A 57,671-nucleotide genomic window follows, 5' to 3' on the forward strand; every position below is an offset into this window, starting at 1 on the left:
CGTTTTCAAATTTACGAAGGAAGTATGAATGCCGATAGGCTGATTGACTTTCTTAAGCGATTGATCAAAACAGCGGGGCGTAAAGTTTACCTCATTCTGGACAATCTTAGGGTACATCATGCACGATTTGTTAAAGCTTGGCTGGCAGAGCACGAGGATGAGATAGAAATTTATTATTTACCATCATATTCACCTGAACTGAATCCAGATGAGTATTTGAATTGCGACCTTAAAGGGGGCGTTCACAGTGGCATGCCAGCCCGATCCAAGGAGAAGCTAAAAAGGAAAGTGCTTTCTCACATGAGAATGTTACAAAAGAAGCCCGCGCGTGTAGCAGCCTACTTCCGACACGAATCAATTAGGTACGCAGCATAACTGAACTATTTGTCCGCCGGGTTAATATCTAAGAAATAAAACCTTCGAAACTTTCCAAATAAACTTAAAATACTATAAATCCCCAAGTAAATTACACAAGCTTACAGGCAAGATTAGCTTATGAAAAACATAGCAATTCAATAAGAAACTCATGGAGGATGTTTTCTGCCTTCGATAACACGCGCCTATAAATCTGCAAAATCGACCAACTAAATGTACAATAGAGGGCTAGAGAATTTTCACAGTACTCTCAGAGTACTGATCCAAAATAGATGCTGGGTATTCGCTATTATCCCGCAAAGCCCACAGATTTCCATTTACACCATTAGCGATTAGATGGATTACTGCAGATTCTATAGCTGAGAGCACACATAACTGAGCCGGATCATTGGTAGTCATGCCCGCCTCAATTTCCAGTAAACGCTTATACTCAACAAAAGTATAAACATCTCCCTGTATCTGTCGGGACAGTACTTTCTTACTAGTAAGAACACTACTAAGTACCCGACCAGTCCTAACATCAACGGCGCGCAAATTAACAGTTACTTCATCAACACGATACTGTTGAGAAAGCCCAATACCAAAATACCGCGCACCAGCGCCACCAGTTCTAATGTTGGTATCATAAGCGACAATCCCTCCTTCGAGCATTACATTTGCTGACATCAAAGAAGGCAGTTCAAACGGAGGCGCTACCTCCTCCTCTTTCAATGCAGCACGAATTATTTTTCGCTCAGTGAGTAAATTTTGTAATCCTTCTCTTTCCAGGGTAACAAACCAGCCAGATTCATTGAGCACCTGAACCAACATTGAAGCTGCACCTTGAGTAACGGCAGTAGAAAATGAGCTGGATGGAGCTGGTCTATATTGTCCTGTTTGGTCACTAAAACCATAAACTGCTACAACGATTTTCCCTCTGGGAGCCGGCAAATTTACTAAATCTGCATAGGTACTCATTCTGTCTGTCAAAGCTGCCTTCTGGTGACCTGGGCCAAACAATGCATCTCCAGTTTGCTGAAAAAAACTACAACCACTTATAGAAACAAGAAATACTATAAGAAATACTCTCAACAACATCACTACCACTCCCGAAATTCCCAAAAATGCCATCCAATGGCCATATAAACATCAATTTGCCGGATCTAACCCTACAACAACAATTTCAGAAATTTCCCCGGTAACGGCATCCGTAATAGTTATCGTTAAAGTTCCATCTACATCAATAATATTTACAATAAAATCATCCGTTATCAGGGTGCCATTATTACCATCACCAACGTCGGTCAAAAGTTGTGACAATAACCTTGACTCCAAGGTATCAGTAAATCTGTCCAGGGAAGATGACTCAGAGTACGGAGACTTATCAGCCTTGGGATCTCTTTTACTATTCTGTGCACTCGCATTATTTAATAGATAGTTACCATTTAATGGATTCCCACCAAATGATGGATTTACTGGTGTATAGATCAATTCCGTAGCAAAACCAGCCCGCCCTGACACAACAAGGAAAAATGTAGCAACTAAAATTATATGTTTTTTCATCAAATTTCATCCCCAGCTAAGTCCCCATTTTGAGAGAACAGCTCCTGCAATCTTTGTTGACGAATATTGTTGTTAATTTGTGATGCTGCCTGCTCGACTGCCTCCCCAAAACGTCTACGCCCTGGATAAATGACGGTTCGAAATACCTGTTTACCTTCGTATGTCACCCAAACAACACTACCCCATCTTGCTGAAGGCCTCTCGTGAACGGTGAGATTGTAATTAAATTCAGTCAGATTAGAAGTGAGATAGATAGAGAGCGCGCGAGCAAATCCTTGCCCGATACCGCTCACTGTATTATCTATTACCAGTCCCGTCAGAAGAGAATCTTCATTAACAACCCCCTCTTCTTCCTGAGACAAAACATTGGAAGACACCAAGCACAAAAAAACTGTAATAGATAGATTCTTGAAGAAATTATTTAAAGCAATCATCTTATAAATTCTGACTGGCCCAACTACTCGCCTCCAACCGGTTTTTACAGCCTATTTTTCGGTAAATTTTATATAGATGACTCTTAACCGTATGCTCACTAACACAAAGAGCTTCCGCGATATTCGCATTTGTATTGCAATCACAAATTAACTGTAATATCTGCCGCTCTCTTTGTGTTAAGTTTGAAATCTTATCCCGCCACTTCTTTGGCTTCCGATGTTGACGTAGGAAATTATGCAAGACTTCTCTAGGAAACCAGTACTCTCCTGTAAATATTTGCCCTAACCTTTCCATAATTACTTTTGGATCGCATTCAGCAGGCATCATCCCAAGAACCTTCTCCCAATGGAGGACAAAATCCAACTCTTCAGCCTCTTCAACATTAATCAAAACAACATTAGGAGGATTGGATACTACATGAATCCCCCTAAGCAACTGATCCAGATCTGAAGTGAGTAGATCAGCACAGTCAAGAAGGAGATATTCGGTTTTTATCTCCTCAAAGGAGGGTAGTGAAGAAAGCTGAAATATAGAGCACTTAGTCTCAAATTCATCCTCTATTCGACCGGCAAAAATAGAAGTCTGTAGATTGATTGAGGATGTCAAAAAAGCAACAACCGGACCCTTGGATTCCTGATTCTGAGTAACTACTTTAAGACGAGCATAGTCCTTATGCAAATTCATCTGGGTTCCCCCAACATGCGGCCTTATTGTGATGTGTTTTAGTTTCTTTTTCTATTTTTCTATTTTCATTCTTCGATAACTTTTACGTTGAGTTAAATCTATTCGATCAACCCATTTACTGCAACAGGAAGTGATCTAGATGTCAAAAATTCAATCTTAAGTGTGCTAGTGCTACTGTCGAATGTCACTTAATCATACAAAGGTATGATTTTTTGATTCCCAAATCTAGTGTTGGCATTATTTGTTCTAGACTCAAAAATAAAAACATAATTTAAGAAATACCGAGAAACTTATACTAATTCGCAAATTTAATGGATTATTTTCTGATAATTACCAGAATACACATAGAAAGAATGTATGATATATATCCTAAAACATGCAAAGACAAACAAGAAAGGCGAATATCTTTATTCAATAGTTATCAAATAACTAATGTGAATTTTCTTTATAAAAAGATATTGCTTTGAATAAAAATTACGACAACCATCAATTTAATATAAGTCAGTTTTGTTCTGGTACCCATGTGTTGAGACCCAATTCGATCAAATAGTAATCAAGTTTCATTTCATATATGCTATAACACACGGCTTTAAGTATTAATGTTTATGCTCAAACTGGGAAGATGGTACAAACTGAACCATCCAAAACCCATATGTTTACTCTAATCTATAGAGAGTGAAGTTATGGCCGATGACATTCATCCTTCTGCGCATGCATCTACTCACATGGTCAGCAACCAAGTCCCTCCTCTTTGTGGTCACAATTTATATGCAGGTGATCAAGCCCTACAGGAATCCTTATTTTTCAATGGTGGACACTGGTCTGAAAATGACTTACAACGCTATGGAGAAGTATGTGGCAGGCCGGAAATGATTGAACGCGGCTATGCAGCCAACGAGTTCAAACCCATATTTGAAAGCCATGACCGTATTGGTAACCGCATTGACCTAATTCGTTATCATTCCTCATACCACCAGCTAATGCAATTGGCTCTTTCTGAGGGTCTACACAGTGCTCCCTGGGCCGAACCTCGCTCTGGGGCAAATGTCGCAAGAGCAGCGAAATATTACTTACAAACTCAGCTTGAAGCAGGACATGGTTGTCCGGTAACCATGACTTTCGCCTCAATCCCATCGATCCAACTCAACTCAGAAGTTGCCAAGCAGTGGGTCTCCAAAATCTTGAACAGAGGCTATGACGGTAGCAATCGACCATATTTTGAAAAATCTTCCCTGACCATTGGGATGGGAATGACAGAAAAGCAAGGCGGCTCTGATGTGCAAAGCAATACCACTACTGCCATTCCGATGGGTAACGGTACCTATGAATTACTCGGGCACAAGTGGTTTATGTCTGCGCCCATGTGTGATGCTTTTCTGATTTTAGCCCAGGCACCCGGAGGACTCTCCTGCTTTCTAGTTCCCCGCTGGCGTCCGGACGGTAGTAAAAACCGGCTGGAAATTCAGAGGCTCAAAGTGAAAGCCGGTAATGTTTCCAACGCCTCTTCCGAAGTGGAGATGCGAGGTGCTATGGGCTGGTTATTGGGAGAAGAAGGCCGGGGTGTAAATGCAATCATCAAGATGGTGGCCATCACTCGATTCGATTGCATGGTTGGTTCCAGCGGAGGTCAGCGCCAAGCAGTAGTACAGGCTATTTATCATGCTTCAATAAGGAAGGCCTTTGGGCAAAAACTGATTGATCAACCCCTGATGCGTAATGTACTGGCGGACCTGCACTTAGAGGTTGAAGGCTCTATCGCCTTGACTATGCGTATGGCCAGGGCCTTGGACCAAGAAGATCAAGAGCATGAACAAATGCTGTTGCGCCTGGGGGCAGCGGTAGGAAAATATTGGATCTGTAAACGCAGCCCCCACCATGCCTATGAAGCAATGGAGTGTCTGGGAGGTAATGGAGTTATCGAGAACTTTATCACTGCTCGCCTGTACCGCGATGCCCCAATCAATGCAATCTGGGAAGGCTCTGGCAATATTCAAGTTCTGGATGTACTTCGAGCAATCACAAAAACCCCTGTCGTAGTAAATCACTGGCTGGATGAACTCTCGGGCAGTATAGGTTTGAATGCACACTACGATAAAGCTATAGATGCGCTGAAGAAAGAATTTGCGGACTTGGACCAGTTTGAATATCGGGCGCGTACCATTGTTGATCGAATGGCGCTTACTATGCAGGCCCATCTACTTCTTCAGTTAGGCAATGAGGCAGTAAGTGATGCATTTATTCAATCTAGATTGGAAAGTAAAGGAATACACAGCACAGGTAGTCTTCCCAAAAATATTGACATTGAAACACTACTCAAACGCGGAGATCCTCTTTCGATATAAGTGAATAATATTTCAGTAAGCTCTCAGAATCAAAATATTCAGTATTTTCCAGATATTTTGATTCTGAGAGCGATGATCAATTAGAAAAAGCTATAGCGAAAGCCCAATTGGCCGCGCACCCCGTAATACTCCACCTGTTTCGGCCTATCTTCATTACCAATATAATAAGTCAGTGGCTCATTAGTGAGGTTCAAAGCCTCCGCAAAGATAACCAGATTATCATTCAGCGTATAATTTGCACTCATATCGAGACTGGTATAGGCCCCGTAGTATTGATCTTCCTCTTTACTGGCACCATGCTCCTCAACATACTCCCCTTTGTGATTTTGAGCCAGGCGGATGGAAAAAGCACCGTCGTCATAATAGATAGAGAGATTATGCAATAAATTAGCCTGACGAGAAATTGGGACAGACTCTTCACGACCCGGAATGTGCATTTCCGAATCCATTAAAGTGACATTTGCCGATACCCCAATATTTGAAAGAAATCCTGGTAAGAAGTCCAGTCTGCGCACTAAGTTAAACTCCAAGCCCTTCAGCCAGGCATCATCACCATTTTCTGGGCTGTAGATATCGACTCCTGAGACCCCATTATATTCACCTTCTTTAACATCTGTAAAAATTGGATCGGTAATACTCTTATAGAACATACCCGCAGATAATATGCCGGAATCGTTGAAATAATATTCATACATCATATCCAGATTCCAAGAGTAAGTGGGATCAAGATCTGGATTACCACCAATAAACTCATTATCGTGCTCGGCATAGTAACCTCCAGGATTCAGGTCACCAAAATCTGGCCTGGCAAAGGTTCTCGCTAGAGCGAAGCGAATGTTGCTGTCTTCAGTAATTGCATACCTTATATGCGCCGATGGTAAAACCGATAAATACTCTTTATCACCATTAAACGGCATCAGATATCCATTGCCAGTTTCATCGTCGACAAATACTTGGCTATCCACCTCAGTTTGTGTCTGAGTGAGTCGCAATCCCGCTACTAAAGTGATTCTATCTGAAGGTTCATGAGTACCCATTCCATATGCGGAAAGGTGCCTCTCAGTTAGCTCAAAATTTCGCCCAAGCGCTCCGCCATTTTCCACCAGGGCGGATTCTTCGGGAACCAAAATAAATTTATCCCGGTTTTGATTCCAAAAGCTTTCCAACTGGGACATTGAAGCGACTTGGGAGAACTGTGACTCGTAGTTAATATCCAATTCAGATAAGTAATCATTTCTGCCTGGTTGGTCAGACAAGGAGAAATCCGCAAGTACCGGTGCTGGGCCGTAATTGTCCTCATCCCAAGCGTAAAACTCGTCTGAAAATTCGGAAACTCGTTCCTTATCTCGATATTTTATCCCGAATTTTAATTCCAACTCGCTGGAAAGCTCAGAGGTAAAGTCGAAAGAAGCTACCACTTTGTCCTTTTCGTTGACATACACCTTGTAAAGCTCAACCCAAGACAGGCTGGACTGAGCAGGGTCCATTACAAAACCATCGGTAAGATGAGTAGGAATATTTTCTGCCGGATCGGTGCCGCCATCGATCTGGTTATAGGCCAGCCCATCTTCATCCAATCCAATGTAGCCCACATCTGTTTGATCAAAGCGCATTACGAAGTATGAGCTATCATCTTTATTAGGTGTGTTCCCGTAGCGGAACTCATTATCATAACTGGCCAAACTCCAATCAAGTTGATTATCTTCTCCGATAAAATGCTCTCCACCGAGTTCAAAACCCTGCATGCGAGTAATCAACGTGTTGTGAATATGCTGGAGTTCCATTCTATCCTTATCAAATCTCAGCCTGTGCTTATAGTGGACCTCCTCATCCTCCAAGGTCCCATACAAGCCGCGAGCAAACAACTTGCCTCCATCGTCTAATAGGTATTCGGTAGCAAGATTTAATCCCAGGGTTTCCCTTGTTCCTGTATAGTCCCGTAACTCCAGGCGATATATTCCTTCTCCTTTACGACGGGGCTCATAATTATCTGTCGCCCAGTCCCTGCTCCACCCGGTCACATTGGCAAGAAAACCCCACTTACCATCTTCACTCCTATCCCCATAAAGAACACTCATGGATTTAATATCGCCATCGGCTTTATCGGCATAGCCACCCGACATGGATATATCCAGAGTGCGTTCTTCCGGAGCTGTACGGGTAATAAAGTTAACATTCCCTCCAATGGAGTCCCCTTCCTGGTCCGCAGTGACAGCCTTGGAAACTTCGATACGCTCAATTAGTTCCGATGGGAAGAAATCAAAGGCCGTAGCCCTGCTGGTAGTTTCTTCTTCTGCAGATGGCAAGCGGTGACCATTGAGACTGGAAGAGCTCCACTGGGATGGAAGGCCGCGTACAGCCACGAAACGTCCTTCCCCCTGGTCGCGCTCAATAGAGACGCCCGCAACTCTTTGAACTGCCTCCGCAGCATTACGATCAGGCAGCTTGCCAATACCATCTGCCGATACCACATTGACAATACGGTTGGATTCCCGCTGTATCTCCAGGGAGCGCAACTCAGTATCAAACATACGCCCGAGCACCACCACTTCTTCTATACCAGTATCATCCTGGGCGCTCTGCTCACTAGTTTCCTCTGCATATACATAACTAACCTGCCCCGTCATCAAAGCTATAGCTGCAGGCAATAACTTGGCACGAATCATTCTCCACCCCCTGTCTCAATCAAAATATGATTGGCAATTTTTCATCGAAACAAATTTAACTTGCTCGACCATCACCATAAATCTGGACTAGACCAGAATCCTAGTTTGCAGGTATGACGTTTGTATAACAGAAGTATGAATATTCTCCCCTTCACTCTCTAGCCAGGTATGTATTTTGTTAAATTTTGCCAACACGTTGGAAATAGGTTCCTGGTTTTCACATAAGTTCTGTCACAAAACTGCAATCGCTGGCCCCTAGAATCTGGTCTAGACCAGAAGCAACTGTTAACCAGTATGGAAAATATTACTAATGGACCGGCGTCCACTTCCCGTAAAGCTAAGAGTAGTGAGCTGTTCCTACTGCTCTTTTCTGGAGTCGCTGCCTTTTTAACTTACTTCTGCATGTATGCTTTTCGTAAACCCTTTGCAGCAGCCTCTTTTTCTGACATTTCCGGTTGGGAGTTTATTCTCGACTACAAGACCGCGCTGATTATTTCTCAAGTACTCGGCTATGCGTTTTCAAAAATTATTGGAATTAAGGTTGTCTCAGAGTTGCGCCCGTTACAGCGCGGCAGGTTATTGATACTCCTGGTTCTTGCCAGCCACCTGGCCCTGGTGGCATTCGCATTGATCCCTGCTCCCTATAATGTGGCCATGCTTTTTTTAAATGGCTTTCCTCTGGGAATGGTTTGGGGCTTGGTGTTCAGCTATCTGGAAGGACGTCGCCTTACGGAAGCACTGGGCGCAATTTTATGTGTCAGCTTGATCGTCTCTTCAGGAGCCGTAAAAGCGGTAGCTGCATACTTAATGCTGGAATGGAATGTGTCTGAGCTGTGGATGCCTGCGGCGGTTGGAATACTATTTTTACCTGGCCTGCTTCTATCAACATTTTCACTCAGTAGAATACCCCAGCCCAGTCAAGCCGATATCCGTGCGCGCAAACAACGGGTACCGATGACAACAGAAATGCGCTGGAATTTTGTTGGCGAAACTAACTTGGGGCTCTTAGCCTTAATAATGACCTATGTATTCCTAACTGCATTTCGCGATTTCACTGATAATTTTGCTGCGGAGCTATGGCAAGCTTTAGGACATGATGAAGCACCCCATATTTTCCTGACCAGTACCCTGCCTGTGGCACTGGTAGTACTAGGTTCCCTGGCACTACTTATTTTTGTACGCAACAACTACCGTGCATTGCAGCTGAATCAGTTATTAGTGGCGGCAGGGGGAGCTGCTTGTATTGCATCAACTCTCGCTTTTGAGGCAGGTATCATATCAGGAGCGGCCTGGATGATCGCGATAAATATCGGACTCTATATCGGCTATGTTCCGTTTAACTGTTTACTATTTGAACGCTTGGTCGCCTGCACCAAAAGCCTTGGTAACGCTGGATTTGTTATTTATCTGGCAGATAGCTCAGGCTATATCGGTAGTATCGGTGTCATGCTGTATAAAACATTCGCGCAGCCTGACCTAAACTGGCTAGAGTTTACCCTGCAGTTTTCCTACGTCACCGGTTTTGTATGCATTCTGCTAATGTTGTTCTCACTTCTTTTCTTCCACCGCCTGCGCCGCAAACAATCTTCACGGTCAGGGCTTGCTACTTCTCCAGCGTAAAAAGGCTATAGAAAAGTTATGAAGTTTGATATCGCCATTGTTGGTGCAGGAGTATTAGGTAGCTTTTCCGCTTACCATGCACTCAAAGCAGGAAAAACAGTATTGCTAATTGATGCCAGCACTAATCCCCACGGAGCGACAGTACGCAATTTTGGACAAGTAGTGCCATCAGGTATGAATCTGAACTTGTGGCGAAATCTGGGACGGCGATCACTGGAAATTTACGGCGAGTTGACATCATTTATGCATGATGCACTCTGGCAGCACGGATCTCTCTATGTAGCTTCCTCTATAGAAGAGGCAGGTCTTCTAGAGGAAATGCATGAAATTAATCGCGAAACTAACTACTCATCCAAGCTTCTTACATCGACCCAATGCCGCAAGCATATTTCACCACTAAAGCAGAGTTATTGTCACGGTGGTCTCTTCTATCCGCAGGAAATGAGTGCCGAAAGCACTCTGCTAATGAAGTATTTTTGGAAGCTACTTAAGGATGAGATAAATCTCCACTTTAAAAGAGCTTCTCTAGTAATAGCCGTCGAGAAAGTTATTAACGGTATTGAGATTCGTTGCTCAAATGGAGAAATCTATATTTCGGAGCAGGTGCTGATTTGTTGTGGCCACCAACTTAGCCGCATATTCCCACAATTATTGCAAACAGAGGAAATGCAACTCAGTAAGTTGCAGATGTTACGTACCCAACCCATTGTGGGGGTCAAGGTTCCGGGGAATCTGCTAACCGGCCTGACTATACGTCGCTATGAGGCATTCAAGAGTTATCCCAACTATAAAAACTTACCAGCACCCCAGATTGGTCCAGACTTAGGAAAGTTTGGAATTCACCTGCTGCTTCGTCAGTCTACCGATGGCAGCATCATCATCGGTGACTCCCATGAGTACTTCTCTGCCCAAGATTCAGAGACCTTGGACTATGAGTTCCGTCAGGAAATATCCACGCTGATGGTGGCTGAAGCCAAACGTATCCTTGATCTCCCCCATTGTAATATAGCCAGGACTTGGAACGGCTATTACAGCCAGGAAAATAGTCGAGAAGTACTCCTCACTTCTGCAGCGGAAAATATTCATTTGGTGACGGGTATTGGAGGAAAAGGTATGACAACCGGGCCCGCACTTATGGAGCGGGTAATAAAGAGTATTTTTGAAGAAAATTCTTTAGAGGAGTGCTTGATCTATGATCAATGAAGCGGTGAATGAAATACGTCAATTGTTTTTGCAATATGGAGACATAAACCTCGGGGAGAACTGTACACAACTACAGCATGCCGCTCAGTGCGCGGCCCTAGCAGAACGCTCTGATAATTCTGATGATCTGGTTGTTGCCGCATTTTTGCACGATATCGGCCACCTTTATGCCATAAAGGAAAAAATGCCCGGAATAGATTCCGAAGGTTACAGCGAACATGATCGTATTGGCGCTGACTTGCTAGGGCGTTGGGGGTTTCCCAGCACGGTTACCATGCCCATCGCCTTACACGTTCAGGCCAAGAGATTTCTAATGAGTACGAAAAGTAATTATGAAGCACGGCTCTCCAGTGCCAGCCGGAAAACTCTTACAAAGCAGGGCGAGGAGATGAGCGATCAAGAGCAATATGAATTTCTACAAGATCCCTTCGCCAGGGATGCCCTGACCCTGCGTGAGTGGGATGATGCAGGAAAAGTACCAGGGTTAGATGTAGCTCCTTTAGATCACTGGCTAAGGGCCTGTGCAAAGGTACTTAATCGCCAAGTAACCACCCACCCTAGCCCCTCAGACATCAACTAAAGGAAGTCATCCATGGAACCTCTACAATTAAAAGCTGTTATCTTCGATTGGGCCGGAACATTAGTGGATTTTGGCTCCCGCGCTCCACTGCGTGCATTTATGCAGGTTTTTGCTGATGCAGGAATTACTGTCAGCGAGGAACAAACCCGTATTCCAATGGGTACAGAGAAAAAAGAACATATTCGCCGTATGTTACAGCAGGAATCCATTCAAGTTTCCTGGCAAGAGGTGCACGGACGCCCGTCCCAGGAATCCAATATAGACAAACTGTATCAGCAGCTGGCCCCATTACAGATTCAGGAAATCGATAAGCATAGTCAAATAGTACCGGGGGCTGACAAACTGTTTATTCACTTGCGTGAGCGTAATTTACGTATCGGTAGCACCACCGGCTACAGCCGCGAGATGATTGAGGGAATGCTGGCAAACGCTCAACAACAAGGGCTGAAACCCGACTGTGTCGTTGCAGCGGATGAAGCTGCAGGCGCACGACCTGGGCCCGCTGCCGCATTAAAGAATGTGATTGAAATGGAAATCCCTTCCGTCAGCCAATGCGTTAAGGTTGATGACACCGCCGCAGGCATTCACGAGGGGCACAATGCCGGCATGTGGACGGTTGCGGTGGTACTTTCCGGCAATGCTTCAGGGTTATCCCTGGATAGCTGGCAAGCACTTTCAGAGGAGGAAAAAAGAATTCAAAGCTGTAGTGCCTATCAAAAACTGGAAAGTTGTGGCGCCCACTATTTAATAGACAATATCAGTAAGCTTGAACCCGTGTTGGTCGATATCAATCGTCGACTGGCTCTTGGACAACGCCCCTGATAGGCTATAACAATACCCCTCGGTATCCAGGCTAAAGACCAAATCCAAGAGAACTATTGTGTCCTCCAGTTACGATGATATTAAGACCCATGTTCAACTGTTGATCAGTAATGGTCGCCTGGCCGCCAATCAAAAGCTGCCCGCCGAGCGAGAGCTGGCGGAGCAGCTGCAAGTCACACGTATTACCTTGCGAGACGGTTTAAACCGCCTTGAGGGGGAGGGGCTGGTCTACCGGCAAAATCGCCGAGGCTGGTTTGTCGCACCAAATCGGTTTGTGATCAACCCTGCACAAAAGGTCAATTTCAATTCCATGGCTCGGCAGCAGGGTTTTAAACCGACAACCAAAGTACTGGGATTCCGCAAGCTGACCGCGCGACGCGATATTTACTCAGCCTTTAACGCCAATAAAAGCAGCAAATATTTTGAAATGCGAAGAGTCCGCTACCTGGACCAACGGGCAGTTATGGTAGAGGAAAGTTATCTTCCCGCAGAGCGCTTTTCCGGGTTATCTGACTTAGATTTATCCGGATCTGTTACAGAAATATTACAGGATAGCTACGCAGTAAATATTATTCAAGAACGCTGTAATATTCAGGGTGCCAACTTGGAATTGCTTTGTGCTGGGCCATTAGGCATCCCCGCTGGCGCTCCGAGCCTGAAAATTACAAGGCTCCGCTTTGATTCCGGTGAGCACCTGATTGATTATAATATTGAATACTGGCTACCTCATGCCATAGAAATGGAAGTCGCCACCCGGTAGTTTCCTCCTCCCGCTCTTACTACTGGGTCAGAAGGAAAGAATATATTGCACTCGAGACGCGCTGTGAATACATCCCTGTAAGCTCGTAATCGGCATCCATGCCTCATACGGTCCCGAGCGTAGTATATTCTTTCCTTCCCTCTTTTTAGTATCTATAGGATTCTTTGCCACTGATTTTTTACTAAGGGGCACTTGTTAGTTGTTAGATTTTAAGTAGCAGTCTTTTCTTTGCAGTATCGCAGTAAAAATCCCTTCATTGGCATTTAACAACCATTGTCTATCCTAACACTTCTGGTCTAGACCAGATATTAATCACAAATACAGGATATTCGATATGAAACTACTCATCTCCTGCCTGTTGTTCATCGCACTGGTTTCCAGCACCCAATCCATTTTTGCCCAGCAGAGTAAGAAGGTGCTTCTAATTGGCGTTGATGGGCTACAGTACGAAAAGCTCAAGGACATAGACACCCCCAATTATGACCGATTAATTCTACACAAAGCCTATACCGGTGGCATTAAGGGCACCCCAAGTCAACAAGACACTAAAAGTGGTCCTGGCTGGTCCACTATTCTGACAGGAGTTTGGGTGGATAAACACCAAGTCACCTCCAATAACTCTGGCCTGGCCAATGCCGAATTCCCAAGTTTATTTAAACGAATTAAAGAAGCAGACAACAATCTCTGGGTGGGCAGCATATCGCATTGGAGCCCTATTAATACCAATTTCTTTACCGCAGATCTGGAGCAGGCGGACCTGGTTTTAAGTGGTCTTTCGGATGCAGATGTCACTGCACGCGGGGTTCAGGAAATATCTTCTGGCCATGTGGATTTCCTGTTCCTGCACCTGGATGACCCCGATGGTGCCGGCCATAGTTCCTGTTTTGGCGATCACTATAATGAAAGCATTCTCACAAGTGATGCTCAGCTGGGCGCTCTGTTAGACGCCGTAGATACACGTATTGCAGCAGGTGAAGAATGGTTGGTACTGGTCACTACAGACCACGGCCGTGATTCTCGCGGCTGCGGGCACGGGGCACAAACTGCCAGTGAAAAAACAATTTTTATTGGCAGCAACCTGCCATTAAATGCTGAGCACAGCGAATACATTGAAGATATTCACAATAAGGATTTTAACGGAATTTATGGCCACGCAGCACAAACATCTATTGCACCAACGGTGCTACGTTTTATGGATATTGAGCTGCAAACGACCTGGAAGCTGGATGGCAATCCACTGATTGGTAATCCTGGAACGCGTAAAATGATGGCTGCTGATAATAGGACCATAAAATGGTATTCCGCAAATAGTGGCCCCGTGGAAATCCACCAGAACGATCAGCTCATTGATGTGGTCGACGCCAGCTCACAAAGCTGGACTGACTATACAGGGGCCGATGGAGTCCTGGATTATGTATTCGTTTATAATGATACCCCGGTTGCTCTGCGTAAATCCGCCCTGGAAATTATTGCCGGTCTCGACTGGAGTGGTTCGCGCGCTTACTATTTTCGTGGTGACAATCATTATGTACGCTATAACAAAATCCTGGACAAGGCCTCTAGCGGCTATCCGCACACAACAGATAACAATAGTTGGTCGGGTTTGGGAGACTATGCAGACTTGGTTGTCGCAGCATTTAAAGCCAGCAGCGACAAAGGCTATTTCTTCTTAAATGATGGGCGTTACCTGCGCTACGACCTCGATGAAGATCGGGTAGATTCCGGCTACCCCAAACTGGTGGATAACAATAGCTGGCCGGGTATGGCTATCTACGCTACAAAAATTCGCGCGGCCCTGAAATGGCCTAATGGCAAAGTATATTTCTTTCTCGATGACGGAAATTATTTACGCTATGACTTGGAGGAAGATCAACTTGACAGCGGTTACCCACAGCCTGTCAATGACAGCACTTGGCCGGGGCTCGGCGCCTATGCCACTGAGATTACTGCTGCCCACCAGTGGAACGCTTTTCGCGCTTATTTCTTCCTGAAAAACCAGCGCTATATACGCTACTCCATCACATCTGATCAGGCATACAGCGGATATCCGCGAACAACAGACGATGACACCTGGCCCGGCTTGATGAGCCCCTGATTCACTACCAGGGCAGGCGGCTGCCATCCCAAAAAAAAAGGTTGCCGCTATCGGCGGGCGTCAGTTGTTGTAATACATCCACAATACGCCCGGCACTCAGTGTCGGGCTGTATAATTTTCCCGGCGCAAGGTTGCCCTGAAAGGGTTTGGAAAGTGCGGTATCCGTAGTGCCCGGATGAATTGCTACCACACAACTATTTTCCAATCGGCGCCCCCATTCAATAGACAGGTTTTTTACCAGCATATTGAGCGACGCCTTGCTAATACGATAGCTATACCAGCCCCCCAACTCATTATCGCCGATACTACCCACCTTGGCGGACAGGGATGCCCACAGCAGCGACTGCTTGCGGTGTAACTTTCTATCCAGCGCCTGTGCCAGGTGCATATGGGTGAGGAGATTGATACGCATAGACCGTATCAGCCAGTCGTCCTCACATTGAGCCAGAGATTTTTCCGGACCGTGGAATTCATCGTGCAACAATCCACAACAGTTAATCACCCAGTCGGGCGGAGAGGAAAGTTCAGAGAGGAAAGTCTCGACAGGCTTGGTAGAGTGCTCGTCGGCGAGCGAGACTGTCAAGTGACGGCGCTCACCGGCGTGCCCAGGTACCCGATCCACAGCACCACGGCTCAAAGTTACCAAAGTAATTTGGGGATAGCGCCGAACAATTTCGGCGCCTATCGCACGAGCCAAGCCACCCGACGCACCAGCCAGTAATACCACTCTTGGTTGATCAAACATACCGGCCTCCATGCCGGATAGCTAGTGTGGTTTTATTTCGCCTTTTTGCCGCCGGACTTTTTGTCTTTGTTTTCTGATTTTTCTGGGACTTCCTTGACCACACGTAGCATAGGCTCATCGGAACGGAAAATCAGGCCGTGAATCTCCGTAGTATTCTGCCCCTGCAATAACTGCTGCAGGTACTGCACTATCTGCTCGGAGATCTCCTGGCCAGGTACCAGTACAGGGATGCCCGGCGGGTAAGGCACTATCTCATCGGCGCTGGTGCGACCAATAAGATTCTGTGTAGCGTCTACCCCATTGTCCATCAACGGCAACTCTTCCGTATCGGCAAAGTAGGCGTCCGCCGGCAGACAGGTGAAGCGGGTAAACTCAGGCAGGCGGCGCGGAGTACCGACATGAATACGCTTGTGAGTAGTTCCTGCCAGCTGCTTAAGTGCATGAATCAAGCGCAACAATTTACTCTCGGTGCTGCCCAGGGTTACCAGTACCGTGATGGTATTGTAGGTGGTCTTCTCCACTTGAATGCCGTACTGGTCGAACAGCTTGATCTGCATCTCGTTGCCCGAGTAACCGCTGCGGGAAATATCGATGGTTACCTTGGTGGGATCCAGGCCGATATTGTCACCCGCTAGAGGCTCAGCAATCAGGTCATCGCGGGTGAGGGCTCGGAATACACCGGTTTCATTGACTGCGCGGCGCAGGGTTTCCACCATCTGCAGGCACTGCTTAAGGCGTCCATAGCCCTCCATCGCCATCTGCTTACGCGCCACATCGAGGCTGGCAATCATGGCATATTGAGGGCTGGTAGACGCGTGCATGTTCAGGTTTTCACGGAAGCGGAACTCATCGAAATCCGGGTCCTGCACATGAATCATGCTGGCCTGGGAGAAAGCCGACAGCATCTTGTGGGTACTCTGGGTCACGTAGTCGGCACCACACTCAAGCGCGGTCGGACGCAGCTCCGGGTGGAAGAAGCCGTGGGCAAACCAGGCCTCATCGACCAGCACCTTGACACCGCGCTCATGGGCGTAATCGATAATAGGCTTCAAATCGTAGCGCAGACCATCGTAGGTGCAGGAAGTGATGACCAGTAAGCGCGCGTCGCTATGCTCATCAAGTGCCGCTTCAATATCAGAGCGCTTTACCGGGCCATAAATGCCGAATTCGGGGTGCAGTACCGATTTCAGGTAAACCGGCTCACAGCGGTTCATCACTATCGCGTGGTGTACAGACTTATGGCAGGCCTGGTCGACAATAATCTTGCCGCCGCCACCGAGGATCTGTTGAATCACTACCTTGTTGGCAGTGGAAGTGCCATTGGTCAGGAAAAAGGTGTGGCGCGAACCAAATGCCTGAGCGGCCAGGTCCTGTGCTTCCTGAATTACCGAATGCGGTTCCAGCAGGCTGTCCAGTATCTGCACCGAAACAGACAAATCTGTATTGAAAACATGCTCGCCCATAAATCGGTAAAAATCCCCTACCCAGGGACTATTACGCAAGCTGTCGCCACCGGAGTGGCCAGGTGTATGCCAGGCGTCACGTGCGGAGAATACATATTCCTTTAGCGTATCGGCAAAGGGGGTGGAGGCGCGGCGGGCAATAAACGCCTGCACCAGGCGGAACATATGGTTGAAATTGCCCTCGCGACGATCAAACAGCTCATCGAAGCGGCGGCGCAGGTTGGCGAGGGATTCGGCTCCCGCCTCACCGGCCGGCGAGGTGGCACCGGCAATATCACTGTGTGCCACCAGGAATATATTGAGTTGGGAGCGCAGCGCATGAATACGGTCGGCCAACTGGTCGGCCGCTCGCAGGCCTTTGGCGTCATTGCCTCCATCCACAATAACCGCTTGTAAGCGATCTTCATCTCGCGCCAGGCGCTCTACATCAGCGGGAGCTATCGCTTCAAAATGCAGTCCGAAAGGATTTTCATGGCGGGTAGCGGTGCTGTTCAGGGCAGTGATCCAGTCCCCCGCCAACTTGCTGTCTGCACTCACCAGAGCGATATGACACTCCAGCTTCTGCGCGCTGTCATTCAGGTTGCCCAATTCAGGCATTTTCAATTCCAAGCCCATATTCTTATCCACCAGCATAGCCTGCAACTTGCTGCAGGCTGCCGCCTTGATTATTTAACTATTTGATTTTATTAACTTTTCTTAATTCCTCCGGCCAGAGCGGAGGATCTGGAATTTTGCGGCTAAAAAGCCAGGGAGCAAATATTAATGGAGCCGGCGCGGGATTTCCGCGACCGCGAAGCATTTGGCGAAATTCGCCAAATGCATGGTGACCGACCAGATCTATTGCCAAGGAAAAGTGGAAAGTTAGAACTTTGCGCTGCGCACACTGCCGTCGAACTCCAGGCAGTCCCTGACCCTTTGCCGCTGCACCTGGGAGAGCCGATCCAGGGGAAAATACGCCATTTCAGAGTGCTCGTTTGACAGGGTGATATGTCGCCTGTCAGTAAAGCGGGCTCGAAAGATAAAGACGTGGGAGTTATAGACCTTGTGGTAATAAATGCCGCTCAGATAATCGATGTGCACATCCCGTCCCAACTCTTCGCGACACTCCCTTCGCAAGGCCTCGTGGACTGTTTCACCTGGGTCCAGGGCGCCACCGGGCAGCCCCCAGCTGCGGTTGGCATAGGTTGCCAGCAACTGCAGCACTTCCCCCACTTCATTGGTAATCACCGCATGCGCACTGAGGCGGTAGCTATCTTCAAACCCCATTGATCCCATCCCTGGCCGTTAGAGGCTGCTAGAATCCCTGAGCCAGGGTGAAACCAAAGCCCAAGGTTTGCACTGACTCATCGTAGTCGATCAGGCTCTCCCCATAGCCGTTGAAATAGCGGATATAACCATCTACCCGCTTACCCAGGGGGAAGCCCCAGGTCAGCTCGACAGCACCATGATTATCCGAACGCAAATTGTTGCGCACCATAATCGCGATAGAATGATCGCCATCCCGGTAGCGCCCACCCAATTCAAAATGCCCCAAGTAGTGCTCAATATCCGGGTTGTCATCGTCCTCGCGGCTCTCTGGAACCCGGTACCAGGGTTTGAGGCCAATAGAGAAGTTTTCCCGCTCAAAAATAAAGTTGGCGTAAATTCGATTCCAACTGCGTGAATAGGGCTCACTGCGGCCATTCGACTGGTGGTTTAAAGCGATCTGGTTGGCCACATTGTGCCAGCCGAACAGACTCCAATCATTGAGCCAGGTCAGGATCAGCTCCGGCTCGTGATTGGTCTCGCGAAAAGGCGAGGAATCATCCGAATTGTAGGCCTGCCAGAAGCTGCGATTGGTATAGGCCACACTCATAAAAGAGGCACTACCGAGAAAGCCACGCCAGACCGGTACTTGCACTGACAGCTGAAACTGTACCTCGATATTATCCAGGTCACGGTCTTGGTAATCGGTCACCCCCCCGCTCTCTGGGGAAGGATTGTAGGTAAAAGGCAGAACATAGTTCGTCTTGTGAGACGCCAGAGTAAAGGGGTTACTAGCCGCATCCCGGATAGCCTGGGCACGCCCTCCCAGCAATACCTCATCGGTGGAAAGTTCCTCAGCATATTCTTCCACAACCGGATCAGCCTCAAAGTAATCCTCCTCCAGGCCCAGCTGAGCGCGCACTCTTTCAGCGCAGAGCAGGCGGATTTCCCTTAAGGTGGTATCGGCAGAGGAGATCAGTAACTGCTCGTGCAGGCACCTCTCCTGTTCATATTGCGGGTTAAGATCCTTGATCCGCACCTCGGTATCCCCGCCAATACTGGCTACGGCGATATTGAGCGGTAACTGAGCAAGCACAAACAAGACGACAATTCGCCGAACTCCCCTAAGAGTGTTGGATCTGATGAAAAACAAAAGGCAGTCCCCCAATTAGCACTCTATAAAAGTGACTCAATCTTACACATGAGTACTGAAAAAATCCTGCCGTATTAGTTCCCCTCCCAGGTGCATAAAAACAATGTTTTTTCCCCGAAATTTATTTGGAGGAAGTTATTAAACCTAATCACGCCTTTAGTTTAAGAGGGTTGATGCTCAATCTGTCATCAAATGCAAGGAGAGAGTATAAAGAGGGCAGACTATGGGAATGCCCTCCAATAGATATTCACCCAACTGATAAAGCCTGTGTGCCCACAAGTCCGTCCTAACATAAAATCCCGCTGAAAAGTGTCTTTCAGTTGAGCAGACTGGTGAGACTCGGGGACCATTCGAGATCCCGCAATCGAACCTGCCAGAGACGCCCTGTACTGGATGGCCAGTCATACCCCACCAGTAAGCTGCGGCTATCCACATAGCAGTGAGCATCCCGCTCCGCTTCATCACCCTGGTAAATAAAGCCACAAATATCCGGCCCCATATCCTGGGCACGCTGACTGGCCAGGTCACCAGCCATGCTTCGCGCAGTTCGGTGACTAACCCTGGGGGCCAGTAATTTGCCACGCTGGGAGGGATCAACAATATCTGGAGAAACCAGCTCCAGTCCCGCCTCGTGCTGTACCAGTGTCTTCAGAAGCGGCCCCATAAACACGCGCATCAGGGGAAACAGCAGCCGGCATTCCCCTTCCAGCCTGGACTGCTGGGGACCGTTGGGACCACTCCAGCAAGCCTCAATTTCATCACCTAAACGAGGCCTACACCCTTGCGGGCTACTCAATCGGTAGTGGGCGCTCACCTCATCTACTTCATCACGCCAATTCACATGGCACTCACTTACCAGCCCAGCACAAAGTAGCGCAGATACCTCGATTCCATAGCCTTGGTCACCAACCAGACGCCGACTCACCAAGGTACGTCGCCCTTCGGAGTCGTGCCCCAACTGCCAGCTATCCTGCACTGGCATTTCGCGCCCGTCACAACTGTAGTGATAGCGTCCCTGCGCGAGGGTAGAGTTCAAACGCATTGCAGATTTCCTCCCTGCTTACTGCAAGTACCAGACCGGTGGTTCAGTACCCAAAAAGTATTGCACATGAAGGGTTAAGCACGCCGGGTTTAGCGCCAGCTTAGGGGAGTATTTTTATCTTCGATCATGATTAGCACGATAGCTATAAACACGCTGGCAAAGGGGCGGAATATTCCCAAACTGAAAGTAAGTCTCTGCAATAGAGCTGACCTGTGTGAGAGATAACGTTTATTTCACCGGAGAATAGATGCAAGATCCCCAAAAATTTTTTGTTAATTCGGAATTAAGGAGCCGCTAAATAATCGTTTTAAAATTTATTCCAAAAAGAATCAGGGAAAAATGGTTGATTATAGGTTCACAAAAATCAATTAAGTAACCAAGTTGGTCAAACCGTCATACTTCAATAAAGACAAGCCATTACATACTTGCTTGCCAACAGCAACGAAAGCACATTCATAAATTAATAGAGTGTAACTCTTTGAAATTTAGCTGGAAAATAACTAACAGTGCTTCAAACTTAGGCGTCAATTTTGATTATGTAAACAAAATACACTGGTATTTAACCGACTAAAAAGTAATAGTATCGGTAACAAAAAAATACCCTGCTGATTAGAGATGAGTTATTTCTATGCCTACTTTCGCTTATCAGTCCATTAATTCAAACGCCAGTACTAACCGCGGAATCAGTGCATCTAACAGTCAACATTTCACCCGTATGACACATAATCATCAAGCTGCAAACCAAAGCCGATGGCACTTGATTATGCCAACCGCCGATGGGGCAGAACCTCACATCCCAGTTCACGGTCCAGCACAGTTGGTCGCACAGGCGCCGCAAGGCTACATGGCCAAAGGTCAGCACAGCAACAACCAGTTTCTCAGTATGATTGAAGGTAAGGCGCGCCAGACTCATCAACATCTCTACCGTTCCCTGGGCCAAACTTGTGACCTACTGGTATATGGCGAGATGGATGGCGCCAATAGCGAATGGGGTTCCATACAGCAGCACGCTGGAGGCTTAGTTGGGTCAAGCTCTACAGGAAAAGCCTGTAACAGTTTCAGTGTCCATGCAGCCAATACCGCTCAGCATAAAATACTCGGTTCCGGCATGGGCTGGATTGCTGCCAGAAGCGGTAATGTCAATGTCGCTTTCGTGCATGTACCCAACAATATTGCCAAGAAGGAAAACGAGTCGGTTATTTTTTACCGCACTATTAATAACCTATTGATCCAGCAAGGATATGGCGCCATCGATCTTGTTATGGGAGACACCAACCAGGCAAATGATAGTTTCACTCCCTGCGCACTCAGTGTGGCCACAGGCACACTGTTTCGCGATGCGCATACCGACGACAAAGTGAACCCGTTTGACTCCTACCAGCGTAGCTTTGCTGGCACCAACAGCACTGACAGTAAAAAATATGACGTTGCAGCCTATAACACCAAAACTCTTCGAGTAATCAAGGTAGACTACATTTCACAAAGCACGCCGGTTAGCATCAATGGTTCCAATATGGCTGCCGCAGTAACCGATCATATGGGTATTTTTATTCACGTTACTAAATGATAACCAGGGCAGTGATCGCAGCAATAAGCATCATTAGATAATTCAACCACAGTCACTGCGATAAGACACACCCAAACACTGCTCTAACCCGGCGGCAATTAGTGAAATTCGAACAGCTGGAAAGCCAACTCCCTTGGGGAAAAATCCAAGCAAATAAATGCGAATGATTTATATTTGCAAAGCAATGCAGGTAAACTTTTCACTATTCAAGCTTTTTCTTAAAAAAGAACATTCGGTTGAGGATTTCCACACATACTGGAACATCCGCTTAGCTGTTTTTTTCAATCCGCGGAGTACCCAATGCGGCGCCCTCTTCCCCTGCGAACAATCACATGGATAGTAACCAGCCAAGGGGCTGCCCAGGTCATTCTACTCGCCCAGATTCCAATGATCATCGAACGCTGTGGCCTGAGCCTCGCGAGCATTGGTGGCCTGTTAGCTCTGGGTACATTATGCGTAATGGTTGCCGGACCTATGTGGGGAGAGCTGGGAGACAGGATTGGCCGCAAGCCAGTGCTCATCGCAGGGATGACCGGAGCACTGATCGCCCAGTGCCTGTTTGTAGGGCTGTTGCTCACTATGGCCCAGGGGCGACTGGAAGAGGCTGATGCAATTCTCGCGCTTGCCGCAAGCCGAGTGGTTTATGGCTTGAACATAGCAGCTATCTACCCTAGCTGCCAAGCCTGGGCGGTTGAACTTGGAGATCGGAAAAAGCGTCTATCGATACTTTCTGGACTCAGTGCCGCAGCCAACTTGGGCCGGGGGCTCGGCCCCCTGTTGGCCTTACCCGCATTCCTTGCCGGCAATCTATTTCCTTTAATCTGGCTGATACTCCTACCCCTCGCTGCACTACTTTTAACCCTTAGCCTACCCAGCAGGAAGGTTGCCCAAAAGCAATATGAGCCGGGTAAAAAAACCACACTGTCTGCCGACGCTCTCGCTCTATTTGCCACGGCACTACTCGGCACAACCTCCGTGGGCCAATTACAGGTGATCATGGGACCAGCCTTGCAGGACTTATATGGCTTAAGCGCCTTGAGTGCTTCAGCTACAACCGCGATGCTACTAGCGGCAATAGCAATCTGCGGATTCCTGGTGCAGGTGGGGCTTGTGCGCAGGCTTAAGGTGCCACAATTGAGTTTTATGTTGGGTGTCACCTCCTTGTGCACGGGCAGTATTTTGCTCGATACTATCTTGGGAAGCCTCTCGGCAATTTTTGGTTTGTTGATATTTGTTATGGGGTTTGCCTTCCTGGTACCAGGCTATAGTGCGCTCTTGAGTCAATCCTACCAGCGCGGAGGCAGAATGTTTGGCTGGCTGGCATTATTGCACACAGGTGGTTACACCATCGGATTTGCTGTGGGCGGCTGGCTATATGAACGCCAACCACAACAACCACTGTTAGGGTTGTTACTAAGCGTATCCCTAGTTGGTGTATTTGCATTGATCGCTCTATTTCTCAAAAAATAGGGGAGAAAGAGCAGTCCAATCAGGATATTTTTCAATCAACTGACATTATTTATCCAGAAAGGGAGATTTCCGCACCATCAGGCCAGTGGAGTAAGAATAAGATGGGGGGGCTGGGCGGGATCAAATGCGCCCCATGAACATCAGAGATAACGCTGCCAGAATTCCGCTTGGCCAAGCTCCTCATCCAGGGTGTAAGGCTTATAACCCACCTTGCGATAGGCATTCTTGGCTACCAGATTTTGTTCCAGTACCTCCATTGTCAGCTTGCAGCAACCACGCTTTTTAGCTTCTCTTGCCACAAAGTCCAGCATAGCTGCGCAAACTCCCTGACCACGCGCCTGTTCACTGACGATCACATCGTGAATATTGATCAGGGGCTGGCAGGAGAAAGTAGAAAATCCAGTGAAACAATTCACTAAGCCCAGCGCTTTATCATTTTCATTGCTGTAGGCCATTACCGAGAAGGCGCCGGGAAACTCGGCCAGCTTTGATAAAAGCTCGGTCTGGCATTTATCCGGCAGTGGCTCTCCCCCACCAAAGGGATGGCGGGCATACTCGTCCATCAAGGCAAGAAAATCTATACCCTGATGTTTATCGCCATAATCCACGACTACAACTCGTACCGCTGAGGATACTTCCGGTGTCAAAAACGCCATCAATACTACTCTATTCAGTTCTTCTATATCCCTGCTTTGCCGCAGCACTCCGGCACCTGCCTATGAAAACAGATTTTTTTTCATATGGCGATGAATTAATTTTCATCTCAAATCGGTTTTTTTAAGAGTACCTTGCTAGGAGCAATGCTGTGTAGCATGCCGATCAATGAATATTGACGGTTAGTAACCGACTTCCTCTTCAACCTCCTTGCCTATAAATTCCTCCAAAGCATGATCCCGTTCAGCTCCCTCCTTATCGTTAAAAGATAAATAGCTGCGCAGACGAGTACGTCGAGCCTGCAATTGGCGCACTCTTAAACGGTGACGATTCATAAAGCCTGACCGCAGTGAGGGACGCTGTCGCCTGGCGGGGCCAGGATTTTTTTTTCTTCCCATTATTCCCTCTCCCATATTGAGACTAAGCACTCCGCATTAGTCACAATCCAGCTTAGACCAAACACGCTTGGCCCGCACGAACAAAGCCGTTATCCTGCGATCCTAACGTCCAACCGGTCACATTGGGAAACAACTGCATTGCACTCACTCAATCATTTACTAAAAAATAACCAACGATGGTCCGAGGCCACCCGTGAGGAAAACCCGGACTTTTTTCTCAAGCTGTCAAAACAACAAACTCCCGAATATCTCTGGATAGGTTGCGCAGACAGCCGTGTACCCGCCAACGAAATTGTGGGTCTGTTGCCCGGGGAGCTGTTTGTACACCGCAACGTCGCCAACGTAGTGGTTCACACAGATCTCAACTGCCTCTCGGTGTTGCAGTACGCAGTGGAAATTCTCAAGGTGAAACACATCATTGTGTGCGGTCATTACGGTTGTGGTGGCGTCCAGGCGGCTCTGCACAACGAGCAGCTGGGGTTGATTGACAACTGGTTACGCCATATCCAGGACGTTCGCGACAAACACCACACCCTGATCGACTTGTTCCAACAACAGCAGCGCACCGATTTGTTGTGTGAACTCAATGTGCTGGAACAGGTAATCCACATTTGCCAGACGACCATAGTGCGAGACGCCTGGCGAGCGGGTCAGCAACTCTCGGTAAACGGTTGGGTCTATGGCCTGGAAGATGGACTGGTACATGACCTAGGAGTCTCTATCAGCCACCCCGGGGAAATTTCCGACATCTATCAAAATGCCCTGACTAAAATAGCCCAGCGCAACACTGAATAACGGCACCCCCTGGCAAACTCCCTTATATTTGCCCTTATAAAAGATCTCGCCCCGGCTACCCTACCGTCGCCAGGGCTCTGTGATTTTGGCAGGGAGCTGCAATGTCCGGTTATCGTATATGGGAGTGCCAGAACTGTGGCTGGATTTATGACGAGGCCAAGGGTTGGCCTGAGGATAATATAGCGCCCGGTACCCGCTGGGAGGACATCCCTGAAGACTGGTGCTGCCCCCAGTGCGGCGCCAGTAAAAGCGATTTCGCAATGGCGGAGGTTAGTGCCAAGGAGCAGGGAGCTGCCACAGACACCAGCAATAAAGAAAATCCCCTCACTTCCTCCCCCAAGTCCACCAACGATTCCCGTATTTGGGAGTGTATGGTATGTGGCTGGATTTACGACGAGGCCAAGGGATGCCCCGAAGAGCGTATAGCCCGCGGCACTCGATGGGAGAATATCCCGGAAGGTTGGAGCTGTCCCCAATGCGGGGTTAGCAAAGAAGAGTTCGATATGGTGCTGATTTCCACGGCACCAGCAGCTTCACTCCAGGAACCGGTAATCCAGGAAAAGAGGGATCCGCTGGTTATCGTGGGTACAGGCCTAGCCGGCTACAATCTCGCACGAGAGTTTCGCAAGCTCGACAGCGATACCCCCATACTGTTGATCTCCGCTGATGATGGTGCCTTTTACTCCAAACCCCTGCTGTCCGCCTCCCTCTCCCACGGCAAAACCGCTCAGGAATTGAGCCAGACCAGCGCCGAGGAGATGGCCAGGGGGTTGGATGCGGAAATCCTGGTACATACCCGGGTAGCCGACATTAATCCAGATACCAAGTCCCTCACCATACGCCAGGAAACTGGCGAGCACACCGCAAAAATACGCTATGACCGGCTCGTTTTAGCAACTGGTGCCCACTGTCGCCCCCTACCGCGCATCGAGGGCGATGCCCACTCACGCCTATTTCGTATCAATAACTTAGGAGACTACCATCGCTTCCGCACCGCCCTGGTAGGGCAAAAACAGGTACTCCTCATTGGTGCCGGGTTAATCGGCTGCGAGTTTGCCAACGATTTGATACAAGCGGGCTTCTCCGTGGAGGTGGTAGACCCTCTCAAATGGCCACTGGCCTCATTGTTACCAGAGGAAGCCGGGCAGGACTTACAAAGCGCCCTGGAGAATCAAGGTGTACGCTTCCATTGCGGCTGCTCAGTTCTGGCGATCAGACGCACTCCTCAAGGCCTTGAAGCCCCTCTTGACAGCGGCGAATCGCTAAAGGCGGATATCGCTCTCGCAGCACTGGGTTTGCAGGCGAATACAAGCCTGGCCGAAATGGCTGGACTCGAAGTCAAACGCGGCATCACCGTCAACCGGCAATTGCAAACCAGCGATCCCAATATTTTCGCTCTTGGAGACTGCGCCGAGGTGGACGGCCACCAGCTATTCTTCGTTGCTCCCCTGATAGCCTGTGCCCGCGCATTGGCAAAAACCCTCAGCGGTCAACCTACTTCTGTACGCTATGCGGCAATTCCGATCGCAGTAAAAACGACCCTACGCCCCACCACCGTTTGTCCACCCCGCCCAGATACTAAAGGCAGCTGGCAAGTAGATAGTGGCAGCGAAGGCGTGCACGCTGAGTTTCGAAATCAAGCGGGAAAATTACTGGGATTTGCCCTCACCGGAGCTGCAATCACCGCACGCAATCGCCTTAGTGCGGAGTGCGCCCCCCTTATGAATGACTAGCCACACTCCAGCTTGAACCCGAGCTTCTTTCGCCAGTATTTGAGGCAAAACGCGCATTGAGTGCTCTTTTGCCGTAAAATGGCCCGCTAGCATAGATTTTGTTCAAGCATCCTTCGTATGACGACAGAAAGAAGCCCTATCATCACTCCATCCGCTCAACAGAGTCGCCTATTGCGCGACACCCTGGGCCAGTTCGCCACTGGCGTCACGGTTATCACCACACAGGACTCCGAGGGCCAACCTGCGGGGATGACCGTCAACAGCTTTAACTCTGTCTCCCTGGATCCCGCGCTGGTGTTATGGAGCATCGACAAGCAGTCTCTCGGCTACGAAGCGTTTACCACCCGCGAGCATTTCGCAGTACATGTGCTGCGTGCTGACCAGCAACACGTTTCCAATCTTTTTGCCGGCCGTGGAGCCGACAAATTTGGCCAGGTACACTGGTTTGAAGGCCCTAATGGCATTCCCCGACTAGATGAGTGCGCGGCCTATTTTCACTGCCGCCGTGTCCAATGCATCGAGGGTGGAGATCACACTATCCTGCTGGGAGAAGTGCTGGAATTCGCCTCTCCCGGTGGAGAGCCTCTGCTCTTCCACCGCGGCCGCTACCGCGCTCTGGCTGGCGACTGATTTCTATTATTCATGTGAAGGCAGAATATTTTTGGAGGGCTCTTTTGGCCCTCTTTTCATACCGAGAAACTATATAAAGGGCACTTCTAAAAATTACTATTTTGGGGCTGCGGGGCGATAAAATTGATGAAAATACAATTTTTAGAGGTGCCTTAAAGATTAATTTAATACCTGCCGCCTTACTAAAACAATAAACTACAGCAAACGGTATAACTCTGCCGTAACAAATCAGTGGCAGGCTCTCTCAATTCTATTGAGCGGATTCACAGGCAATGACACCAGGTACTCTCTTCTGTTTCGCCCACCGCGGTTACCATCAGCGAGCCAGCGAAAATACCCTTCAAGCTATTGGCCACGCTCTCGAGATGGCGGTGGGGGGCATTGAAATTGATATCTGGAATGTCGGCGGCCAGCTTCTGGTCACACACGACAGACGCCTCGGACGTTTACTGGCCGGGAGCGAACTAATTACTGACTTACGCCCCGAAACCCTTCGGGAGAGGCCCTTACCCTGCGGCAACACCATTCCCACACTGCATGAAGTCCTGGAACTGGTTAGTGACAGCGCCCAACTAAATATAGAGATTAAAGGGCCCAATTGCGCCAACCTGGTCGCAAAAACAATTCGCGCTTTCATATCTGATAAGGGCACCACTTTTGACCAATATATTGTCTCCTCATTCGATCATCATCAACTATACGAATGCCTGCGCCTGCTGCCAGAGGTACGTCGCGGCGTAATAGTCAGTGGAGTCCCCCTGGATCTAGCCGCCTGCACAGCCCCTCTAAAAGCCTATTCACTGCACACTAGCCTGGACTTTATCAATGAGCACATGCTTGCCGATGCCAAACAACGCGGACTGAAAAACTATGTGTTTACCGTCAACAATCCGAACGATTTATTGTTGCTGGCAGCTCAAGGCGTAGATGGAGTATTTACCGACGAGCCGCAAGTCGTTCTGGATTTCAATGCACGAGTACTGGCGAGCGGAATAACGAATTAATAACCTGACAATGAAACAGATAAACCCTTATCTATTTCATTGCCGCCCGCGGAATATTGGCGCAAATGCGCGAATCTGCGGGTATTTCACGAATTCACACCGGCCTATGGCGGACGGCGGCACATCCTTGTGCCCCATTAAGCCGTTAATACCAAACTGCTAGCGCATTTAGAAATCAGCACTGGCGCGCAGATACCAAAAGCCACCGTTAAAACCAAATGGTGAAGTCAGCGCATGGCGCACGCCTAAGAATTGCAAGGTGCCATCCTGTTCATCATCCGGCTGCACATCAAAGATATTTTCACCACCTATAGCAATTTTATAATTGTCGTAAAGAGTAAAAGTGGCTTCCAGATCCACCAGTATCTCACTGCTGTAACTATAGGTATCAGAAGCGTCGCCCTCGCCAAATAATCCACCTGTGGATTTCCAATCGCTGTAACGGTTCAGGCGCAGGTAACCACTGAAAATATCCCCGGTATCTAAATCGAAGGTCAGGGTTGTACGATCATTGGGCACTTGGTTCTCAAGGTCGAAGACCCTAGAGGCATTGATGGTATTTACCGCGACATTGCTAACCTCTTGCTTATTATGGTTGTGGCGCAAATCCACTACCAGTAAATTACCAGCCACTTCAAAATCGCTGGTAATCGCGAGATCGATACCCGAAACGTCAGAGTCATAGGCATTGACAAAATAGTTAGCGTTACTGCCGTTTAACAGCACTGCATTTTCAACACCTGCATTTTGTAACAGCTCAACCGCCGCATCACCAATGGCATTATTGCGCAGTGCCAGACGATCCTCGATATCAATACTGTAATAATCCATGGTGACGTTGGTATTATCAAACGGAGAGAAAACAGCTCCCAGAGTGAAGCTGGTGGACTCTTCCGGGCTTAGCTCAGATGCACCCAGAGCCATGGCAACCGGGTGATTCACTGGATAGGTTCCATTTGGAATCAGGTTACCGCTGGAGTCTGCGGTGGTAGTTACATTCAGGGTATTCACCTGACCAGGAGTTGGCGCGCGGAAACCGGTATTTATAGTACCGCGCAGGGCGAGGCGCTCATTGATATCGTAACGGGCGGAGAGCTTCCAGTCGGAAGTGGAGCCGAATTCATCGTACTCCTCAAAACGCAGTGCCGCACCGAGAATCAGTGCATCGGTCACATTGGCCTCAAGATCGATATAGGCGGCAATACTCTCACTACTGTAACTACCCACTGCCTCTGCAGGAAAACCCTGGAAGCCATCCGAGCCCACTCCAAAATAGGCAGCCGTGGGGCCCACCTCGGTAGAAGCCGCATCGCCAGCACCGATGGAATAAGTTTCCTCACGCCACTCGGCACCAAAAGCGACATTCAGGGGAGAGGCTAGACCAGCAATATCGATAGATTTTACAAAGTCCGCGTTGAGGCTGGTCTCCTCCTGGGTAAGGGAGCCGGGCTTGAAGTTGGTCGGTGACAATAGACCCAGACTGGGGTTGATAGAACCCCTCAGCACATATTCCACCTCGTTCTCCGCAACGCGCGCGCGCAGATCCCAAGTCAACCCATTTTGCCATTCTCCGCGTGCACCCACAACGGCTGAAATATCGTGAATTTCCGCTCCGAATTGCGGATTATAACCGCCGGGAAACTGGGTATAAATGGGATTGCGCAGGATATAGCCGCTGGGACTGGAATCGTCTGCGACCAAGTAATCAGAGGGGTTTAAACCTTGGCCGATAATATAATCGATCAGTGATTGAGGTGCCGGGTCCGGCAGGTAATCAATACTATCGGGATCATCGGGGTCATTAGGCATATCTACCTGCAAAGTTCCTCGGGCGGTAAACTGATACTCTGGGTCCAGGACTGGCCCGCGATAGAAGAAGTCAGAAATGGTTTCGTTGCTGGAATAACCAAAATTTCCATACAGCTCAATGTCGTCACTAATCTCCAGCCCAGTGTTTACAAAAAATTTCAGCGCCTCCACATCCGGGTCACCCCAGCGCTGGCCGAGGCCATCCAGGGGCACTTGCTCCTCGCCTACTACACTGCCAACAAAAGCTGCATCTTCATGAGCGACACCTCGCCAGGTTTTATCGGCCTTGGAATATTCCACAGTGCCATTGGCAAAACCCTTATCCCAAAGGTTAAAACCGGCATTGGCAGCGAAGCTGTTACGAGTTCCATCCCCTTCAAAATATTCACCCGTTTGTGCGGAGAAGCCGAATCCCTCTGCATCATCCTTTAAAATAATATTCACCACACCGGCGATTGCATCGGAACCATATTGCGCCGAAGCACCATCACGCAATACCTCCACCCGTTCGATTGCCATTGATGGCAGGGTAGCGAAATCCACTGCCTGAGCTCCCTGGTTGACCGTTCCCAAGGGAGCGAGCTGCAGATTGACCAGGGCGGATCTGTGTCGACGAGTACCATTGACTAAAACCAGGGTTTGATCTGGAGACAGATTGCGCAAGGTCACAGGGCGGATAAACGCCGTGCCATCCGCAATGGGGAAACGTTGAGTATTAAAAGACGGGGCAACTTTTGCCAGAGACTCAGTCAAGTCAAAGCTGGCTTGATCAGCCAGATTTTCTCCGCCAACCACATCCACAGGGGACAGGGACTCAGTTGGTGAAACACCCTCCTTACGTGTTCCGGTGGTAATCACCTCTTCCATGGTGTGATCGTCGGTAGCCGGAGATTGTCCTCCCTGCTCTTGTGCAAAAGCACCTGGAGCACTCAGTGCGACAGTAATGGCTAGCGACAAAGGTTTCAACAAATGGGTTTGCATGTTGCCCGTCCTCTCTTCTCATTATTAATTCGGACAGCACACCACCGGGTCCCTTAGGTAGTGATGCACAGAAATTATTTTTACTTGACTCCCGCTGCTAAGATGTATTTTTGATGGCAGTCGAAATATATCAGCCCACCTCAACAGCTAAAAACTTTAGCGTCAATGCTAATAACTCTACCCTTTTTAGCATTTTTCCCCGCTTGATTAGACAACAGTTACACAGAAAACCAAAATTGCTGGCGTATAAATTCATTTATGTCAAAAACTGGCACACCTGAAAAATAAACAAAACTGTCAGGTATGCCAATTTCCCGCTGTTAATTAATCACTACTGATCGTAGTCATGTCTCATAAAGCCGTAATTAGAGTTATCCACCATTACTGCGGCGTGTGAGTGACCTCCAGCTCAAAACTGGAAGTCTGGCGACTGTAGCCACGAACCATCACAAAAGCCTTACTCTCTCCATCCGGCACCTGTAATGTGCAGTTTTCCGAGGAGCCATTTTCATAGGGTCGACAGTCGTAATAGCGCCAAGTGGGCGCTGCACCAAATCGCACATAAAGGTCCGCATCATTAGTACCGGTCATATCTGCTACAAAACTTGAGCCTGCCATCACACCAAAGGGCCCATAGTGCTCTTCTCCACTTCGCGCCACACTACCGGAGAAGTTTTCAGTTTTCTCCTCGCCTGGATCGGGGTCTGGATCAGGATCGGGGCCAGGATCATCACCGGTACCCCCCTTGGCCAACTCCGCTACATAAGCGGCTGCCAATTTGCCAAACTTCACGGCATGGTTGGCATCACCACCACTGTTGGCTAGGGTGTCATTAACAGTATGGATATGGGGATTGGATCCATTAAAGGTGGCTTCAAACGGGAAGGATGCGGCAAAGCCTTGATCATGCCAGGAGGCATGGTCGGAACAGGCGTAACCACAATAAGTGGTACCGACACTCAAACCGCCCAGGTAAGTCTGAGCTAGATCTTCGAGGAAACTATTCTGGGCACTGTTGGTATAATCGCCGATTATATAAATATCACTGTTGGAGCCGTAGTAATTGGTCATATCCAGTTGCAGGACACCAATCACATTTTTGTTCTGGCTCTTGTAGTCAGTAGCGATATCATCGGAACCGCGCAAGCCAACTTCCTCAGCCGCATACCCCATAAATTGTAGAGTTTTAGCTGGCTTGTAATCAGTTGCAACGATCGCATTAACCACATCAGTAAGGGTGGCAATCCCCGATGCATCGTCATCAGCCCCTGGAGCCCGGGTACCTTCCCCAGTTCCAAAACCTACAGTGGAATCCAAATGCGCTCCCAAAACCACAATCTCATCGGGATCTGTCTGTCCCTGAATGGTGAGGATCACCGAGGGCTGTGCCCAGCTATGGTTATAGAGCTGCACCGAGGCATCGCTACGGGAACTGGTCAATGACTGCCACTTATCGCGAATCCACTCGGCTGCGTCAACCCCAGTCGAGGTGGTATAATAGCGATTGGTAAAACTCGACAGGGTTTCAATAGTTGCGCGAATATTAGCTTCAGAGATTTCTCCCTGCAGTGCGTTAACCATATCGGCGTTATCGATGGTATAGCTGGCAACACTAGTCACCGTACTCGTCAGTGGCGAAAGTTGTGCGGCCTGTGCTTCCTCAAGGGAATCATGCACCATAAAGCCGCCACAGCGATTGTGGCTGTTATGCATAATTGTAGAAATATCGGATAGGTTACTTTCATCTACCCTCAATATCGTTATGCCATTGCGCTCATTTTGTGCCTCCAGCGATTGCTTAGCCACCAATGTACTGCTTTTCTTCAGAGTTTGATAACCGTCGCTACCTATAGTTATCCACAGTTCCTGCGCCATGGCTACGCCAGGCACTACCAGGAGCCCTATTAGCGATGTACGAATCATTTTTTTCATTATGTTCTCCACATTGAATTATCCCCCCCTGCGCAAACCGACAATTCCCCAAAAAATACAGGTGAGCACTGTAATCACATGCAAAAAACTTGCACAAACAGCAATGCCGGATATCGACAATATTTAAATAACGTACAGATTATCGAACTTGGAGACACGACCTGACTTAAAATTAAATACTACAGGTCATCCAGAATTATTTTTATTATTTAAATCTTGAAAAGCACGGGGCAACAAATAAAGCCAGCTTGAATAGCCGACAAATAAAACCGTAACACAAACAAAAGAATACTGAAATAATTTAGCAGTAATCGCCAAAAAATAAATCATAAATTTTTCGAAAAATAAAAACCAAAAAATAGAGAATATAAACCAACCACTAATAGCGATATAAGATAGAGATATTCCAAGCGAACAAAACTCAACAAAGTCATATTTGAATTAGCTATACCAATCAAATCAATAGCAAAAAATTATGGGATATAATAGTGGAAACTGGCGCAACAGGGTTAGGAATAGCGAAACGCCCTTAAAATCTGAAGTGGCCACTAAAAAGTAGGAATATCGCAAAACAAAAATGAAATCCCTTACCTACCACTGATACTAAAATGAGGGAAAGAAAGAATACACTGCGCTCGGGACCGTATGAGGCATGGATGCCGATTACGAGCTTACAGGGATATATTCACAACGCGTCTCGAGTGCAGTGTATTCTTTCCTTCTGACCCAATAGTAAGTCGCCTATCCACAGGCACATCGACTGGTCGAAAAATTGATAAGAGAAGAAAATGAAGGTTTGAATATCGCTGATCTCCAACTCACATCCCACCAATTCCAGGCTCCAGAAGCTTCAGCAGGTAGGTGGTGGCACTTCGCCTCACCTTCCAGTCAGATTCAACTATTCCCGATACAGAGTATTAAGCCAACAGAAATTCAACAAGTAAGACATACCCTCCCTTTTGTTTTCATCCTCATAGCATGTAGATAAGCCGATGGACGGGCTCACCAAGAATATGCATCCACAGCTCCATTCATGATGACGTATTCGCCTAATCATCTTCAGCCTGCAGTCAGCTTTTCCTGAATAAGCTCTCCTTATAACCAGATAACAGGAAGCAACTGTGAAGTTAACAAATGGAATCCTCCTCACCGCCCTTTCACTTCTATTCATGGGGTGTGCCACTATGAGTGAAGATGAATGCCAAATGGCCGACTGGCAGGCGGTAGGGTATGAAGATGGAGCCGCAGGTAAGGGCCTTGGCTATATGGGCCGCCGTCGCGAAGCTTGTGCAAAATACGGCATCCAACTCAATACCAATGCCTACCGTAGCGGGCGTGATGAAGGGCTCGAGCTCTTTTGTACCGAACTACGCGGCTTCGCCGAAGGGCGCTCCGGCGAAAACTACAATGGAGTATGCCCGGCAGACTTGGAGGGGTTGTTTCTACGCGGTTATGGCGCTGGCAGGGATATCTTCATGGCCAGAAGTGCAGTGAACGCAATAGCAACGGCGATTCACGACCTGGAACTGGAGCGTGATCACCTCCTCGACGACATGACAGAAATGAGCGCCCAGTTAGTGCAGGACGAAACCAGTCGGGATGAGAGAATCGCGCTGCTGGCGGATATTGCACGCCTGAAAATACGACACACCGAACTGGAAATTGAGATTGGTGGCCTGATGTTCTCCCTGACCCAACGTGAGGCGGAATACCAGGCTATTCTCGACAGATCACCCTATCACCAGTAAAGCAGTGAAGTTCGTAAAATAATGACATCGATTTATTTGAGGATGCCTTTATCCACTGCACTGCTGAGCTTTTTTTCTATCACACACCATAAATCGGCGCTGCCGTCAGCAATACGGTGATTTAGGGAGAATACCTGCTCTTTGCTAATGTTGTACTCTCGCCAAGTGTGCCCCTCACTATGAAGGTTTTGGATTAGAGGTGGTACCCGATCAATTGCACGGGCAAATCGGGAGTCTGCTGTTTCACCAGCTTCAAACTCCCGCCACAATAGCAGGTATTCATTCCCCTGCCCCTCAGGCAGCTTGTCCAGCAAACGCTTAACTCCCTCCTCCTCAGCCGACTTTAACTCAGCAGTTTCCGCCGCATACACAATAGTATCCCCGGTATCTATTTCACCCAGATCATGGATCAGCAACATCTTGATTACGCGATTAATATCGATAGATTCATTGGCATAGTCTTTCAACATCAATGCAGCCAGGCACACATGCCAGCTGTGTTCAGCTGAGTTTTCCCTGCGACTCAGTCCTACGGGCCTGGTTTTGCGTAAAATATTTTTTAATTTTTCTGTCTCCACCAGAAATTCAAGTATGTTTTCAATTTCCCCCATAAAAACACCTTTTTTTCTTTCATGTTCAAACAGTTAATTTACCCTATTACGCACAGTAGGCGAATATAGATTGAATGAGTTAATATTCGCCCGAAAGGCTACTTTAAACCCATAGCGACCCGGATATAGACAGCTCTGATGAGAAAAAAATTCCACCAAAAGAATGCTTGGCCGTATTTGTATTCAAAACTGGCACAAGCGCAAACTCCGCTCGTTCTTCAAAACTTCAAGGCTCGAGAGAAAATCAAAGCCATAACCATTCAGTAAAACTGTTTATTCGAAATAACTACTCTTTAATTTTTCCGCGCATCGCCTTTACCTGAGAGCGCCGGCTTTTAGTTTGCAAGCGCCTCTCTTTTGCTCCACGACTCGGCTTGGTGGGTATCCGCTGTTTCGGAACCACAGTAGCTTTTTGAATTAGCTCCTGCAAACGCTCCAGAGCATCCGTACGATTTTTTTCTTGGGTACGAAAACTCTGGGCCTTGATCACCAGAATTCCATCGGAAGAAATCCGTCTATCCCTCAATTGCAGTAATCGCTGCTTGATATTTTCCGGTAACGAGGACTCATGGATATTAAAGCGCAGATGGATAGCACTGGAAACCTTGTTTACATTTTGGCCTCCGGCCCCTTGGGAGCGCACCGCACTAAATTGAACTTCATCCAGGGAAATCTGGATTCTTTTCCGAGTACTCAAGATATCCCTCTCAAATTCATAAAACAAATAACAAACGGTAGCCTCTTGAAACTTCTCAAGAGTTTAAAGTAACTCTCTCAATCAAGCGAAAAAAAATAAACATACGCTACCGATGCACCTGGCAACCAGTCTGAAAATACGATGCGAGCCCCACCACTAGCTGAGGATATTAAGGGTTACTACACATTTACTTAAAAACAATCATTCAGTACCATTGCGCCACTTTTGTAGAACGTCTCTCAAGACCATTCCATTTCTGAAGTAACCAAGCAGCCAGCCTCTTTGCTCGTGACTTATTTTATTGTCCCGGTCAAATCCGCTAGTATTGCCCAGCTTCCTTGAGGTACAGGAACAAAGAACAATAAAGGCACACATCCAGTTGTTTCCTCTGGGCTCCTCCCGATGTACTCCCGGGTGTGTGATTACCGCGACTAGGAGAAAACCATGCCCAACGTCAAGCGCAGCCTCGCCGCCGCTATTGCACTTGCGACCATGACCAGCACCTCTGTATTAGCAGAGGAATCAGCGTTCACCCAGGTTATTGCTTTTGGTGACAGCCTGACCGACGTAGGTAACTACGATGCATTTACCAATGGTGGTGATGCCAACGATATTGCTATCAATATCCTTTCTCAAAATCTGGGACTGGGATCCATGACTGCTTCCTGCTCTGGAATGCAATCTCCTTACTGCCTACCAAATGTTGATCAATCACTGAGCCCTACAGAGCTTAAAGACTCAGTTTCAATGCAGGTTGTCAGTGGTACCCAAAATGCTGGAAATGTCTGGGCTGTAGGTGGCCACAAAGCTGCTGATGTATTGATGAATATTATTGGCACCGAAAGCTACACAGCTTTCCTGGAAGCAAATGGCTTGCAAGATAGCCCAGCCCGGCACAACCTCCTCAGCGCGTTGATGCCCCATGTCGGAACTGATGGTCTTCCAGCCTACCCAGATTCTCAGCTTTTAGGCCAACTACAACTAAAACAGGAAGAAGCTGCGCAACTGGCAGCAAAAGCAAAAGCTGCACAACTACAAGGTGATTTGGCCACCGCAGCTGAACTAGGTGAGCAAGCCAAAACTGCCGAAAACGAAGCTAAGCAAGCATTGCAAGCGATTATTGCCTCTACTGGTACCTCTGGAAACCCACACCCAATGGGAAGGGGTTACCTTGAGACAACCTTGGGGCATGCCGATGCCAACGCCCTCTATTGGATAAATGGCGGCGGCAACGACCTACTTAGCGGTTTTAAAAGTGTCGCTGACGGCGAGATGAGCAGGGACGAAGCTACCGTTGAAATCGGTATTGCCTCCACTATGCTGGCAACCGCAGCCGGTGCCCTGTCCGGCGCAGGAGCCAACTATATTCTGGTATCCAATGTACCGGATATAAGCAAAACCCCTGCTGTTTACGCCAAAGCTTATGAAAAGGTAAATACTGAGTTGTCTAAAGCTGTAGCCGCAGGCGCAATGACTCAGGATGAGGCTGACGCTTTACTGCCAAGCGAAGTTGATAAAATACTTCTAGAAGCCAGCGGTGCTTCTGAAGCTTTTAACGCCAGCCTGTTGGCTCAGGCCAAAGATATCGAAGGCGTGTTGATGGTAGACCAAGCCGGCCTACTCAAAGTAGCACTGGAAAACGCCGGCCAGCTGGGCCTGTCTGCTGAGTTCGACCAGGGCCAGTATTGTTACGATGGCAGCGGCGGTGAATGTATTGAGCACGAAGTTTACGGCAAAAATGGATCTGCTCCAGATGCTTCCAAGCTTATTTTCAACGACACCGTGCACCCCACCCAGGTTGGTCAGCAGGTACTCGCCGACTACTATACCGCCATTGTTAACGCAGCCCAGGTTGCCGGCCAGCTGCCGGATATTGGTGCCCAGGCAGCCCGTACCCACACCAACAGCCTGGATGAAAACCTGGCAGGTGTACGTTACAGCCAAGCCCAGACTGGCGTGTTTGTGGGCAGTGTCTTCGGTGACATCGACTACGATAACGGTTTTGCCGCCGATATGAGCGGAGATAGCGATGCCAGCCTGATCGGCATGACTTATGCTCTGCGTGACAATCTCGAGCTGGGCTTGGCGATTAGCCGCTCCGATATCGACGTGGACAATGCCCGCGCCGATATCGAGTCTACCTCTACCAACTACAGCCTGTATGGTCGTTTCCACCACGATATTTTCTTTGTAGAAGGTAGCGCGACTCTGACGGATGTGGACTTCGATCAGGTAAATCGTGCCCTGGTCCTCGGCAACAGCTTCTCATCCGAACTGGAAGGGGATACTTCTGGAGAAAATACCACCCTGAGCCTGACTGCCGGTGCCAACCTATTTAGTTACTCCACCTTCCAATTTGGTCCCTTCATTGGCGTGACCAAAGCCACCATGGACGTGGATGGCTATACCGAGGACGATATAGAAGGCTTCACTTATACCGACTCAGTTGGCAATGAGTATGATCCACTCGGTATGAACTATGGTGACCAGGAGCGTCGTTACACCACCATGCGTTTCGGTGCCTTTGCTAACAAGAGCTGGAATACCGTTAACACCTACGCCCAGATCTGGTACGAAGACACCCGTGGCAACGACGAAGACACCCTCGAAGTCGGTGTTAAGTCGATGACGGGTAATATGAACGCGATGCCCAGCTACTCTAGTGTGGACCAGGGATTATTCGACGACGGCATGGGCCTGATCGCCGGTATTCGCTGGCAAGCAGCGGAATCTATCGCCCTGAGCGCGAATGTGACCTCCCGCCCAACTGCAGAGTCCGCATCCGTCAATGTAACCTACCGCTTCTAACCCGGCGCTAGCGCTTCGCTCGTCCCCCCTTTTTAAGCGGGGGACACCCCTTTATCTCCCCCCTTTACACTTCAACGCGACCACTCGCAAAGTAATCCCCTGGCAGGCAAAATAAATGCCTGATAAAAAAACTGTATGGGCCCAATATGTTCCAGTTAAATACGCCCAACCTGGTTCTGTGTGAATTCAACGAAAATGATGCAGAGCTGACTCTCAAGCTGCTGAACGATACAGACTTTTTGCGAAATATTGGCGATCGTGCTGTGCGCAACCTGGAACAGGCGCGCAAATATATCCAGGATGGCCCCCTAACCATGTACCGTGAGCACAATTTCGGCCTGTATAAAGTGAAGCTTAAAAACGGCACAGGAATCGGAACCTGTGGCCTGATCAAACGTGAAGGTCTCGACGATGTAGATATCGGCTTCGCTTTCCTTCCAGAGCACCGAGGCAAAGGCTACGCACTGGAGGCCTCCCGGGCGATTATGCGCCACGCCTACAAAACATTGGGCTTGGAGCGCATTGTTGCTATCACCCTGCCCAACAATACGCCCTCAGTGAAGCTCCTGGAAAGAATCGGATTAAGGGCCGAAGGGAAAGTCATACTACCTGGCGAGCATAAAGAATTGCTACTGATGGCCTGGGAAGCCAAGACTAACTGTAGTTTCGAAATTGAATAAAAAAAGGTTGGCTAGACTAATAAGTTATTATCTGTCCTGTGCCGGACGCTGTTTCCAGCACAACTTCCCACTAGTCTTGAAAGATATTTACACTTTCCAACACCTTACAAACACTGTGGTTTTTACGTTGACATGCTACAGGGCTGGGCTAGTCTCCTTTTTACCAACCAGGAGAAGACAGCCATGATTATCGCGACAGATATGCCTGAAGTCAGCAGATGTGCCGCTACCCAGTGTGCCTATAATGCCAACGACGGCTGCCATGCCAGAGCTATTACAATCGGTGAAGGAGCAAATCCAGATTGCGATACTTTCTTCACTAATTCGAAACACACTCGCAGCTCTCGCACTGCAGGTGTAGGCGCCTGTAAAATGGAAGATTGCAAGTTCAATGACGACTTCGAGTGCTCCGCCGAAAGCATTGAAGTGGGCCACTCGGGAACCACTAACAATTGCCTCAGTTACATGCATTAATATCAGTGTGATGACTCTCAGTTATTTAGGAGCGTCTGACGAGTTCCGTGATGTTAGAAGTCGCAACGCGGAGTGGGAATTGCTCCGAAAGCCCCGCTCGGCGGGGCTTTAAGCCCGCAGCTGATGTATTGCAGCTCTTATACTACTTGGGTCAGAAGGAAAGAATACACTGCACTCGAGACTCGCTGTGAATACATCCCTGTAAGCTCGTAATCGGCATCCATGCCTCATACGGTCCCGAGCGCAGTGTATTCTTTCCCTCCCCCTTTTTAGTAAGAGGCAAAAGCCATTCGTTGCGAACTGCGCCTAACATCTGTAGCCTCCAAGGCCCTGCAGAAATATTATGAAGTTATTCAGAGGCTCTTTAAATATCATACAAACCAGTAAAAGTTCGACAACGATAAGTTGCCGCGCTATTCAAATTGGCCCTGAACCTCTCACATAATTCAGTTGACCGCTTGAAGGTCGGCTACCTCTTTTTGTGCACTATCGCTGTCCCGAGGCTCCCATACAACCCCTTGAATATCAGCAAACTGCTTAAATAAAAGCTGGTAATGAGACTCCAGAACCTTGCGCTTGATCTTCAGAGTTGGAGTGAGGAACTCATTTAATGGTGTCCACTCCTCCCTACAGACAAAGATAGTCTTAATGCGTTCATGGTGAGGCAACCGTTCATTTACCGTCTCCAACACACGCTGTAATTGCTCGCTGACTTCGACGCGGGGCATTTTCTCAGCGCTCTCAGAGAGGGTTGCGAGCATAACCGGCTGGTCCATACCATGACCTAACACGCACAGTTGCGCCAGCAGAGTTTCGTTCCCAAAATATCCCTCAAGACGACTGGGCTGGATAAATTTTCCTTTGCTGGTTTTAAATGTTTCGGAGATTCGCCCGGTAATATGCAGCAAGCCATCCTGATCAATAAAACCGGAGTCCCCAGTATGATAATAACCATCACGAATCACTTCCGCTGTTTTCTCGGGCTCCAGGTAGTAGCCCTTCATAAGTGAGCCACTCTTGAATAATATCTCGCCCTCCTCGGAGATCTTTAATTCACAACCGTGGTAAGTCTTGCCTACCGTACCCGGCACCGGGTCCTCTCCGGGCAATACGAAGCAACCGTAGATAAAGTTTTCTGTCATACCGTAACCATCGGCAATCTGCATACCCATCCGTTCATACCAGCGCAGTAACTCTATGGAAATGGGCGATGCGCCGGTTACCAGCATACGCGCCTCATCCAGGCCCAGGCCCGCGCGCACCTTATTTTTTAACCAGCTGTTTAAGCCCGGAATACGCAGTAATACATTCTGTAGCGCGGGCGGAATTTTTTCGTCTATACCCTCTTTGAACTTAGTCCACAGCCTGGGTACTGAAAAGAACATAGTAGGACGGGTACGCTGTAAATCTTCAAGAAAAGTATCCAGGGATTCCGGGAAGTGTACCGGCGTACCCGAGTAGAGACAGTGGAACTCCACAAGGATTCTCTCAGCAGCATGGGCCAGCGGTAAGTAGGACAGAACACGATCGGAGTCGTTAAATCCATAACCCCGGATCATATTTGGTACAACAAAGATCACCGAAGACCAAGTATGCATAACGCCTTTCGGATTACCAGTGGTACCGGAGGTATACATTATCGTGAAAAGGTCATCTTCATCGAATACCGGACTCTCCGCATAACGCTCACTGGAGTTTATGATCGCCTCCAGCTCTTGATCACAGCGGATCTCACAGCGCTGGATTGCCACGCTCGGCAATGAATCCGCCACCTCCTGCAATGCCGTATTGTTATCCGTAGCGCCACAGAACAGGACTTTTGATTCAGAGTGTTGCAAAACGTAGGACATGGAAGATGCAGATTGCCCGGGATATAGGGGAACACTGACCATCCCGGCGAGCATGATACCCACATCGACAATAATCCAGTCGGCACAGTTTTTTGCATGAAGAGCGATACGATCTCCGGGCTCAAATTGATTGCGCAGGTAACCGGCAACCCTACGGGCCCTGTCCATCACCTCACGCCACGTATACTCTCGCCACTGACGCTGTTGCATCTGGCGGAGAAATACTGTTTCTGGCTCTTCGGCCTCTCTCTTATAGAGAAGCTCCAAAGGCTGGAGGCCTTTCACCTTTTCGTATCGCTCTTCCGGGGTCATCGCTTTCCTCACTCATTATTGTGTTTATTGTGATCTGGTACGTCCTGGCGCCCATCACAACCTGTATCCAGGTACCACACAGAGTTCAGTGAGCTGCGCCCGAAGTATTTGCCGCTTAAAACTAAATTACCACTTCAGTCTGCCATGATGAGACCTTTCTAGGGGAGTATGGCAGTTGTGGCTATAAGAAAAGTAATACCTTCTTATCCTTATTGTTATCCTAAAGTTACTGAAGATTAGCTTAGAGCGCAATAATTGCTAAGTATCTAAGGTCTACCCTAGCAAAAACATTGATTGACTAAATAGTCAATTTTTTTAATTCAGCGGATTTACTATATTTTAAAAACTTTTAACTTCCACCACTATCGACCCACAATATTATTTCACCGCAAACACTCTTTTCCAGCGACAATATCAGCTGCAATTTTTCTGAGCACCCTTTGGATATATCTTGTAGTATTAAAATTTCTTGATGCAGCAATAACAAATCCACAATCAAAATCGACTTTTTATAATTCCGCCATTAACCCCCGAGAAAAACATAGGCGATGGCCTTTAATCTGAGCCTCTTGTGACCCAGCCCCCACAAAGCCAACTTTAAATTAAATCCTTTACTTATTGCTGCAATAACAATTATGGATATTTCTATAACGAGTTCAGTTAGCAAGAAGCTCAGAAACTAGCGACTTTAACTATTACATCAAGAAAACCAGTGTCTCCCTAAGCACACCGATTACTTACTACGAGGTGACTCCAGTCAAATTCAGGGATACTAATACAATAAGCTAATCATTACCTATGCTGGAGATGGTATTACTCTACAGTTTGTTCCAAGCGTGATACTTGTAGGAGTCGCTATAAACGGGCGCTAAATAAGTAAACTCTCTTGTAGCAACCTGGCATACAAGAAACTTAAAAAGAGGGAAGGGGAATGGATAAGGCCAACCCGATCCACTACTTAATACAAAAATAACAAGGCCAATGCCTGCTAATAGAAAGCCGATCTGCACCGAATTATGTAGATCAGTAAATAGAGAACAGAATTGGCGGGCTTAGGAAAGGACTATAAAAATAAGGGTGCACCTGAGCACCCTTATAAATACCAGATATAGATCGAGACTAGCCTACCTTTTCACCATGCGCCTGCTTATCAGCATGGTAAGAAGATCGCACGAGCGGGCCGCAAGCGGCGTGTTTGAAGCCAATTTGCTCGGCATAGCGGCGATACTCTTCAAACTCGTCCGGATGTACATAGCGCTGTACAGGCAAATGCTCCTTGCTTGGCTGTAGATACTGGCCGATGGTGAGCATATCGATATCGTGCTCACGCATATCATCCATTACCTGAAAGATTTCTTCCTTTGTCTCACCGAGGCCCACCATCAAACCGGATTTGGTCAATACATCTGGTCGACGTTTCTTGTATTCCTGCAACAGCTTCAGGGACCACTTATAGTTGGCGCCAGGGCGAGACTCCCGGTACAAGCGCGGCACAGTTTCCAGATTGTGATTAAACACATCCGGCGCTTCCTTCCCGAGGATATCCAGCGCCACCTCCATGCGACCACGGAAATCCGGGGTGAGAATTTCTACTTGGAGGTTCGGCGAAAGCTGACGGGACTCACGGATACATTCGGCAAAATGCTCGGCGCCACCGTCGCGCAAATCATCGCGATCTACCGAAGTGATCACTACATAACGCAAGCTCATGGCCGCGATGGCTTCAGCCAGACTCCTGGGCTCTTCGGGGTCTAGGGGGTTGGGTTTACCGTGGCCCACATCACAGAATGGGCAGCGGCGCGTACAGATTTCCCCCATGATCATAAAGGTCGCGGTACCACCACTAAAGCACTCCCCCAGGTTGGGGCAGCTGGCCTCTTCACAGACTGTGGAGAGCTTTTGCGAACGCAGAATGCTCTTGATACGGTCCACTTCTTTGGAAGCGGGGACTTTTACACGAATCCAGTCTGGCTTGCGTAACAGCGTATCACTGGCAATCACCTTGACTGGGATACGTTCGACCTTATCACCATCGCGCAATTTCTCTCCCTGCTGGAGGCGGCGGGTGCGTTTTACCGGTACCAGTTCGGGTTTGTCAGCCATTACTCAATTCCTGCTGTTCCGCGCTCAGTTGCGCCAAAGTGTGTTCTTCTAACGGCTGCCACTCTGCCGGGGACAGCTTGAGGGCGCGCAGTAATTCGCATACAAATTTTTCTGCCACCTGATTCCAGGTAGGTACCTGCGGCAGTAACTCAGACATCTGCACCATCTGCATTCCGGCATAACCGCAGGGGTTAATACGGAGGAATGGCGCCAGATCCATATCAATGTTGATGGCAATACCGTGGAAACTGCAGCCGCGACGTACTCGCAGGCCAATGGAGGCGATTTTGTTACCCTTGCGCGGACCTTCAGTCAAATAAACCCCCGGCGCGTCGGCACGGGGCGCCGCTGCTATACCAGAGGTTTCCAGGGTTGCTACCGTAGCGCTCTCAAGCGCTGTCACCAGATCCCTTACGCCGATCTTCGCACGGCGTAAATCCAGCAGCGGATAAACCACCAGTTGGCCGGGACCGTGGTATGTAACCTGGCCACCTCGATCCACCTGCACCACCGGAATATCACCGGTATTCAGGAGGTGTTCCGCTTTTCCAGCCTGACCTTGGGTGAAAACCGGTTGATGCTCCACGCACCAGACTTCATCCACACTTTTTTCACTACGGGAATCGGTATAGCGAGACATAGCACGCCAGACAGCCTCGTAATCCCGTCGGGCAAGGTTGCGAACAACAGTCATCAAAGCACCATATGAACCGCAGGATGCTCTTTGAGCTCCTCAAACAGGGCCCTGAGTTGATCCTCACCGGTTGCCAGGATAAAGAAAGTCATGGAAGTGAATCTCCCAGTACTGCTATCGCGCAGGGTAATGCGGTCTTCATCCAACCCTGGGACGTGGCGACGCATCACATCCAGTACAAACTCATGCGCCTCGCCATTGGCGTCACGCACGACCTTGACCATATAGTCTTCGCAAGGGAACTCGATTTTCGGGGGTTGCTGATTGGGATCTTGACTCATACCACTCTCCGGGGCCCGGCTGTCAGATAATGAGGAAAGCTTAGGCGCAGCCGGGCGGCGATTATACAGTGGCTGGTGAACAGTGGACAGGAAATGACGGCGGAAGTGGTCAGAGATTTTGGGGGGCTGGCCAGGGGCGGCCTGAAAACCACCCCTGGGGTTCTGGGCTTGATAACTGCTAGTTGAAAAAGCCCATCACAAAGCGCTTGATGGAATCCCAAATACGCTTGAAGAAGCCCGCACGCTCTACCTCTTCAGCGGCAACCGCCTTTACATCGGCGACAGTCTGACCATCCAGGGTCACCACAACCTTACCCACCGGTTGGCCCTTTTCAATCGGAGCCTCTAACTCACCATCAACAATTAGATCGGCTTTGATGCCCTCCTCTCCACCACGAGGGATGGTAACGAAGATATCTTTCTCTACCGCGATGCCGACACTCGGCTCCTTACCACCCCAAACGCGCTCGGTCTGCAGGACTTCACCCTGACCATAAACTTTGTGGGTCTGATAGTAGCGGAAACCGTAAGCCAGTAATTTTTGGGTCTCAGAAGCGCGTTTCTCATCGCTATCGGTACCCACAACGATGGCAATCAAGCGCATACCCCGCTTCATCGCAGAAGCCACCAGGCAATAGCCGGCTTCCTCGGTGTGGCCAGTCTTGATGCCATCCACCGCCGAGTCGCGCCACAGTAAGCGGTTGCGGTTGGGCTGGTTAATGCCGGAGTAGCTGAAGTACTTCTCGGAGTAGATATCGTAGTGCTCCGGGTGATCCATAATCAGCGCTCGAGCCAGGATACCGAGGTCGCGAGCGGAGGTCAGATGTCCTTCTGCCGGCCAGCCAGTGGCATTCACGAAGTGTGTGTTTTCCATGCCAAGCAGTTCCGCCTGCTGGTTCATCACTTCAGCAAACACTTCCTCGCTACCGGAAACGTGCTCGGCCAGGGCAATACTGGCATCGTTTCCGGATTGGATAATCACGCCACGCATCAGGTCGATAACCGGTACCTGGTCACCAACCTTGACAAACATCTTAGAACCGCCCTTACGCCAGGCCTTCTCGGAGATGCGTACCTTATCCTCTTCTTTAACACTGCCCTTCAGAATCTCTTCCGAAACAATATAGGCAGTCATCATTTTGGTCAGGCTGGCAGGGGGCACCTGCTTATCCGCTTCGTGCTCCACCAGCACCTGGCCGGTGTTTGCATCCAGTAATAAGTAGGAGGCAGCCGCCAGTTGGGGCGGGGCCGGAATGAGTGACTGCGCCTGGGCCAGGCCCGCACAAACTAACAGGAAAGAGCAGGCGATAATCCGTGTGATCATAGGTGAGTGTCTCATTAATCCTCGTGTTCGTTGGCTGGCTGTTAACCCAATACTTATTTTATATGATTAATTCACGGCCATGGTTTGTCACCAAATGCCGCCAGCCAGTACATACTGACAAAATACAAGAAAATGCGCGCCAATGCGCAGTATTTTGTGAACGACTATCCAGTTAACTGCTGTACGTCAAACCCGCCTCTGACTGTCCGGGTAAAAACACCACCCTAGGACAATAGTCACAGAAGCTATTCGTACACCACTTGGGGGTCTCCCAACTGGCTCTTCTGCACGGCTTCACGCGCATTGGCCAGGGCACGCTGTTGGGAGATTGGCCCGATACGAACCCGGTAAAACGTCTTGCCACTACGCGTTACAGGACTGACAGACACAGGATAGTCAATTCCTGCAGCCAGTTGGGTACGCACTTTCTCCGCTTGGGCGGCGTTGCTATAGGCTCCCACTTGGAGAAAGGTATTATCCGGCAGTTTGATACTGGCATCCTGTGGCAGACCACTCTTTACATCACCGGCCAGCAAAGTTTCAGTCACCGGCGGTAATGAAGCTGGGTCCAGAGCCTCCACTTCCACACGGGCGATACCTTTATCCACGTACCCAAGCTTTTGGGCGGCAGTATAACTTAGGTCGATAATACGACCATGTACAAAGGGACCGCGATCATTTACGCGCACAATAATGCTGCGGCCATTGTCCAGGTTGGTTACCTTGGCATAGCTGGGCAGGGGCAGAGTTTTGTGCGCCGCAGACATGGCGTACATATTGTAAATTTCACCATTGGCTGTTCGGCGACCGTGGAACTTGGTCCCATACCAGGATGCCTGGCCACGCTCTTTATAGCCACCAACTTTGTCGCGCACACGGTAGGTGACGCCGTTAACCTTGTAAGGAGACTTGTTTCCAGCCGAACCTATAGGCTCGCGCACAGGAGTGGGTTCGGGTGTCGCCAGCATGTCCACCGGCGCGGTCGGGCCACTGTCCTTGACACTACCAAAATCTGGCTCGGCCTGTTTAGCAGGTTTGGGTTGTGGCGCTCCACAGGCCACCAAAAACAAAGCGGCGAGGAGAACTCCACGCCGCATATTGCACTGAAACATAATCCCCCCGGCGCGCGGCAACCCGAGGTTGCCGTCTCCAAGCCGCTATTATCTTAAATTGCCTGGTTAAACGAAAAATTTTCGATTACACGCAATGCCATTGGTTCCCCAATATTGGCAATTTTTTATCCGAGCGCAGCTTTAGTGCCCCGCTCAAGACTTCCCGCCACGCGCTTTGACAATTTCCTGGGCCAACTCATTCACCGCCATGGCATAGAGGCGGCTGCGGTTATATGTAGTAATGGTGGAAAAGTTATTGAGCCCCAGCCAGAACTGCCTGCCCTGTTCTGTTTGCAAGGAGAAAACAATAGCCGGCATTTCCGGTGCCACTTGGCTGGTGGCGTTGAAGCCCTTCTCCGCCAGCTCTCCCACGGTCCACTCGGGCTGAAGGGTGTCATTGACAATGGTCATATCCGCATTGGGACGTGGGTTAGCCAGTACCGTGACTGGCTCGCCGGGCTTCCAACCGTGCTTGGCCAAGTAGTTGGCGACACTGCCAATGGCATCGGTGGTGTTATTCCAAATATCCGCCTTGCCATCGTTACTGAAGTCTACCGCGTAGGCGCGGTAACTGGATGGCATAAATTGGCCATAACCCATAGCACCAGCGTAAGAGCCCTTTAGAGCCAATGGGTCCATACCCTGGTCGCGGGTCAGCAGCAGATAATTTTCCAGCTCCTTGGTAAAGAACTGAGAGCGGCGCGGGTAGTTGAAGGCCAGTGTGGAAAGTGCGTCTAGCACTCGGTAGCCTCCCATATTACCGCCGTAGCGTGTTTCGATGCCGATAATGGCAACTATCATCTCCGCCGGCACACCATACTTTTTCTCCGCCTCGGCCAGGGCCTCAGCATTCTTGTCCCAAAAATCAACACCGCCGGCGATACTCTGTGGGGTTAAAAACAGCTTACGGTATTCGTACCAAGGTTTGGCTTTCTCAGCAGGGCGCCTGATCGCTTTCAGAATCGAGTCCTTGCGCTTGGCTTCACGCATCAGATCCTGCATTTCTTCGCGGTCAAACTGGTGCTCTTGCACCATGTACTCTACAAATTTCTGGGCATCCGCATTGTCGCCGTGACCAGGCTCCTGTGCGCAGGCGGCAAGGGCAAGCCCTATCCCAACGATTAGTCCCGAGGTCCACTTCAAAACGACCGCTCCTGTCTTCATCACGCGTCTCTACATCCAGTTATTTAATTTTCAGCGCAACACCTGTCAAAAATGTACTCTGCGCCGCTCTGTCCCTACGGCCATTAGGATACCGAATCCTGCCATCAAGGTGATTAGCGAGGTACCCCCGTAACTGATCACCGGCAAAGGCACCCCTACCACTGGCAATAATCCTGTAACCATACCAATGTTTACAAACACATAGACAAAAAAAGTGAGCGTTATACTCCCCGCCAGTAATCGTCCAAACAGGTGTTGCGCCATAAAGCTAATATAGATGCCTCGCGCAATAACCAAAACGTAGAGTAGTAACAGCAATAAGACACCGCGCATCCCCCACTCTTCCGCTAGCACGGCAATAATAAAGTCGGTATGGCTCTCCGGCAGGAAGTCTAATTGTGACTGAGTGCCCTGAAGATACCCTTTGCCATACATACCGCCGGAACCGATGGCGGCCTTGGAATTAAAAATATTCCAGCCGGCGCCAAAGCGATCATCATGGGGGTTGAGCAGGGTCAGGATTCGCTGGCGTTGATAATCCCTGAGTCCCCACTGCCAAATTGGCCAGGCCGAAACCAGCATCCCCAAACTGGCAGCGCCGATCATTTTCCAGCTCAAGCCGGCAAGATACAGAGCAAACAGGCCAGATGCTGCGATCAAAATTGAGGTACCCAGATCCGGCTGTCGCACAATTAGCGCGGCCGGTACCGCTACTATAGCCAGGGCCCCTAAAACAGTCATAAGAGAGGGCGGCTGCGCTCTTTGGTGCAGGAAGGCGGCCACCATCATCGGCACACCGAGCTTCATGACTTCCGACGGCTGGAAGCGAAAGCCGGCTATTTCCAGCCAGCGCTGAGCACCTTTCGCACCAGTGCCAAACAGCAGTACCCCCACCAGCAGGGCACAGCCCCCCAGATAGGCCCAAGGCGACCAGCGCCGGTAAAAATCCAGAGGTATCTGCGCCACGATAAACATGGCTACAAACGCCAGGCACATGAAGATAGATTGGCGGCGAACATAGTTCATATCCCCGCCGGAGGCACTGTAGAGCACCCCCAGCCCCACTGAGGCCAGTACCAGTAAAAGCACCAACAGTGGCACGTCAATGTGCAGACGACGGGCCAGGCTCACCGGCCTTCTGAGACTGCCATGTGCGTCAGACAGCCGGTGGGAAAAATCGCGACTAGCCATTGTCCGCCCCCCCGATAATACGAATATTCTGCGCAGTCTCTACTTGGGGGCGCGGCACCCATTCGGCAAACAGCTCTCTGGCTACCGGTGCAGCCACAGCGCCACCCGCTTCACCATTTTCCACCAAAACCGCAACTGCGATACGCGGCTTGTCCACTGGCGCAAAGGCCACGAACAGAGCGTGATCGCGATGGCGTTCCTGCAGCGCTTCAGAGTCATAACGCGCCCCCTGGGCAATACCTACCACCTGGGCGGTTCCGGATTTTCCAGCGACACGGAAATCCAGATCCTTGCCGGCGAGCTTACCTGTGCCATAGCTACGATTCACTACGGCTTCCATGCCCTCAAATACCAGATCCCAGTTAGCCGGATGGGCCTCTAGGTTGTGCAGTATTTCCGGTGGTTGTTCGACTCCGTCGACCGTTCTTACCATTTGTGGACGATAGTGTGTTCCGCGATTGGCAATAGTGGCCGTCATCACCGCTAGCTGCAGTGGGGTGGCCAGTACAAAACCCTGCCCCAGTACCGCATTCAGACTGTCGCCAGGGAACCAGGGCATGCCTCTCGCACCACGCTTCCAGTCACGCGAGGGAAAGAGACCGGATCGCTCCATCGGCAGGTCGACACCGGTCTTGGAGCCCAGGCCGAAGTGGGCGGCCATATCGTGCATTCCATCAATATCCCAGCGGTGTGCCATATCCCAGAAATAGACGTCGCAGCTCTGCGCCATGGCCTGAATTAAGTCCACCTTCTCACCGTGTCCCCAGCGCACATGGTCACGGTAGATACGTGGGTCATTTGGCAGCTTGTAGAAACCGGGGTCCTTGATTTTGGTTTCGCGGGAAATAAGCCCTGCTTCAAGCCCACCGAGCCCCATTAGGGGCTTTAGCGTAGAGCCCGGTGGATACTGGCCCTGTACGGCACGGTTAAACAAGGGAACATCAAGAGAATCACTGAGGGCGCGGTAGTCGGCAAAGCTAATGCCGGTTACAAAGAGGTTGGGATCGAACGAAGGCTTGCTCACAAAAGCTAGCACGCCACCAGTATTGACATCGATAGCAACCACCGCGCCGCGGCGATCACCAAGGGCATCGGAAGCCACCTGTTGCAGGCGCGCATCCAGGTGCAGAGTTAAATCGGCACCGGGCTTGGGATCTTCTCTCTCCAGTACACGCAGCACACGTCCACGTGCATTGATCTCCACATTTTCGTAACCCACTTCACCTAGCAAGGTTTTCTCGTAGGAACGCTCCAAACCCACCTTGCCAATACTACTGGTCCCCCGATAGAGGCGCACATCCTCTTCAGTGAAGTTGCTCAAATCACGATCACTGATACGGCCCACATAGCCAACGCTGTGGGCAAACAAATCCCCGAGCGCGTAGTAGCGCACCAATTCAGCCTCTACGGAGACGCCAGGCATACGGAATTGATTGACACTGATATGCGCTATCTCCGCTTCGCTCAGGCGAAAGCGCAATGGCACCGGCTCAAATGGGCGCCGCCGTTTCATACGTTTGCGAAATTTGGCCACATCGCTGTCATCGAGACGAATCAGGTGACCGATTAATTCCAGGGTCGCCCCCAAATCCTGAACGCGTTCGCGCACTATGGAAAGGTTATAACTGGCGCGGTTATCCGCTAGCAAGATGCCGTTGCGATCGTAAATTAATCCTCGTGTCGGCGCGACCGGGCGCACCTGGATACGGTTTTCATCAGACTGGGTACGGTAATCGTCGTAATTTATAACTTGGAGGTTGTAGAAGCGCGCAACCAAAACCCCCAGTAGCGCAATCACGGCGAAAACAGCCACCATCATACGATTGCGAAATAACCGCTGCTCCGTGTATGGGTCCTTTAGGTGGTGGTCGTGAGGCATTGGAATTTATTTGAATGATTTTGACTGGCGCACTAAATGTCTAGTAGAACTACATTACCACAGGGCACAGACGGAGAGACCACCTCTGTTGGCAATTCTCTCCGCAATTCATCGCAAACATCTCATTTGTGGTAGGGATGCCCGGCCAACAAAGTCCAGGCACGATAAATCTGCTCGGACAAAACCACTCGCACTAATGGGTGCGGCAGGGTCAGCGGGGAAAGGGACCAGCGTTGTCGAGCCTTACCCAGGCACTCTTGGGAAAGCCCATCAGGACCACCAACCAGAAGGCTGATATTTTCGCCCAATAGCTGCCAATCGCGCAGCTGATTTGACAGCTGCTCCGTACTCCAGGGCTTGCCCTTTACGTCTAGCGCCACCACATGATCGCGAGGGCCGAGGGCTGCAAGCATTGCCTCGCCCTCTTTTTTCCGCGCCTTTTCGATCAGTGCCGCTGAACTTTTCTGGCCGCGCTGCCCCAGGGGAATTTCCACCATTTCCAGGGAGATTTCCCGTGGCAGGCGCTTGGCGTATTCGGCGTAGCCCTCCTGCACCCAGCCGGGCATCTTCCCCCCGGCGGCTAGAATTCGGATTTTCACCTCATTCAGTCCTGGTGAGGATCACTACCACCGGCATCATCGCGGGTATTTGGTGTCATCGACCAGAGCTTTTCCAGGTCGTAGAAATTACGAACATCCGCCAACATGACATGTACGACTAGATCGCCATAATCTACCAGCACCCACTCGCCCTGCTCTTTGCCCTCAACACCAATCGGGCGCACACCCTCTAGCTTAAGTTCATCCACCACATTTTCTGCCAGGGACTTCACCTGACGGCTGGAAGTACCTGTACAGATTACCAGGTTGTCCATTACATCGGAGAGTTCAGATACATCCAGCGCAACAATGTCTTTGCCTTTCAGATCTTCCAGAGCTTTGAGCGCGATATCTTTAATATTTGTCATAACACCTTGATTCATTACTGGTCACCAGTGGCAACCGCTTTTGTATAGAGTTGATGGTCTTCAATGTATTGCAATACGGTGGCCGGCAACAAAAATCGCGGCGACTGACCGCTATTCAATAATTGGCGAATTTCTGTTGCGGAAATAGGTAACATGGTCTGCTCGCGCAATACCAAACTCCCCAAGGCCTGCTCGTACAAATCTGTTGCTGTCCCTTGGTGGCTCTGCAGCAAATCCATCAGTTTGGGATTACTCCCCGCATCACCACTTTTTGGAAGATGCCAACCGGGGCGGGTCACCACCACCAGATGCGCCAGCTCCAATAGCCTCTGCCAGCGGTGCCACCGGTGCAAGGTCAACAGGGAGTCGGAGCCCATACAAAAACTGATGGATACTTCCTGTCCCAGCTCTTTGCGTAACTCCTCCAGGGTATCCACCGTATAGGTATCACCGCCGCGATTTAGCTCTCGCTCATCCAGCAGCAGCTCATCACAACCCTGCAGGGCCAAGGCCAACATCTCACTGCGTTGGCGAGACGAGACTCCCGGACTCTGCCGGTGTCGCGGCTGGTGGCTGGGCAGCAGGCGCATTTCGTCGAAACCCAGCGCCTGACGCAGTTCCAGCGCCATGCGCAGGTGGCCAAAGTGCACAGGGTCGAAGGTACCCCCGAACAGGGCTATTGTATGCCGCTTAGTCGCCAAAATTACCTCGTTAATGGCTACTTGAATGAAGACCGGAATTAACGGCGAATATGGCCATCCCCAAATACAATCCACTTCTGCGAAGTGAGCCCCTCCAGCCCCACCGGGCCTCGGGCGTGGATTTTATCAGTACTGATGCCAATTTCAGCCCCCAGTCCATATTCAAACCCATCGGCAAAGCGAGTCGATGCATTGATGATCACCGAGCTGGCATCCACTTCCGCCAGAAAGCGACGACTGCGCGTGTAATTTTCAGTAACAATCGCCTCAGTGTGTCCTGAACCGTAGCGGGCGATATGGTCCATCGCAGCATCCATATCTGCCACCACCCGAATGGACAGTACCGGGGCCAGGTACTCTTCACTCCAATCGCTTTCCCTGGCCTCTGCGCAATGGGGCAGTATCTCGCTGGTACGGGCACAGCCACGCAATTCCACACCTTTAAGCTCAAAGGCTTCTGCCAAACGCGGCAGTATTCGCTCTGCAATCCCCTCCGCCACCAGTAGGGTTTCCATGGCGTTGCACACGCCATAGCGATGGGTTTTGGCATTCAGGGCAATCTCAAACGCCTTCTGTTCATCGGCCAAGTCGTCGATATAAACGTGACAAACACCGTGCAGGTGTTTGATCACGGGTACTCTGGCCTCACGGCTAACCCGCTCAATCAGGCCGGTGCCGCCTCGAGGAACGATTACATCCACATAATCAGGCATGGAGATCAGGGCACCAACTGCCTCGCGATCACTGGTGTCCACCACTTGCACCGCCGTTTCCGGCAATCCCACTTCTCGCAGCCCCTGGGTAATACAGGCAGCGATCGCCTGATTCGAGTGCAATGCCTCACTGCCACCGCGCAAAATAGTGGCGTTACCGGATTTCAGGCATAAACTCGCCGCATCAATCGTCACATTGGGGCGGGATTCATAAATAATCCCCACCACTCCCAGGGGTACGCGCATCTTGCCTACCTGAATACCACTGGGGCGATAGCATAAGTCTTCAACTTCTCCCACCGGATCAGGCAGATCCGCAACCTGCTGCAACCCCTCGATCATTGCATCGATGCGCTCATCGTTGAGTTCCAGCCGATCGAGCAGCGCGGCATCCAGGCCACGTTCACGGCCCGCTTGCATATCTTGAGCATTGGCCTCAGCCAGTTGAATCCGTTGGGCTTCCAATTCAGCGGCAATTGCCCGAAGGGCACGGTTCTTACTATTGGTATCGGCTCTCGCCATTAATCTCGAGGCAGAGCGAGCGGCGCGGCCCATCTGTTCGAGTTTGACGCGGGTGGATTGCTGATCAGTGCTATTGGTGGCGGTCACTTGGCTCTCCGTGCGAAATCCGGTCGGCCGCGCAGTATACCCCAGTGACTATGGGTTTAAACGGCATAAATACGGGCTGCCACCAGAAAGCTGGCTGCACTATCATTCCCTTGCCCAGCGGTCCAGGTTCTCGGCGATACTGGCGAGACGCATCAAGGGGTCCTCAACGGCCAGCAACTCTACTCGCGCCTTATCCTCTAGGGGAAGCAACTGAGCGAGCTGCCAGGAGAGGGCATCTGCAGAGTCGACACTATCGAACTTGAGTGACAACATCTCGGCGCGCTCCTTCAACTCATCAAGCACCGATAGCAAGCCATCGCAGTCAGCGGGAATGGGTTTGGGCTCTTCGTTTGGCAACCATTCAACCTCCCCGAACAATAAACCGTCATCAGCTCGCTCAGTGCTGGTAATGCGGAAGCGACGCCGACCAACCACCTGGACATTCAATAGTCCCCCCTCTCCCTGGCTCCAGTCGACAATGTGTACATAGACACCGAGCGGCCATACGGAGGCGTGCCCTACCTCCCCACCGGAGCGGATCAATACAACACCGAAGCCGCTATCACTTTTCAGTGATTCGCTGACCAGATGCAGGTAACGTTGTTCAAAGATACGCAGTGGCAGGGTGACACCTGGATATAGGGCCATGCCCAGGGGAAAAAGGGGAATCTTTTGCAATGCTGTTCTCGCCGGTTAGCTCATCCTGTAAAGATACCATCCGCAGTACTACTCCTAAGTAAACAGAAAAGGCGTTTTAGCGCCAATCCACAGAACTGCGACGGAGTTTCCGCCTTATCCAAGCAATTGTCGGTGGCGTGCTCGCCACACACCGATTAAGCTGCTGCGGTTTATCAACCCAATGGAGATTATTGATGCCCAAAGCAACAGCCCGCCATATCCTGGTAGAGAACGAAGACAAGTGCCTGGAGCTGAAGCAACAGATCGAGAATGGCGCAGATTTCGGCAAGATTGCCGAGCAATACTCCCAGTGCCCTTCCGGCCGCTCCGGTGGCGATCTGGGTGAATTCAGCAAGGGCATGATGGTGCCCGAATTCGACAAGGTCGTATTCTCCGAAGAGCTACACAAGGTGCATGGTCCGGTGAAAACCCAGTTTGGCTACCACCTGCTGGAAATTACCAGCCGCCAGGATTAATTCCCTACGAATTAATCTACAAATAAAAAAGCCGGGCTATCGCCCGGCTTTTTTATTTTGGTGAAAGAGGGTTCCCTCAGGCCTTAGCTGCTCCCTCTGGAATTTCCACTTGACCTTTATCCACAGACCCAACACCCAGCGGCTTAAATATCACCAGCAACAGCGGCAGCAGGGTGAGTGATCCAAGCAATGCCGCAGACATCGCCAGTGCAGTCAGCAAACCAAAGTAAATTGAAGGCACAAACTTGGACAGCGCAAGAATCGAGAAGCCGGCAATAATCGTAATTGCCGTATAGAACATGGCGCGGCCAATAGTCGCATGGCTGCGATGCATGGTCTCCAGATAATTGCCGTCTTTGGCGAATTCCGCACGGAATCGGTACAGGTAGTGAATCGCATGATCCACACCGATACCCACAGTAATCGCGGCGATGGTGATAGTCATCATATCCAGTGGAATACCGGCGAGACCCATACCACCGAGTACCACACAAGCAGCGAGCATATTAGGCACCAGCGCAATAATAGCGATCGACAGGGAGCGGAATAACACCAGAAACATCAGCAGGATGCCCACAAATACCGCACCCAGCGTCAGGATCTGGGACTTAAACAGGCTCTGCAGCATATTGTTATACAGCACCAGCAAGCCGGTCTGATGGATATTTTCCGGCGCTATGCCCATTTCATTATGGGCGTAGTTGTAGATACGCTCGATCAATTCGCTACGGCGCAAATTCGGATCGGTTTCCATCACCCGCAAAGTGATACGCGCCTGGTTGTTCTCAACAGAGAGATAGGGATTTACCAGCACGCTCCTGATTTCAGGCGGCAGGCTGGTGTTGGCTACTGCC

At 49.6% G+C, this 57,671-nt stretch carries 50 protein-coding genes (1 of these 50 running past the window's edge); 19 read left to right on the top strand and 31 right to left on the bottom strand.

Annotation, left to right across the window (positions count from 1 at the left end; translation table 11 throughout):
* A partial coding sequence (locus ACCI49_RS11640; RefSeq protein WP_371837343.1) for a transposase occupies positions 1 to 375 on the top strand: 375 nt, incomplete at its 5' end.
* Positions 376 to 603: 228 nt separating this feature from the next.
* Here ACCI49_RS11640 and ACCI49_RS11645 read toward each other — a convergent pair.
* From ACCI49_RS11645 to ACCI49_RS11660, 4 genes are read right to left on the bottom strand one after another with little or no spacing between them, the layout of a single operon-like run.
* Positions 604 to 1,452, bottom strand: coding sequence for a CsgG/HfaB family protein (locus ACCI49_RS11645; RefSeq protein WP_371839140.1), 849 nt, complete (start codon positions 1,450 to 1,452; stop codon positions 604 to 606).
* A gap of 51 nt (positions 1,453 to 1,503) precedes the next feature.
* Positions 1,504 to 1,917, bottom strand: a complete 414-nt coding sequence (locus tag ACCI49_RS11650; protein ID WP_371839141.1) for a curli assembly protein CsgF — start codon at positions 1,915 to 1,917, stop codon at positions 1,504 to 1,506.
* A complete protein-coding gene (locus ACCI49_RS11655; RefSeq protein WP_371839142.1) occupies positions 1,917 to 2,351 on the bottom strand; it encodes a CsgE family curli-type amyloid fiber assembly protein in 435 nt (144 codons plus the stop codon). Before ACCI49_RS11655 ends, ACCI49_RS11650 begins: the two co-directional genes overlap by 1 nt.
* Position 2,352: 1 nt before the next feature.
* Positions 2,353 to 3,036, bottom strand: coding sequence for a helix-turn-helix transcriptional regulator (locus ACCI49_RS11660; protein ID WP_371839143.1), 684 nt, complete (start codon positions 3,034 to 3,036; stop codon positions 2,353 to 2,355).
* A gap of 683 nt (positions 3,037 to 3,719) precedes the next feature.
* On the opposite strand from ACCI49_RS11660, the gene ACCI49_RS11665 reads away from it, so the two are divergent.
* Positions 3,720 to 5,378 (top strand): acyl-CoA dehydrogenase family protein, encoded by a 1,659-nt coding sequence (locus tag ACCI49_RS11665; RefSeq protein WP_371839144.1) that lies wholly within the window; start codon positions 3,720 to 3,722, stop codon positions 5,376 to 5,378.
* An 80-nt stretch (positions 5,379 to 5,458) separates the two neighbouring features.
* Here ACCI49_RS11665 and ACCI49_RS11670 read toward each other — a convergent pair whose 3' ends face one another.
* Positions 5,459 to 8,044 carry a TonB-dependent receptor gene (locus ACCI49_RS11670; RefSeq protein WP_371839145.1) on the bottom strand — a complete coding sequence of 862 codons (2,586 nt, stop codon included), beginning with the start codon at positions 8,042 to 8,044 and terminating at the stop codon, positions 5,459 to 5,461.
* 294 nt (positions 8,045 to 8,338) lie between these two features.
* On the opposite strand from ACCI49_RS11670, the gene ACCI49_RS11675 reads away from it, so the two are divergent.
* From ACCI49_RS11675 to ACCI49_RS11700, 6 genes are all read left to right on the top strand, one after another.
* Positions 8,339 to 9,664: a DUF5690 family protein gene (locus ACCI49_RS11675; RefSeq protein ID WP_371839146.1), complete on the top strand. Its 1,326-nt coding sequence runs from the start codon at positions 8,339 to 8,341 to the stop codon at positions 9,662 to 9,664.
* Between the two features lie 18 nt (positions 9,665 to 9,682).
* Positions 9,683 to 10,867, top strand: coding sequence for a TIGR03364 family FAD-dependent oxidoreductase (locus ACCI49_RS11680; RefSeq protein ID WP_371839147.1), 1,185 nt, complete (start codon positions 9,683 to 9,685; stop codon positions 10,865 to 10,867).
* Positions 10,857 to 11,447 (top strand): HD domain-containing protein, encoded by a 591-nt coding sequence (locus ACCI49_RS11685; protein ID WP_371839148.1) that lies wholly within the window; start codon positions 10,857 to 10,859, stop codon positions 11,445 to 11,447. The genes ACCI49_RS11680 and ACCI49_RS11685 overlap by 11 nt, the downstream gene beginning before the upstream one ends.
* Positions 11,448 to 11,459: 12 nt before the next feature.
* Entirely contained in the window at positions 11,460 to 12,269 is an 810-nt protein-coding gene (gene phnX / locus ACCI49_RS11690; protein WP_371839150.1) for a phosphonoacetaldehyde hydrolase, read from the top strand.
* Between the two features lie 58 nt (positions 12,270 to 12,327).
* Entirely contained in the window at positions 12,328 to 13,029 is a 702-nt protein-coding gene (locus tag ACCI49_RS11695; protein WP_371839151.1) for a UTRA domain-containing protein, read from the top strand.
* Positions 13,030 to 13,363: 334 nt separating this feature from the next.
* Positions 13,364 to 15,124 carry an alkaline phosphatase family protein gene (locus ACCI49_RS11700; protein ID WP_371839152.1) on the top strand — a complete coding sequence of 587 codons (1,761 nt, stop codon included), beginning with the start codon at positions 13,364 to 13,366 and terminating at the stop codon, positions 15,122 to 15,124.
* 4 nt (positions 15,125 to 15,128) lie between these two features.
* On the opposite strand, the gene ACCI49_RS11705 is transcribed toward ACCI49_RS11700, so the two are convergent.
* From ACCI49_RS11705 to ACCI49_RS11725, 5 genes are all read right to left on the bottom strand, one after another.
* Positions 15,129 to 15,869 (bottom strand): SDR family NAD(P)-dependent oxidoreductase, encoded by a 741-nt coding sequence (locus ACCI49_RS11705; RefSeq protein ID WP_371839154.1) that lies wholly within the window; start codon positions 15,867 to 15,869, stop codon positions 15,129 to 15,131.
* Between the two features lie 32 nt (positions 15,870 to 15,901).
* Positions 15,902 to 17,947, bottom strand: a complete 2,046-nt coding sequence (locus ACCI49_RS11710) for an aminotransferase class I/II-fold pyridoxal phosphate-dependent enzyme (RefSeq protein ID WP_371839155.1) — start codon at positions 17,945 to 17,947, stop codon at positions 15,902 to 15,904.
* A gap of 246 nt (positions 17,948 to 18,193) precedes the next feature.
* Positions 18,194 to 18,598: an NUDIX hydrolase gene (locus tag ACCI49_RS11715; protein ID WP_371839156.1), complete on the bottom strand. Its 405-nt coding sequence runs from the start codon at positions 18,596 to 18,598 to the stop codon at positions 18,194 to 18,196.
* 28 nt (positions 18,599 to 18,626) lie between these two features.
* The gene (locus ACCI49_RS11720; protein WP_371839157.1) at positions 18,627 to 19,730 is read right to left on the bottom strand and encodes a phospholipase A; all 1,104 of its coding nucleotides are present in this window, start codon (positions 19,728 to 19,730) and stop codon (positions 18,627 to 18,629) included.
* 316 nt (positions 19,731 to 20,046) lie between these two features.
* Entirely contained in the window at positions 20,047 to 20,772 is a 726-nt protein-coding gene (locus ACCI49_RS11725; protein WP_371839158.1) for a protein kinase family protein, read from the bottom strand.
* Positions 20,773 to 21,535: 763 nt separating this feature from the next.
* Between ACCI49_RS11725 and ACCI49_RS11730 the strand changes: the two genes are divergently transcribed.
* Together ACCI49_RS11730 and ACCI49_RS11735 are read left to right on the top strand one after the other, a co-directional pair.
* Entirely contained in the window at positions 21,536 to 22,339 is an 804-nt protein-coding gene (locus ACCI49_RS11730) for a hypothetical protein (RefSeq protein ID WP_371839160.1), read from the top strand.
* Between the two features lie 300 nt (positions 22,340 to 22,639).
* On the top strand, positions 22,640 to 23,809 hold the full coding sequence (locus ACCI49_RS11735; RefSeq protein WP_371839161.1) for an MFS transporter: 1,170 nt from the start codon (positions 22,640 to 22,642) through the stop codon (positions 23,807 to 23,809).
* Positions 23,810 to 23,949: 140 nt separating this feature from the next.
* On the opposite strand, the gene ACCI49_RS11740 is transcribed toward ACCI49_RS11735, so the two are convergent.
* Both ACCI49_RS11740 and ACCI49_RS11745 read right to left on the bottom strand, forming a co-directional pair.
* A complete protein-coding gene (locus ACCI49_RS11740) occupies positions 23,950 to 24,465 on the bottom strand; it encodes a GNAT family N-acetyltransferase (protein ID WP_371839162.1) in 516 nt (171 codons plus the stop codon).
* Between the two features lie 180 nt (positions 24,466 to 24,645).
* Positions 24,646 to 24,861: a hypothetical protein gene (locus ACCI49_RS11745; RefSeq protein WP_371839163.1), complete on the bottom strand. Its 216-nt coding sequence runs from the start codon at positions 24,859 to 24,861 to the stop codon at positions 24,646 to 24,648.
* Positions 24,862 to 24,999: 138 nt separating this feature from the next.
* Here ACCI49_RS11745 and can point away from each other — a divergent pair, with 138 nt between their 5' ends.
* The 4 genes from can to ACCI49_RS11765 all read left to right on the top strand — a co-directional run bounded on the left by can (position 25,000) and on the right by ACCI49_RS11765 (position 29,023).
* Positions 25,000 to 25,656 carry a carbonate dehydratase gene (gene can, locus ACCI49_RS11750; RefSeq protein ID WP_371839164.1) on the top strand — a complete coding sequence of 219 codons (657 nt, stop codon included), beginning with the start codon at positions 25,000 to 25,002 and terminating at the stop codon, positions 25,654 to 25,656.
* 101 nt (positions 25,657 to 25,757) lie between these two features.
* Positions 25,758 to 27,389, top strand: coding sequence for an FAD-dependent oxidoreductase (locus ACCI49_RS11755; protein WP_371839166.1), 1,632 nt, complete (start codon positions 25,758 to 25,760; stop codon positions 27,387 to 27,389).
* A 117-nt stretch (positions 27,390 to 27,506) separates the two neighbouring features.
* Entirely contained in the window at positions 27,507 to 28,019 is a 513-nt protein-coding gene (locus ACCI49_RS11760) for a flavin reductase family protein (protein ID WP_371839168.1), read from the top strand.
* 272 nt (positions 28,020 to 28,291) lie between these two features.
* A complete protein-coding gene (locus ACCI49_RS11765; RefSeq protein ID WP_371839170.1) occupies positions 28,292 to 29,023 on the top strand; it encodes a glycerophosphodiester phosphodiesterase in 732 nt (243 codons plus the stop codon).
* Positions 29,024 to 29,191: 168 nt separating this feature from the next.
* Here ACCI49_RS11765 and ACCI49_RS11770 read toward each other — a convergent pair whose 3' ends face one another.
* Positions 29,192 to 31,813 (bottom strand): TonB-dependent receptor plug domain-containing protein, encoded by a 2,622-nt coding sequence (locus ACCI49_RS11770; RefSeq protein ID WP_371839171.1) that lies wholly within the window; start codon positions 31,811 to 31,813, stop codon positions 29,192 to 29,194.
* Between the two features lie 381 nt (positions 31,814 to 32,194).
* Positions 32,195 to 33,745 (bottom strand): M28 family peptidase, encoded by a 1,551-nt coding sequence (locus tag ACCI49_RS11775; RefSeq protein WP_371839173.1) that lies wholly within the window; start codon positions 33,743 to 33,745, stop codon positions 32,195 to 32,197.
* A 1,184-nt stretch (positions 33,746 to 34,929) separates the two neighbouring features.
* On the opposite strand from ACCI49_RS11775, the gene ACCI49_RS11780 reads away from it, so the two are divergent.
* Positions 34,930 to 35,493, top strand: coding sequence for a DUF2799 domain-containing protein (locus tag ACCI49_RS11780; protein ID WP_371839175.1), 564 nt, complete (start codon positions 34,930 to 34,932; stop codon positions 35,491 to 35,493).
* A 32-nt stretch (positions 35,494 to 35,525) separates the two neighbouring features.
* Here the strand turns inward: ACCI49_RS11780 and ACCI49_RS11785 are convergent, their stop codons facing one another.
* The gene (locus ACCI49_RS11785; protein WP_371839176.1) at positions 35,526 to 36,104 is read right to left on the bottom strand and encodes an HD domain-containing protein; all 579 of its coding nucleotides are present in this window, start codon (positions 36,102 to 36,104) and stop codon (positions 35,526 to 35,528) included.
* Positions 36,105 to 36,390: 286 nt separating this feature from the next.
* Entirely contained in the window at positions 36,391 to 36,804 is a 414-nt protein-coding gene (gene arfB, locus ACCI49_RS11790) for an alternative ribosome rescue aminoacyl-tRNA hydrolase ArfB (protein ID WP_371839219.1), read from the bottom strand.
* Between the two features lie 441 nt (positions 36,805 to 37,245).
* Here arfB and ACCI49_RS11795 point away from each other — a divergent pair, with 441 nt between their 5' ends.
* From ACCI49_RS11795 to ACCI49_RS11805, 3 genes are all read left to right on the top strand, one after another.
* Entirely contained in the window at positions 37,246 to 39,609 is a 2,364-nt protein-coding gene (locus ACCI49_RS11795) for an autotransporter outer membrane beta-barrel domain-containing protein (protein ID WP_371839178.1), read from the top strand.
* Positions 39,610 to 39,755: 146 nt separating this feature from the next.
* Positions 39,756 to 40,289 (top strand): GNAT family N-acetyltransferase, encoded by a 534-nt coding sequence (locus ACCI49_RS11800; protein ID WP_371839180.1) that lies wholly within the window; start codon positions 39,756 to 39,758, stop codon positions 40,287 to 40,289.
* A 183-nt stretch (positions 40,290 to 40,472) separates the two neighbouring features.
* Entirely contained in the window at positions 40,473 to 40,763 is a 291-nt protein-coding gene (locus ACCI49_RS11805) for a DUF1540 domain-containing protein (protein ID WP_371839182.1), read from the top strand.
* Between the two features lie 446 nt (positions 40,764 to 41,209).
* Here the strand turns inward: ACCI49_RS11805 and ACCI49_RS11810 are convergent, their stop codons facing one another.
* The 14 genes from ACCI49_RS11810 to ACCI49_RS11875 form a co-directional block, all read right to left on the bottom strand.
* Positions 41,210 to 42,925, bottom strand: coding sequence for an AMP-binding protein (locus ACCI49_RS11810; protein WP_371839184.1), 1,716 nt, complete (start codon positions 42,923 to 42,925; stop codon positions 41,210 to 41,212).
* Between the two features lie 1,119 nt (positions 42,926 to 44,044).
* Positions 44,045 to 45,028 carry a lipoyl synthase gene (gene lipA / locus ACCI49_RS11815; RefSeq protein ID WP_371839186.1) on the bottom strand — a complete coding sequence of 328 codons (984 nt, stop codon included), beginning with the start codon at positions 45,026 to 45,028 and terminating at the stop codon, positions 44,045 to 44,047.
* Complete coding sequence (gene lipB, locus ACCI49_RS11820) at positions 45,021 to 45,722, bottom strand: lipoyl(octanoyl) transferase LipB (protein ID WP_371839188.1); 702 nt, start codon at positions 45,720 to 45,722, stop codon at positions 45,021 to 45,023. The genes lipA and lipB overlap by 8 nt, the downstream gene beginning before the upstream one ends.
* The gene (locus tag ACCI49_RS11825) at positions 45,722 to 46,003 is read right to left on the bottom strand and encodes a YbeD family protein (protein ID WP_371839190.1); all 282 of its coding nucleotides are present in this window, start codon (positions 46,001 to 46,003) and stop codon (positions 45,722 to 45,724) included. Before ACCI49_RS11825 ends, lipB begins: the two co-directional genes overlap by 1 nt.
* A 178-nt stretch (positions 46,004 to 46,181) precedes the next feature.
* Entirely contained in the window at positions 46,182 to 47,327 is a 1,146-nt protein-coding gene (locus ACCI49_RS11830) for a D-alanyl-D-alanine carboxypeptidase family protein (RefSeq protein ID WP_371839192.1), read from the bottom strand.
* Between the two features lie 245 nt (positions 47,328 to 47,572).
* Positions 47,573 to 48,439, bottom strand: coding sequence for a septal ring lytic transglycosylase RlpA family protein (locus ACCI49_RS11835; RefSeq protein WP_371839193.1), 867 nt, complete (start codon positions 48,437 to 48,439; stop codon positions 47,573 to 47,575).
* Positions 48,440 to 48,592: 153 nt separating this feature from the next.
* On the bottom strand, positions 48,593 to 49,603 hold the full coding sequence (mltB, locus tag ACCI49_RS11840) for a lytic murein transglycosylase B (RefSeq protein WP_371839195.1): 1,011 nt from the start codon (positions 49,601 to 49,603) through the stop codon (positions 48,593 to 48,595).
* Positions 49,604 to 49,648: 45 nt separating this feature from the next.
* Complete coding sequence (rodA, locus tag ACCI49_RS11845) at positions 49,649 to 50,794, bottom strand: rod shape-determining protein RodA (protein ID WP_371839196.1); 1,146 nt, start codon at positions 50,792 to 50,794, stop codon at positions 49,649 to 49,651.
* Positions 50,787 to 52,673: a penicillin-binding protein 2 gene (gene mrdA, locus ACCI49_RS11850; RefSeq protein ID WP_371839198.1), complete on the bottom strand. Its 1,887-nt coding sequence runs from the start codon at positions 52,671 to 52,673 to the stop codon at positions 50,787 to 50,789. Before mrdA ends, rodA begins: the two co-directional genes overlap by 8 nt.
* Before the next feature lie 122 nt (positions 52,674 to 52,795).
* The gene (rlmH, locus tag ACCI49_RS11855; RefSeq protein ID WP_371839199.1) at positions 52,796 to 53,272 is read right to left on the bottom strand and encodes a 23S rRNA (pseudouridine(1915)-N(3))-methyltransferase RlmH; all 477 of its coding nucleotides are present in this window, start codon (positions 53,270 to 53,272) and stop codon (positions 52,796 to 52,798) included.
* Between the two features lie 5 nt (positions 53,273 to 53,277).
* Complete coding sequence (rsfS, locus tag ACCI49_RS11860; RefSeq protein ID WP_371839201.1) at positions 53,278 to 53,655, bottom strand: ribosome silencing factor; 378 nt, start codon at positions 53,653 to 53,655, stop codon at positions 53,278 to 53,280.
* Positions 53,655 to 54,341 carry a nicotinate-nucleotide adenylyltransferase gene (gene nadD, locus ACCI49_RS11865; RefSeq protein ID WP_371839203.1) on the bottom strand — a complete coding sequence of 229 codons (687 nt, stop codon included), beginning with the start codon at positions 54,339 to 54,341 and terminating at the stop codon, positions 53,655 to 53,657. The genes rsfS and nadD overlap by 1 nt, the downstream gene beginning before the upstream one ends.
* A 38-nt stretch (positions 54,342 to 54,379) precedes the next feature.
* A complete protein-coding gene (locus tag ACCI49_RS11870; protein ID WP_371839205.1) occupies positions 54,380 to 55,663 on the bottom strand; it encodes a glutamate-5-semialdehyde dehydrogenase in 1,284 nt (427 codons plus the stop codon).
* A 102-nt stretch (positions 55,664 to 55,765) separates the two neighbouring features.
* On the bottom strand, positions 55,766 to 56,341 hold the full coding sequence (locus ACCI49_RS11875) for an LON peptidase substrate-binding domain-containing protein (protein ID WP_371839207.1): 576 nt from the start codon (positions 56,339 to 56,341) through the stop codon (positions 55,766 to 55,768).
* Between the two features lie 194 nt (positions 56,342 to 56,535).
* Between ACCI49_RS11875 and ACCI49_RS11880 the strand changes: the two genes are divergently transcribed.
* Positions 56,536 to 56,817, top strand: coding sequence for a peptidylprolyl isomerase (locus ACCI49_RS11880; protein ID WP_371839208.1), 282 nt, complete (start codon positions 56,536 to 56,538; stop codon positions 56,815 to 56,817).
* A 76-nt stretch (positions 56,818 to 56,893) separates the two neighbouring features.
* On the opposite strand, the gene ACCI49_RS11885 is transcribed toward ACCI49_RS11880, so the two are convergent.
* Positions 56,894 to 57,671, bottom strand: partial view of an efflux RND transporter permease subunit gene (locus ACCI49_RS11885; protein ID WP_371839210.1) — the 3' portion only. It continues 1,799 nt past the right edge of the window; 778 of the gene's 2,577 nt are visible here — the last part of the coding sequence; the start codon falls outside the window, past its right edge; its stop codon occupies positions 56,894 to 56,896.

The sequence above is a fragment of the Microbulbifer epialgicus genome, from assembly GCF_041447265.1.
Lineage (GTDB): Bacteria > Pseudomonadota > Gammaproteobacteria > Pseudomonadales > Cellvibrionaceae > Microbulbifer > Microbulbifer epialgicus.

Bases quoted from the DNA above. Each gene is read 5' to 3' on its own strand.
- ACCI49_RS11645 (WP_371839140.1), bottom strand. From the start codon at position 1,452: ATGTTGTTGAGAGTATTTCTTATAGTATTTCTTGTTTCTATAAGTGGT.
- ACCI49_RS11650 (WP_371839141.1), bottom strand. From the start codon at position 1,917: ATGAAAAAACATATAATTTTAGTTGCTACATTTTTCCTTGTTGTGTCA.
- ACCI49_RS11655 (WP_371839142.1), bottom strand. From the start codon at position 2,351: ATGATTGCTTTAAATAATTTCTTCAAGAATCTATCTATTACAGTTTTT.
- ACCI49_RS11660 (WP_371839143.1), bottom strand. From the start codon at position 3,036: ATGAATTTGCATAAGGACTATGCTCGTCTTAAAGTAGTTACTCAGAAT.
- ACCI49_RS11665 (WP_371839144.1), top strand. From the start codon at position 3,720: ATGGCCGATGACATTCATCCTTCTGCGCATGCATCTACTCACATGGTC.
- ACCI49_RS11670 (WP_371839145.1), bottom strand. From the start codon at position 8,044: ATGATTCGTGCCAAGTTATTGCCTGCAGCTATAGCTTTGATGACGGGG.
- ACCI49_RS11675 (WP_371839146.1), top strand. From the start codon at position 8,339: ATGGAAAATATTACTAATGGACCGGCGTCCACTTCCCGTAAAGCTAAG.
- ACCI49_RS11680 (WP_371839147.1), top strand. From the start codon at position 9,683: ATGAAGTTTGATATCGCCATTGTTGGTGCAGGAGTATTAGGTAGCTTT.
- ACCI49_RS11685 (WP_371839148.1), top strand. From the start codon at position 10,857: ATGATCAATGAAGCGGTGAATGAAATACGTCAATTGTTTTTGCAATAT.
- phnX (WP_371839150.1), top strand. From the start codon at position 11,460: ATGGAACCTCTACAATTAAAAGCTGTTATCTTCGATTGGGCCGGAACA.
- ACCI49_RS11700 (WP_371839152.1), top strand. From the start codon at position 13,364: ATGAAACTACTCATCTCCTGCCTGTTGTTCATCGCACTGGTTTCCAGC.
- ACCI49_RS11705 (WP_371839154.1), bottom strand. From the start codon at position 15,869: ATGTTTGATCAACCAAGAGTGGTATTACTGGCTGGTGCGTCGGGTGGC.
- ACCI49_RS11710 (WP_371839155.1), bottom strand. From the start codon at position 17,947: ATGGGCTTGGAATTGAAAATGCCTGAATTGGGCAACCTGAATGACAGC.
- ACCI49_RS11715 (WP_371839156.1), bottom strand. From the start codon at position 18,598: ATGGGGTTTGAAGATAGCTACCGCCTCAGTGCGCATGCGGTGATTACC.
- ACCI49_RS11725 (WP_371839158.1), bottom strand. From the start codon at position 20,772: ATGCGTTTGAACTCTACCCTCGCGCAGGGACGCTATCACTACAGTTGT.
- ACCI49_RS11730 (WP_371839160.1), top strand. From the start codon at position 21,536: ATGCCAACCGCCGATGGGGCAGAACCTCACATCCCAGTTCACGGTCCA.
- ACCI49_RS11735 (WP_371839161.1), top strand. From the start codon at position 22,640: ATGCGGCGCCCTCTTCCCCTGCGAACAATCACATGGATAGTAACCAGC.
- ACCI49_RS11740 (WP_371839162.1), bottom strand. From the start codon at position 24,465: ATGGCGTTTTTGACACCGGAAGTATCCTCAGCGGTACGAGTTGTAGTC.
- ACCI49_RS11745 (WP_371839163.1), bottom strand. From the start codon at position 24,861: ATGGGAAGAAAAAAAAATCCTGGCCCCGCCAGGCGACAGCGTCCCTCA.
- ACCI49_RS11755 (WP_371839166.1), top strand. From the start codon at position 25,758: ATGTCCGGTTATCGTATATGGGAGTGCCAGAACTGTGGCTGGATTTAT.
- ACCI49_RS11760 (WP_371839168.1), top strand. From the start codon at position 27,507: ATGACGACAGAAAGAAGCCCTATCATCACTCCATCCGCTCAACAGAGT.
- ACCI49_RS11765 (WP_371839170.1), top strand. From the start codon at position 28,292: ATGACACCAGGTACTCTCTTCTGTTTCGCCCACCGCGGTTACCATCAG.
- ACCI49_RS11770 (WP_371839171.1), bottom strand. From the start codon at position 31,813: ATGCAAACCCATTTGTTGAAACCTTTGTCGCTAGCCATTACTGTCGCA.
- ACCI49_RS11775 (WP_371839173.1), bottom strand. From the start codon at position 33,745: ATGAAAAAAATGATTCGTACATCGCTAATAGGGCTCCTGGTAGTGCCT.
- ACCI49_RS11780 (WP_371839175.1), top strand. From the start codon at position 34,930: ATGAGTGAAGATGAATGCCAAATGGCCGACTGGCAGGCGGTAGGGTAT.
- ACCI49_RS11785 (WP_371839176.1), bottom strand. From the start codon at position 36,104: ATGGGGGAAATTGAAAACATACTTGAATTTCTGGTGGAGACAGAAAAA.
- ACCI49_RS11795 (WP_371839178.1), top strand. From the start codon at position 37,246: ATGCCCAACGTCAAGCGCAGCCTCGCCGCCGCTATTGCACTTGCGACC.
- ACCI49_RS11800 (WP_371839180.1), top strand. From the start codon at position 39,756: ATGTTCCAGTTAAATACGCCCAACCTGGTTCTGTGTGAATTCAACGAA.
- ACCI49_RS11805 (WP_371839182.1), top strand. From the start codon at position 40,473: ATGATTATCGCGACAGATATGCCTGAAGTCAGCAGATGTGCCGCTACC.
- ACCI49_RS11810 (WP_371839184.1), bottom strand. From the start codon at position 42,925: ATGACCCCGGAAGAGCGATACGAAAAGGTGAAAGGCCTCCAGCCTTTG.
- lipA (WP_371839186.1), bottom strand. From the start codon at position 45,028: ATGGCTGACAAACCCGAACTGGTACCGGTAAAACGCACCCGCCGCCTC.
- lipB (WP_371839188.1), bottom strand. From the start codon at position 45,722: ATGACTGTTGTTCGCAACCTTGCCCGACGGGATTACGAGGCTGTCTGG.
- ACCI49_RS11825 (WP_371839190.1), bottom strand. From the start codon at position 46,003: ATGAGTCAAGATCCCAATCAGCAACCCCCGAAAATCGAGTTCCCTTGC.
- ACCI49_RS11830 (WP_371839192.1), bottom strand. From the start codon at position 47,327: ATGATCACACGGATTATCGCCTGCTCTTTCCTGTTAGTTTGTGCGGGC.
- ACCI49_RS11835 (WP_371839193.1), bottom strand. From the start codon at position 48,439: ATGTTTCAGTGCAATATGCGGCGTGGAGTTCTCCTCGCCGCTTTGTTT.
- mltB (WP_371839195.1), bottom strand. From the start codon at position 49,603: ATGAAGACAGGAGCGGTCGTTTTGAAGTGGACCTCGGGACTAATCGTT.
- rodA (WP_371839196.1), bottom strand. From the start codon at position 50,794: ATGGCTAGTCGCGATTTTTCCCACCGGCTGTCTGACGCACATGGCAGT.
- mrdA (WP_371839198.1), bottom strand. From the start codon at position 52,673: ATGCCTCACGACCACCACCTAAAGGACCCATACACGGAGCAGCGGTTA.
- rsfS (WP_371839201.1), bottom strand. From the start codon at position 53,655: ATGAATCAAGGTGTTATGACAAATATTAAAGATATCGCGCTCAAAGCT.
- ACCI49_RS11880 (WP_371839208.1), top strand. From the start codon at position 56,536: ATGCCCAAAGCAACAGCCCGCCATATCCTGGTAGAGAACGAAGACAAG.